Below are 57,502 nucleotides of genomic sequence, written 5' to 3' on the forward strand. Positions count from 1 at the left end.
GGGGAAAAGCAGTGTTATCTGTGGTGCCCACAGTAGCGGAAACATCGGGTTCTGCTATAGTATCTGTTGCTGCACTGCCCTGACTGCCGCAGCCGGACAGACTGCCCATGATCAGGACGGTGCTGAGACACAGAGCCAACAGATGCTTGTGTGAAAGTCTTGTAAAATGATGCATAAGTAATCCTCCCGTAAAACATAATTGCGCAATCGGTTGCACGCATATATTATAGCATATTATCAGAGATAAGAGGCAAAAAAGTAACAAAAAATGCGCAACAAAATAAATAGAGTGTTGCGCATCATGAATAAAACTATTTCAGAGACTTTTTAATTTCATTTCACAAACAATTCGATTACAAATACCAGCACGCAACAGATCACGGATACCGGGAACAGTCCGGCACCGAGCCATGCGGCGATGATTCCGGCAATGAGTGCCACCAGTCCGGAAATAGGCGTCTGGGTAGCGTGGATGATGGCCGGGAAGGTCATGACAGCCAGTGTCACATAAGGTACATAGTACAAAAAGGACTGAATGAACTGATTCTTGATCGGTTTCCGGATCAGTGTCAGAGGTAAGACACGGATCGTATAGGAGACGGCTGCCATAACGGCTATGTAGATATAATTATTCATTTACGTTGTCTCCTTTCTGTACAGAATCATTGGCTTTCACGGGAGCAGCTTCCTCCGCATCCTGTTTTACCGGGAACAGGATCGCTGCCGCACCGGAGATGATCACGGTCAATAAAATAGTCCTGGTACCTTCCGACAGAGAAGAAACGCCGGGAAGATAGTTGCAGACAAAGCTCAGGGCAAAGCTGATGGCCACCAGCGCTGCCACAATCTTGCTTTTCCGGGCAGGAGGAATAATGATGGCTAAAAACATGCCGTATAAAGCAACGCTCAGTGCGCTGACAGCACGCAGGGGCAATGCATTTCCGGCAATGATACCGCAGGCGGTTCCTCCGGCCCATGCAGGAGCGGCTAACAGGATCGCACCGTAGGTATAATACGGATTCAGGATACCCGGTCTTGCGATCGTGATACCGAACAGCTCGTCGGTGACGTCATAGGCGATGATCAGCCTGTGAAAAAAGGGAGTGCCGGGAGAGAACTTCTGTGCCAGGGCACAGCTCATGAGCAGGTACCGTGCATTGGCGATCAGTGTAATGATCGCCACTTCCAGATAAGTCGCCTGTGCCGCTACCAGGGTAAATGCTGCATATTCTCCGGCGGAAGCATTGTTTAACAGGCTGGCCAGGAATCCCTGCATGGGGGTGAAACCGGCGTGCCTTGCGGCGATTCCCAGAGAAAAGGATACGGCGAAATATCCCAGAGCAATGGGGAAGCCGTCCCGCATACCATCGCAGAATATTTTTCTGCTGAATTTATCATTCATAGTTGTAAAACCTCATCTTTCTGTAAGGCGTCTTTTGGCGCACATGTCCTATTATAACGCACATTCCAACAGGAGAAAAGGAGCAAAATTAACGTATATCACTGCATTTTCCGAATAAATATAGGATAAATAAATGTCCGTGGTGGATAATGTATGAAGAATAAACGGAAACGGTGGAAAAACGGTGTGATCCTGATTCCGGTACTGTGTGTACTGTTGTTAACGGGATGCGGTCTGTTTCAGGAGAAAAAAATCAAGCTGCGGGATCTGGATTTTACAGTACTCAGCGATGAAAAAATTCCGGAGGAGTTGAAGACGGTGATTGTCGAAAAAGGTACCGAACCTTTTCAGCTGACCTACAGTGATGATCAGAATCTCTATATCAGTATCGGGTATGGGCAGCAGAAGACCGGTGGGTACAGTATTGCTGTGGATGAACTGTATCTGACGGAGGATGCCATCTATGTCGGCACCACACTTTTGGGCCCTGAGATCACCGGGCAAAAGAAAGGCGCAGAGAAACCCTCCACGCCTTACATTGTGATAAAAACAGAGTTCTTGGACAAAACAGTAATTTACGAATGATCAGAAGATATAAAAAAGTATCATCCAGATTCTACACAAGGACTGGAAAATGTGATAAAATGCAAAAAACCATACTGTAATCAGGAGATGCCTGTAGGGAGGTGGATTTTTATGCAACGTAAAATACATGGACAGATGTCAGAGTCTTTTCTGATCGCCGGGATCCTGTCAATCTCCGGTGGTCTGCAGGATGCTTATACCTATATGTACCGGGGAAAAGTGTTTGCCAATGCACAGACCGGCAATATCGTGCTGCTGGCACAGAATCTGGTAGACAGGAACTGGCAGGCGGTACTTCGCTATTTTTCTCCATTACTGTCCTTCGCATTGGGAGTGGCAATGGCAGAATGCATCCGCATGAAATACCAGAAGGCACAGAAGATCCACTGGAGACAGCTGGTACTTGCGACCGAAATACTTTTGTTGTTTGCAGTCGGTTTTTTACCGAATGCGATAGATCTGCTGGCCAATGCCATGGTATCTTTCGCCTGCGCTATGCAGGTACAGGCGTTCCGCAAGGTGAACGGTTATGCTTTCGCCAGTACCATGTGTATCGGCAACCTGCGCAGTGGTATGGAAGCCTTATGTGCTTATGGAAAAACGAAAGATAAAAAGATATTGCGAAAATCCGGTTATTATTTCGGAATCATCTTCCTGTTTGCTGTCGGCGCGGCATTGGGTGGACATATGATCGGATACATCGGAGCGAAAACGATCTGGATTTCCTGTACGATTCTGCTGATCAGCTTTTTATGCATGTTCATCAAGGAAGAAAAAGAGGAACATCCCGAGATCATGGAAGAAGAACAGGAGATCCGGGATAATCTGAAAAACATCCGCAAAGAAGCCAGGGATGTGGAACACATCCTGGAGGATGACATCCGTTCCCAGATCGAGAAAAAATAACGTAAAGACTGGCGAAAAAAGACAGAAATCCTACAGAAAACCTGGGCATCCTGTTAAAATACAATCCCGTCTCCAAGGTGGCTATCTTCGGATTTACGAACCCGGTATTCGGGGTGCTTTTATCCGCATGGTGGCTGGGAGAGGGCTCCGCAGAACCGGGATGGAATGCACTGATCGCTTTGGTTCTGGTGTGCATTGGTATCTGTATTGTCAATGTCAAAATAAATACCGGAAATAAAACGGCATAGTTAAAGCCTTAAAGCTTCATCCCGTATTTTACCAGATCAACCCGGTTATTGATCACCGCAATGCCATCTGCCCGCAAGCGGTTGGCCTGTTCATCGGCGCCGCCGAAGGCAAAGGCACCGGAGAGCTCTCCCTTGGAATTGACGACGCGGTAGCAGGGGATGTGTTCAGGATCGGGATTCTTATGCAGGGCATTTCCCACGGCGCGTGCCATTTTGGGCTCTCCCGCCATGGCAGCCACCTGCCCATAGGTGGCGACACAGCCCTTCGGAATCCGTTTCACTGCTTCATAGATCCGTTTCGTGGGACTGTCGGTGACCAGGTCATAACTCTCCGCAATCATCCGGCGGATATCTTGGTCGGGAATCGAGCCGTCTAAGATAATCGTGTTCCAGTGTTCTTTATTCTGATGGTATGCGGGAATGACGGAAGAAAAGGTGCTGCGCCAGAAGTCCCGCCAGGCAGGATCGGTTTTCACATTCAGATGCAGCACACCGTCTTTTTCATAAGTCCATAGAAATGCTTTTTTACTGCCCTTCACCCGTACCAGCTGCCAGTTGGGATCGTGGAAGGGCATTTCTGTATACGTATCCGGAAAAGATAATCCGTATTCCAGCGCTTCTTCTCGTGTTTTCATGTCTTCGGTCCTCCGTTTTTTCTATTATAACACTCTTTTCTTTTCTATGAAAACATGGTAAACTTTTTCGAGAAACAGGTCATGGAGACGGGCTGCAAAAGCCCGGGAACGGAGACGATATGATACTGATACAGGATGGTTATATGATCGATCCCAAGTCAGGAAAAGAAGGTAACTTCGATATCCTGATCGATGGAGACAAGATCGTCAAGATCGCAGAAAAAATCGAACCGAAGGGTAAGGTGACAAGGATCAATGCGGAAGGGCTGTTAGTCGCTCCGGGACTGGTGGATGTGCATGTGCATTTCAGAGATCCCGGTTTTACAGCGAAGGAAGATATCAACACCGGAGCTGCGGCAGCGGCGAAGGGTGGTGTGACCACCGTAGTGCTGATGGCGAACACGAAGCCCACTGTGGACAGCGAGGAGACCCTGAAGTATATCCTGGACAAGGGAGCGAAGACGGGGATCCATGTGACTACCTGTGCTAACGTGACCATGGGCATGCAGGGAAAACAGCTGACGGATATGAAGAAGCTGGCAGCGGCGGGTGCTGTGGGATTCACGGATGACGGTGTGCCCCTGCTGGATGCGGAACTGGTGCGACGAGCCATGGAGATCTCCGCAGAGCTGGATATGCCCATCAGTTTCCATGAAGAAGACCCGAAATATATCGAGAACAATGGTGTGAACCGGGGAAAAGCCAGCGAATATTACGGAATCGGCGGTTCCTCCAGAGAGGCGGAGATCGCACTGGTAGAACGGGATCTGAAGCTGGCGGAAGAGACCGGAGCCTGCATCGATATCCAGCACATCAGCAGTAAGGAAGCGGTAGAACTGGTGCGTCAGGCGAAAAAGAGATGTTCTAATATTCATGCGGAAGCCACACCACATCATTTTACCCTGACAGAAGATGCCGTGATCAAATACGGCACGCTGGCGAAGATGAATCCTCCTTTGAGAGAAGAAGAGGATCGTCAGGCAGTGATCAGAGGACTGGTGGATGGCACCATCGATATGATCGCTACGGATCATGCGCCCCATACCGCAGAGGAGAAGGCAAAACCCATCACGGAAGCCCCCAGTGGTATCACAGGACTGGAGACTTCTCTGGCACTGGGCATTACAGAACTGGTAGATGCAGGATATCTCACCATGAAGCAGCTGCTTCGCCTCATGAGTACGAATCCGGCTGCCATGTATCATCTCGATGCCGGATATCTGGCGGAGGGAGGCCCTGCGGATGTGATCCTGATCGATACTGCGGCAGAGTTCATCCCGGAGCAGTATGTATCCAAGGCAACGAACACTCCTTTTACCGGATGGAAATTAAAAGGTGAAGTGAAGAAGACCATCTGCGGTGGTAAAATGGTATACGAAGCATAGCGTGCGCGTTAGAGAGCGCATATAAGCAGATAACGCTTGTCACTTATATATAGAATAGAAAAGGATAACAAAATGAAAAAGAAAATCACAGCAACCGTGCTTTCTCAGAAAGAGATCGCACCCAGAATTTTTGATATGTGGATCGCTACGGAGCTGGCGGCATACGCAAAAGCCGGTCAGTTCATCGGCGTCTATCCTAAGGACCGCAGCACTCTGCTGCCCCGTCCCATCAGTATCTGCCAGGTAAATGACAAAAAAGATGCTCTGCGCATCGTGTACCGTATCGCAGGACAGGGTACTGCGGAGTTTTCTTCTTATCAGGAAGGAGACAGCGTAGAGATCCTGGGAACCTTAGGTAACGGATTCCCCACAGAGGCCGCGGAGGGTAAAAAGGTATTCCTCATGGGTGGAGGTATCGGTATTCCTCCCATGCTGGAATTGGCCAGAGAGCTTCCGGCATCTGCAGAACAGCAGATCATCGTGGGTTATCGTGATGACCAGCTGTTCTTAAAAGAGGACCTGGAGAAAAACGGAACCGTATATATTGCTACGGAAGACGGCAGTGTCGGTACGAAGGGCAATGTCATGAACGCCATTGAGGAGAATCATCTGCAGGCAGACGTGATCTTCGCTTGCGGACCGATGCCCATGCTTCGTGCCATTAAAAAGTACGCGGAAGAAAAGAAGATCAAGGCATACATCTCCCTGGAAGAGCATATGGCCTGCGGCGTGGGTGCCTGCCTGGGCTGTGTTGTGAAGACAAAGGAAGTGGATCATCATTCGCATGTGCATAATGCAAGAATCTGCACCGACGGTCCCGTATTTGATGCTGAGGAGGTAGAGATCTGATGAATACACAGACAACGATCGCAGGAGTGACCTTTAAAAATCCCGTCATGACAGCTTCCGGGACCTTTGGATCCGGTATGGAATATGAAGAATTTGTAGATCTGAACCGCCTGGGTGCGGTGGTGACCAAGGGTGTGGCAAATGTACCCTGGCCCGGGAATCCGACGCCCCGTGTGGCGGAGGTGTACGGTGGCATGCTCAATGCCATCGGATTACAGAATCCCGGCATTGATGTGTTCATGGAGAGAGACATTCCTTTCCTGAAAAAATATGACACGAAGATCATCGTAAATGTCTGCGGCAAGTCCGTGGAGGATTACGTGGACGTGGTGGAACGTCTGGGAGACGAGCCGGCAGTCAGCATGCTGGAGATCAATGTATCCTGCCCGAATGTCAAGGAAGGAGCCATTGCCTTCGGACAGAAAGCGGATGCCCTGTATAACATTACTTCCGAACTGAAAAAACATGCAAAACAGCCCATCATCATGAAGCTGAGCCCCAATGTGACAGACATTACGGAAATGGCGAAAGCGGCAGAGGCAGCAGGTGCGGATGCACTGTCCCTGATCAACACCATCACCGGCATGAAGATCGACATTCACCGCAGGAAGTTCGCCATTGCCAACAAGACCGGTGGCATGAGCGGTCCTGCCATCAAACCCATTGCGGTTCGTATGGTATACCAGGTGGCACAGGCAGTCAAGATTCCCATCATCGGCATGGGCGGCATCGCTACGGCGGAAGATGCCATCGAATTCATTCTGGCGGGAGCCAGTGCAGTCAGTGTGGGCGCCATGAACTTCGTGGATCCCTATACGACGGTAAAAGTCGTGGAGGGCATTGAAGATTACATGCGCACCTATCACGTAGAGAACCTGACAGATCTCATCGGCGCGGTGGAATAAACGGACAGAGAACAGAATACGGTATAAAACAGCACAGACCTTCATATATATAGACATATCTGTATATATGGAGGTCTGTTATTGTGGAACTGATCAAGAGAAATATACATATGGACCGGGTAAAACGGTCCACCGTCATGCAGTTTACCATGGAAGAAGATCTGAATCTTCCGGAGGATAAGCCGGATATCAGTACCCTGAATCTGGAAAAAGGAGAGGTTGTCATCGAAGAGATCTGTCCGGGTACGGATGAAGTAACCGTCCGGGGAAAACTGGGGTATGCGATTTTGTATCACACGCGGGAGTCCGGAAGCAGTCTGGTACTGTTGGGCGGCGCTCTGCCTTTTGAGGAGAGGATCCGCATGGAAGGAGTATTACCCTCGGATACGGTGACCGTGGAAGGAACGGTGGAAGATTTCACGGTAAATATGATCAATTCCCGCAAACTGAGTTTACAGACGCTGATCCTTCTCTCCGCCCGTATCGAAGAAATCTATGATGAAGAGCTTCCCGTGGGGATTCAGGGAGAAGATACGGAAGCCGGCGTGGAATATCGGATCGCGCCGATGGAAGTGACACAGCTTGCCATCTGTAAAAATGATATTTTCCGTAAAAAAGAAGAAATTCCGCTGCCTTCCAGCTATCCCAACATCTATCAGATCCTTTGGAGCAATATTTCACTGCGGGACGTAGAATTCAAACCACAGGAGGAAAAACTGGCAATCCAGGGAGATATTCAGATTTTCGTGCTCTACGAAGCGGAGGGGGAGGACAGGGCGATCCGTTCTTATGAGACGACACTTCCATTAAACGGAAGCCTGGAATGCCAGGGATGCCGGGAGGATCTGCTGCCGGATATCCGGTATACGTTGCTGCGGCAGGAACCCGGACAGCAGACATTGACCATTCAGCCTGATCTGGATGGGGAGGAGAGGATCCTGGGAATGGAGTGCGCACTGGAGTTGCATATCCGGCTCTATGAAGAGGAACAGATCGATATTTTGAGGGATATCTATGGAGTGAAGAATGAAGTGATCCCGGATACCAGGCAGACCAGTGTGCGTCAGCTGCTGACACGGATCACCGGCAAGACCAAGATAACGGATCATGCAGGGACAAATATTGACGGTCCGATCCTGCAGATATTGCACAGCGAGGGAACAGCTTCCATCGATCACCGGGATATTACGGAGGACGGAATACGGCTGCAGGGAAGTATTGATCTCACGGTATTGTGCATTACGGAAAAGGATGAGACACCTTATGTAAGCACCCGGATACAGATTCCTTATGAATATCTGCTGAGTGTGCCGGGAATCGGGGATACTGACCAGGCAGAGGTACACTGTGAAATGGAACAATTACAGGTAAATCTGATCGATGAGGAAGAAGTGGATGTAAAAGCGGTGCTGTCTTTTTCGACGACAGTTATGAAAAGCACAGAGTTCATGGCAATTGAAGAAGTGACGGAACAGGAGATCGACAGTGCCGTACTGGCAGAACTTCCCAGCGCGGTGATCTATATTACCGCGCCGGGAGATGATCTGTGGAGTATCGGCCGTAAATATCATATGCCGGTAAAAGCGGTCCGGGAACTGAATGCGCTGGAAAGCGATGAATTAAAACCCGGCCGGAAACTTCTGCTGGTAAAAGGTCTTTAGGCTTCGGTGGTCAGACCGGCGTCAGCAGCCAGTTTATCGAACTTTTCCATAACGGCATCGTAAGTCTTCTGGGAGATCTCGGGGAGAGAACCGCCCCAGGTCTTTTCCGCCTGTGCGTAGCCCTTCTTGAATGCCTCACGCATGGATTCGATCTTGTCGGGATCTCCGCCGGTCAGAGCAGTGGCAAACTGTATGATACGGTCGGAGGTCTGGTTCACACCCCAATAGCCGTCTTCTGCAATGTCTGCCTGTGCCTGTGCTTTGGTGGCGGGATCTACGGTATAATTACCGGAACGTAAGAAGGACCAGATGTCATTGGCATTGCCGTAGGTGTCAGCCTGCTTGCCCATTATCTGTTCTACCAGGGAACGAAGCTGGCTGGTACGTGCATCTTCATCCGCTTTTAATTTGTTGATCAAAGCGGTGTCCGGTTTATAGGTTTTCTTCGTGGAAGAGGTCTTGGTGTCGGTATTGTGTTCATAGATGACACCGGTATCCTCTGCGGTCCTTGTACTTTTTACTTCCTCGGCGGAAGTTTTTTCTTTTGCTGCACTTGTGCTGCTGTAGCTGTAGGCTGCAACGGCCTGTGTTGATGTAATTCCGTTTACACTCATAATTTCCTCTTTTCCGGTACGGTTTTTGCCTGTACCTTTTGTCATCCTTGACTGTTAGTGATACTTACTACATCCATTATATCGGAGAAAAACGGCAAATACTTTAGGGAACCATTGACAAAGAGAAATGGATTGTATAAAATTAAGTACAATCATTGTATACAAAACGGAGCAGAGCAAAATGAACGAATATCGGATAAAAGCATATGCCAAAATTAATCTGGGCCTGGATGTGGTCAGAAGACTGGAAAATGGCTATCACGAAGTGAAGATGGTCATGCAGACCGTTGGTATTTATGATGTACTGGATTTTCAGCGGACAGCCGGCGGCATCGTCATCACTACGGATTCCGGGGAACTTCCCACGAATGAGGATAACCTGATCTATAAAGCGGCAAAACTTATGATAGAGAAATATCATATTACCGAGGGAGTGAAGATCCACCTGGAGAAGCATATTCCGATCGCAGCCGGTATGGCGGGAGGAAGTACGGATGCTGCAGCCACCCTGAAGGGAATGAACCGCCTGTTTGATCTGGGATGTACGTTGAAGGACCTGATGGAGCTGGGTGTGAATATCGGTGCAGATGTTCCGTATTGTGTCATGGGAGGAACGGCTCTGGCCGAAGGGATCGGTGAGAAGCTGACTCCGCTGGCTCCGGCACCGGATTGTTATGTATTGGTGGCAAAGCCGGATATTAACGTATCTACGAAATATGTGTATGAACATCTGGATGCGCAGGAGATCCGGAAACATCCGGATATTGACGGCATGGTGGAGGCAATTGCCGAGGAGAGTTTACAGGGAATTCTGGACCGGATGGAAAATGTGCTGGAGACAGTGACTGTCAGTGCATATCCCATCATTCAGAAGATCAAAGACCGGATGAAGGAACTGGGAGCCATCAACAGCCTGATGAGCGGAAGCGGTCCAACGGTATTCGGCATTTTTGTAGAAAAAGACATGGCCCGCAGGGCATATGATAAATTGGAGGAGGAACAGCTGGCTAAGCAGATATTCCTGACGGAATTCTGTGAGTAACGGCAAAAAAGGTTATGCAGGATAATTTACAGGTGACAATGGATGAATTTCTGCCGCTTCGGGATGTGGTATTCAACACTTTGCGACAGGCCATTCTTACGGGAGAACTGAAACCGGGAGAACGACTCATGGAGATCCACCTTGCTAATAAGCTGGGAGTCAGTCGTACACCGATCCGGGAAGCGATCCGTAAGCTGGAGCTGGAAGGTCTGGTGACCATGATCCCCAGAAGAGGAGCGGAAGTAGCGCAGATCACGGAGAAAAGCATGAACGATGTGCTGGAAGTGCGTCGTGCACTGGATGCTCTCTGCGTGGAACTGGCATGTGACCGTATCTCACAGGAAGAATTGCAGCATTTGAAAAAGGCATGTGATACCTTTGAAGAGGCGGTGAAGACCAAAGATGTGAAACAGATCGCACAGGCGGATGTGGCACTGCATGATATCATTGTGGAAGCTACGGGGAACCAGCGCCTGATCCAGCTGGTGAATAATCTGTCTGAGCAGATGTACCGTTACCGGTTTGAGTACATCAAAGACAGCAGTAAGCATGAACGCCTCGTGGAGGAACATAAGGTGATCTACGAAAGCATTGTCAAAAAGGATAAGGAAACGGCATCACATATGGCCAAGGTGCATATCGACAACCAGAAAAAGGCCATCATCCGCCAGATCCGACTGGAGCGGGAGAAAAATAAATAACTTCGGAATCGTATAATCTATCCGGAAAGTGGAAATTCTTTCCATAAACCATAAAAGGAAAGAGGTTCACTGATGGATAGATTATGTGTTTTTTATGAAAAATTGCGAAGAGTGGTATGGCAGGGGATCCGGGTGTCGGCGGTCTGCACAGCCTGCTACGGCTGGTGGGGAGTGATCTACCCGGAACTGGCCATGCTGCCGTCCACTTATGAGATCGTATGCGAGGAGCAGGCAGAGGAGACCAAGACTGTACAGAAAGATGCGGAAGTGGTAGAATGGAATTCCGACAGTCAGATCTACTGGAAGATCCTGGAGGCGGATCCGGAACAGATCCACTTCAAGAGCAGACTGCTTACGATGTTAAAAAGATAGAAGGAGAAATCCCATGTATCAGGAGAATATAACTGCACTGAAAAAAGATGCCCCAATCGGGGTATTTGATTCCGGCATCGGCGGACTGACTGTAGCCCGGGAGATCATGCGGCAGATTCCCAATGAGAAGATCATATATTTCGGAGATACGGCGAGAATGCCTTACGGCAGCAAGTCCAAGGAAACGGTCACCGGCTTCTCCAAACAGATTGTGCGTTTCCTGGAAACTTTTCAGGTGAAGACCATCGTGGTGGCATGCAATACGGCAAGCGCCTATGCACTGGATGAACTGGAGAAGGAACTGGATATTCCCATCATTGGTGTGATCAAGCCGGGAGCGAAGACCGCAGCGGAAGTGACCCGCAACGGCCGTATCGGCGTTATTGCCACCGAGGCCACCATCGGCAGCCAGATGTATAATAAATACATACAGGAACTGAACAAAAATGTCACCATCTACGGGAAAGCCTGTCCCCTGTTTGTGCCGCTGGTGGAAGAGGGGCTGTGGGAGGATCCCGTGACGGACGAGATTGCAAGACGGTATCTCACAGAACTGATTGACATAGATATTGATACTCTGATTTTAGGATGCACGCATTATCCGCTGATCCGCTCTACGGTAGGACGGATCATGGGGGATCAGGTGACACTGGTGAACCCGGCATATGAGACCGCCAGAGAACTGAAAGAACTGTTGCAGCAGTATAATATTCTCAATGAGGAGGAACCTCATCTGGGAGAAAATAAATATCAGTTCTATGTCAGCGACGGTGCGGAGAAGTTCAAACGTTTTGCCAACTCTATTATTAAATATGGTATTTTATCAGCGAAGACGATCAAGATCGATGAGTATTAAAAGGACGGATGAAGATGAATCGGGAAGTAGAACTCGTCCTGTCCGGTCTGCATGATACCGAGGGCACTTCGGATAAGAATGCAGTGGAGACCGCACAGACAGCACAATATTTTAAGAGAAACGACAGCCATTATCTTCTCTATGAGGAGGATATAGAGGGATTCGACGGAACCTGTAAGAGCCGGATCAAGTTCCGGGATAACATGCTGGAGCTGACCAGGCAGGGAGCCGTGGAGATGCATATGATCTTCGAGGAAAATAAGCGACATGTAGTGCCCTACAATACGCCCTACGGACAGCTGTTGCTGGGGATCGAGACCCGCAGGGTGCAGGTAGAAGAACAGAAAGATCGGATCTGTGTGACGGTGGAATATATCCTGGATCAGGAGGGAGAACCTTTCAGTGAGAGTTGTTTAAAGCTATATATCAGGGAGAAACAGTAACGATTCGGAATTCTATGCAAAAAAATAGCAGATGCTCATATCTGCTATTTTTTAATGGCTTTGAATCGTTATTTTTACTTGACAGGCTTTGCTCCTGCCTTTTCCTGTGCGGAAGCGATCATGCGCTTGAAGAAGCCTTTCTTTTTCTCCGGAGCGGCTTCGGTCTTGCCGTGCAGTCCTTTGACATCCAGTACATAGATACCGCTGACAACGGCCTTTACTTCCTTTTTCACGGGAACACTTTCGAAAATCTTCTCATCACAGATCAGGGATACGATCTGCGGGCCAACCTTTGCCTTGATGATGGGAAGCTTGGAACCACGCATCATCTTCGGTGTCTGATCGATCACCATTTGGGGAAGACCGGCATCTTTCATTTTCATGCGTTTCTTATCGATGATCAGCATAGATACGGTCTGCTTGTTGGCATCTAACAGCTCCTGCTGTTCTGCCTGCTTTTTCTGTGCTTTCTTGCCTAAGAAATATAATACTGCAATGATGATAGCCAGAACTATCACGATAACTAATAATGTAATTGCAACCGGACTCATTTTCAGTCCCTCCTTCAGTTAATAGGAACAAATTCCTAAAAAACATTGTAACATAGATGTGATGAAATACGCAACCATACATTTATGATTTCTGTCTTGTTTCCGGTTCTTGTGTGGCAGATGGATTTTTAGGTTGGACGTTATTGCACAATTTTATGATTTTAATATTTTTTTGGGAAAGTAAGGGGCGAAACTTTTCGTAATCTTAAAAAAATGCTATGATGTAATTATTGAGAAGCGGAAAAATACCGCAGTGAATGTCAGATGTTATGGGTGGTTGGTTATGATAAAAGTATTGATCGTGGATGATGAATATATCATGCGCCAGGGATTGAAATATATGATCAACTGGGAGCAGGAGGGCTTTGAGATTGTGGGGGAAGCGACGAACGGAGCCGAAGCTCTGCAGTGTATCGAAGCGCTGGCTCCGCAGATCATTATCTGTGATATTGTAATGCCGCAGTTAGACGGCGTGGATTTCTCAGAGGCGGTACACCGTATGTATCCGAGGATCCAGACGATCATATTGAGCGGCTATGATAAATACGAATATGTAAGACATACATTGATCAATGGCGTGGTGGATTATATTCTGAAGCCGACATTGAATCCGGAGGAATTACGGAGAGCTCTGCAGAAGGCAGTGGACCGGATCCCCGGAGCCAGAATGGGAAGCACATCCGGAGAGATGCATTATGAACATCTGCTGGAGCGTTATCTGCTGGGACACGACAGTGAGTGGAACCGGGAGCTTGATACGAAATGCTTTCCGGCCTCTTATCTCAGGATTTTTGCAGTGACTGCAGACAGGGAAACGGATAATGACCGTAATATCAATGAAGTATTGTATCAAAAGCTTCAGAGAGAAGTAGCGGGAGAACCGCTGGATTCCCTGCAGAAAATGTGGCTGTCCCTGAAGGATGGAATGTTCTGCATCCTATGGAACTACGAATTGTCTGAAGAAAAAGGAATGCTGGAAGCGCTGGAAAAAACAATGGCACAGCTGCAATTATTGTGCCCCGGGGTCTTCGGGATCCTAAGCAGACGCATGGATCGTGCGGAGGAACTGAGAAACGCATATCGGCAGGATATATTAAAAAACTCGGAAAAAGCCTTTTATTACCGTGGAAGAAGTTTTCTGATCAGTACAGGACAGGAAGAGGATGAAACCGTACAGATCGAGAAGTTTGATTTTTTCAAATATAATCACATGCTGAATAACAGGCAGTATAAGGAGGCAGCTACACTGCTGGGAGCATATAACAGAAGGGCTGTGGAAGGACAGATGGATGTCTACCGCCTGAAGAATCAGATTAAAAATATGATCTATCATTTTCTGGATTTCCTGCAGCTGGGAGATGAAAAACAGGAAGAATACCGGAAAAAGTATTTCCGGTCTGTGAACCGGGCATTGTATGCGGAAGAATATGCAGAGTGTGTGGATGACATATTACAGGAATTGGAAAAATTATCCGGGCAGGGAGGTCAGCAGACAGATGAGCGTATTGACAGAATGTTGGCCTACATAGAAAAAAATTATAAAGAAGATCTGAAGCTGGAAGATCTGGCAAGTGAATTCAGCTTTAATTATCATTACCTGTCGGCTTATTTCAGCCAGCAGATGCAGGAAGGGTTCAGTGATTATCTGAATCGTGTCCGCATTAATAAGGCATGTAAACTGCTGCAGGAGAGCAGCCTTCCAATCTCGCAGATCAGCAGTGAAGTGGGATATGGTGAGCACAGCTATTTCTGCCGTGTATTTAAGAAGATCACAGGAGAGACACCTTCGGTATGGAGACGCAACGCGTAAAAGAAGACAGAAAAAGAGAGTGGTGGAACAGCTTCTCCGTGAAGATCCTGGGAATGGTGCTGTCAGGCATACTTCTGATCGCCATCACGGTGAGCTGCATGGTGCTGGGAATGTCTAAGAACGTATTCACCGAGACTTACGGCAGATCGCAGGAGAAGGTATTTTTGCAGGTGGAGGAGGAATGGAATGCATTTCATGAGAATCTGCAGAATATTACCAATGCCATTGATTCGAGCTGGGCATTCCGGCTGTATCTGACGGAAGGTGACCGGTTTGACAATGTCAGGACATTCCAGAATATTTACCAGATGGAAAAGGATCTGGAGCAGAGCAAGGCCTCCGATCTGGAACGACTGAATATTCTGGTCATGGGGATAGGAGGAAAACATTATCTGTCCAGAACGGAAACGATTACGGCAACGGACCAGGAGATCTGGAACAGCAGACCGGTGCTTCTGGCCGTTCAGGAGCCGGAGGTCCTGCATTACACTTATTCTCACGGAGCTTATACAGCCACCGGCAGAGACACGGATGTGATCATTGTATCTAAGGCACTCTATTATCATGAAAGTAAGGAAATCTATGGTGTAGTGCTGATCACTCTGACCATGGACGAACTGAAGAGATATTATGACTACTTTATTACGGATAATACCAATATGTATCTCGTGGACGAAGAGAACCGGATCATCTGTTCCGGGGACGCTTCCAAAATAGGAACGATCGCAGATAGTGCATGGTATATCCGTGCCGGTGAAACGGACCGGGAATTGTTCCGTATGCGGGAAAACGGAGTCTCACTGACGGTGATGCAGAGAGAACTACAATATCTGGGCTGCAGACTATACGGTGTCATAGACAATGATATGGCATTGGGAAGATTGTATAATATGCCATTGCTGATCTTATTATGTGCTGCGCTGGGAGCGATGATCCTGCTTCTGTGTCTGATCTATACCAGAAAAACACTCAGACCTCTCTCGGAGCTGGTGCAGAGGATGGGCAGGCTTCGTCAGGGCGATTTTGACCAGTACATGCCGGTGGAGGGGACGACGGAGGTACAGGAGCTGGCATCCACTTATAACTATATGCTGGATGATCTGCAAAGCTATATCAATGAACTGTTGGAGACCCAGAAAGCCCGGAGAAGATCAGAGATCAAAGCTCTGCAGATGCAGATCAATCCACATTACATATATAATACTCTGGCCAGTATCAAGTGGCTGGTCTATCAGAACGACAGAGATCGTACCGTGCAGACTATTGACGCTTTCATCAGTCTTCTGAGGAATACCATCAGCAACACGGATGAATTTATTACCATAGACCAGGAAGTACAGAATCTGGAGAATTATATTCTGATCAATCATACCCGCTATGGGGATGCGGTACAGGTGGAGTTTTATGTGTCGCAGAATTGCAGGGACTGTCTGCTTCCGAAGATGATCTTACAGCCCTTTGTGGAGAATGCCTTTTTCCATGCCTTTCCTTCCGGACGCAGCGGCAATATCGAGATTTACATGAAACAGCGCGAGGGCGAACTGGAGATCCGTATCGTGGATGATGGTATCGGCATGGAGCAGAATCGTGCGGAAGAAGCGGTGAAACAGGCGGGAAATAGAGAACATTTTTCAGGGATCGGCATCCATAATGTACAGGAGAGGCTGGAGTTATTATATGGGAAACAGTACGGTGTGTCCATTAACAGCAGTCCGAAGGAGGGCACAGAGGTGCTGATCCGTCTGCCGGTCAATCACAGGGAAGAGGGGGAAGACCATGAAGAATAGCAGGAACAGATTTTCCCGAAAAATCGCAGCGGTGTTCCTGGCAGGGCTGCTCCTGACAGGTACCGGATGTGGAAGGCAGACAGTCACAGGACCGGAAAATTATCAGGAAAATGAGATCATCATCTGGACCTGGGATGAGACCTTCAATGTGAAGGCGGCCAAAATGGCAGCGGAAATCTATGAGGAGGAACATCCGGAAGTGTCGATCCAGGTGATCACGAAGGAGAGAGAAGAGATCCAGACGGATGTCAAGAATCTCCTGTCCGCAGAATTGTATGATAACCTTCCGGATATCATCATGCTGGAGGATTACGATGTGCAGGAAATGCTGGCGCAGTTTGATGATGAATTCGTGGATCTGACAGATCGGCTGAATTATGATAAATTTGTGGATTATAAGAGAAAATTGTGCTCCAGAGGCGGTAGAATGTACGGGATCCCATTCGACAGCGGTACAGCGGCACTTTTCTACCGCATAGATCTGCTGGAACAGGCAGGATATACGGAAGCAGATATGCAGGATCTGACCTGGGAGCGCTATGTCGAGATCGGAGAGGATGTATATCGGAAGACCGGTATTCCTATGCTGACCCTGGATCCTACGGATTTTCCGTTAGTGAGAGTTATCATGCAGAGCTGTGGCAGCTGGTATGTACGGGAGGACGGTGTTACGGTAGATATTGCAGACAATGAGGCTCTGTATCAGGCTATGGAGATCTACAGACAGCTTCTGGAGAGTAATGTAGGACGCAGTGTAAATGGGTGGAATGAATTCATCTCTGCTTTCCAGCAGGGAGAAGTGGCATCCGTGATCAGCGGAGGCTGGATCATTTCCAGCATCAAGGCAAGACCGGAACAGAAAGGGCTGTGGCGGATCGCTCCGATACCTGTCGTAACGGAGAATGACAATGCCGTGGCAGCATCCAACGTGGGCGGAAGCGGCTGGTATGTATTGAAAAATTCAGCACATTCGGAAGCGGCAGCACAATTTGCTGTCTCCATGTTTGGGGAAAATGATGCCCTGCTGGACCAATTGATCAACAGGATCGGTATTGTCCCGGCAGTGAAGGAGCCTTCGGTACTGACCAATTATGACACACCGGACCCCTTCTTCGGCGGACAGCAGGTGACAAGGCTTCTGACAGGGCTGGAGACCCGTATTCCCGTTGTGAATTACGGTAGTAAGACTTATGAGATCGAAGATATTCTGGAAACAGAATTTCAGAATGTACTGGTAGATGATGATTTGGAGACCTGTCTGCACAGGGTGCAGGAGAAGGCAGAGGCAGTTGCCAGGGAATGATCCCTGCAACTGCTTTTTTTATCCGTATTTCTCAAAATAATGTTATTTTTCTAAAATAGTTCAAGTACTTTTCACGACATCCCAATTAAATGAAAATCTAACCAAACATAGTGTTATCAGGGAAGACCTCCCGGATGGTAAGCTCATATTGTAAAAAAAATACAACCGCAAACGGTTGAAACGATGATTTGGGAGGTTACTATGAAGAAAAAAGTATTATCGATTCTGATGACAGCTATGATGGCTCTGTCCCTTGCGGCATGCGGCAGCACTGACAACAGTACGGCACCTGCAGCCGGCACTGACAGCCAGCCGGCAACAGCCGAGAGCGTTAAGACAGAGGCAGAGACACCTGCCGGAGAGCAGATCCTGAAAGTATGGTGCTGGGATTCCTTTAACGTAGATGCTATGAAGACCGCAGGTGCTATGTATGAAGCAGAGCATCCCGGAGTATCCATTGTAGTGGAAGAGACATTATCCAAGGATATCCAGACGATCGTACAGACCTGTGCCATGAGTGGACAGCTGGATTCCCTGCCGGATGTATTCCTGATGGATGACCAGGTATTCACCAAGTACCTGCAGAATTATCCGGAGGTATTTGCAGATCTGACGGATTCCGGAATTGCTTTTTCCGATTTCGCAGCATCTAAAGTAGCCAATTCCGTAAGTGGCGGCAAAAATTTCGGCGTGCCTTATGACAGTAATACCGTTATTGCATGCTATCGTACCGATTATCTGGAGCAGGCAGGCTACACCGTAGCGGATCTGACCGACATCACCTGGGATCAGTTTATTGAGATCGGTAAAGTAGTAAAAGAAAAGACCGGCATGCCGATGCTGACCAACGTACAGGGTGAGCCCGATCTGTTAAACATGATCTTACAGTCTGCGGGAATCTCTGTATTCGATGAGGATGGTAAGATTGATCTGGTAGACAATGAAGGTCTGAAGGAGGCTATGGAGGTCTACATGACCCTGGTAAAAGAGGGCATTCTGCAGGAGCAGGTAGACTGGTCAGGATATCAGGGATCCATCAATAACGGTACCGTAGTAGGTACGATTAACGGTTCCTGGATCTGTGCAACCATCATGTCCACCGACCAGGCGGAGCAGGAAGGCAACTGGGCAGTGACCAACATGCCGAAGCTGAACGATTATGCCGGTGCTACCAATTATTCCGCACAGGGCGGTTCTACCTGGGCAGTATGCTCCGCATCCAAGAACTACGATCTGGCAGTAGATTTCTTCAAATCTACCTGGGCAGGCAGCACAGAATTCTATGACAGCATTCTGACTGACCTCGGTGCCATTGCTACCTATCTGCCCGCAGCAGAGAGTGAAGCTTATAACCAGAAGTCCGCATATTTCAATGATGAAGCTATTTATTCCAAGATCGTATCCTACGGCGGCAAGATCCCTACCGTGAATAAGGGAATCTACTGGACCGAAGAAAAAGAAGCACTGGGTATTGCACTTTCCAAAGTGATCAACGGTAAATCTGACTTGGATGCAGCGATCGCAGAAGCACAGTCTACTGTAGAATTCAATATGGGTCAATAGAGGTGACCAAATAATAGAAAGGATTGTTCAGCTATGAGAACTTCCGGGAGAACATCAAAACGACTTACCATTAATCAGAAATATAGCCTGACCGGCTGGGGCTTTTTAGCCCCGGCCGCAATCCTGATCTGTGTGATGAATTTTTATCCTATGATTCAGGCACTTGTTTTATCCTTCCAGACGGGTATCGGCAACAACCTGCAGTTCGGAGGCTTGAGTAATTACGCAAGACTACTGAAGGATCCGGTATTCAGAACGGCTCTGGTGAATAACTTCGTGTATCTGATCATTCAGGTGCCCATCATGCTGATCCTGGCGCTGATCCTGGCATCGGTATTAAATATTAAGGATCTGAAAGGAAAAGGAATCTTCCGTACGGCGATCTTCCTTCCCTGCTGTACCTCCCTCGTATCCTACGCCATCATTTTCAAAACACTGTTCTCTTATGACGGTTATGTAAATACGGTGTTGATGAACCTGGGACTGATCAGTGAGAGAGTCAACTGGCTCAGCCAGGAGGGCAGCGCCAAGGTGATCATTATTCTGGCACTGATCTGGAGATGGACCGGCTATAACATGGTATTTTATCTGGCAGGATTGCAGAATATTGATGATTCTCTCTATGAGGCAGCGAAGATCGACGGCGCTAATGCCATACAGTCTTTTTTCAAGATCACGGTTCCCATGCTGAAGCCTACGATCCTGCTGACTACCATTATGTCTACCAACGGTACCTTACAGCTGTTCGATGAATCTGTGAATCTGACCGGTGGCGGACCTGCCAATTCAACACTGACGATGTCACATTACATATACAAGGCATCCTTTGAGTATAATCCACAGTTTGGTTATGCGGCAGCCATGTCTTATGTAATATTTATACTGGTGGCGATTTTAGCCTTTGTCCAGATGAAAGTGGGGGATAAGAGATGAAACGAGTAAAAAAAATAGCAGCTTATCTGTTTTTGACAGTGGCATCTGTAATCTCTGTGTTCCCTCTGTACTGGATGATCTCGGCAGCCACCAATAACAGTACGGATGTACTGGGAGGAAGACTTCTCCCGGGACTTCATCTGATCGAGAATTACAAGGAGCTGATCCTGCAGCAGAATGTCGGACGTTCCTTTGGCAATTCTATGTTTTATTCCTGCACACTGAGCCTGTTGTCTCTGCTCGTCTGCTCCATCGCCGGTTACGGCTTCGAAGTGTACCATGACAAGCGGAAGGATACTGTAATGTCCATCCTCCTTCTGGCTATGATGGTGCCCTTTGCGGCAACTTTAATCCCCCTGTTTAAATTATTTACCGGACTGGGGCTGCAGAGTACCTGGATCGCCTATATTCTGCCGACGATCTCTACGCCTTTCCTGATCATGCTGTTCAGACAGAGTACCAGAACCTTCCCACGGGAGATCATAGAAGCAGCCAGGATTGACGGGCTCAGTGAAATTAAAATTTTTGCAAAGTTGTATTTCCCTACCATGAAATCCACCTATGCGGCAGCCATGACGGTAACCTTTATGAATGCCTGGAATAATTATCTATGGCCCAAGGTCATCATGATGTCTGCGGATTCCCAGACCATGCCCATGATGGTAGCTAATCTGTCGGCAGGTTACAGCATTGATTACGGCGTATTGATGTTAGGCGTTTTGATCTGTTCCCTGCCTACCGGAATCCTGTTCCTGATCTTACAGAGAAGCTTTACCAATGGTATCCTGGGAGCTGTGAAGGGGTAACCTTTAAATTAAGTGATCAAATTTAAGTACGCAAGAGACTGAAGATAAAGAATGAGTTTATCTTCAGTCTTTTTCTGTTTACCGTGGTATGTTATACTATATCCGGAGGGTATTTATGGACGAAGCATTTGAGATCGTAAAGACAGGAATAGATTTTTTCTGCAGCCACCTGGTATTTTTTAATATGTTATTTGCCATCGTGATCGTGTTTTTCCAGAGACGGGATCCGAAGAGTGTGTGGGCATGGCTGCTCTTATTGTATTTTATACCGGTACTGGGTTTCGTGTTCTATCTGTTCCTGGGACAGGATATGCACAAGCGGAAAATGTTCCGGATCAAAGAGATGGAGGATCACATCAGTAAAGATATAAGACAGCAGGAGTACCGGCTGAGATCCCGGGATGTCCAGGAGCTGGATGAAAATATCCGGGGGTATGAGGATCTGGTCATGTATAATCTGGAGGCCGGAGAAGCCATGCTGACGAAGGACAACGATGTGGATATCTTCATCGACGGCAATGAGAAGTTCCGGGCACTGATGGAAGATCTGCGGAATGCGGAGCATTTTATCCATATCCAATACTACATTATTAAAAACGACGTATTATTCAATCAGATCAAGGATATTCTGATCGAGAAGGCGGCACAGGGCGTGGAGGTCCGGGTGCTGTTCGATGCCATGGGCTGTCGGTCTGTGCGGCACAGCTACTGGAAATGGCTGAACGAAAAGGGCGTGCAGACCGCGGAATTTTTCCCGGCGATCCTGCGGAGGCTTCAGCTTCGTATCAATTATCGCAACCACAGGAAAATTGTGGTCATTGACAATAAAGTGGCTTACGTGGGCGGATTTAATGTCGGAAAGGAATATATTGATCTGGATGAAAAGTTCGGACACTGGAGAGATACCCACCTGCGGATTTGCGGCAGTGCGGTACTGGGACTCCAGGTGCGATTTATTTTAGACTGGAATTATGCGGCAGGAGAGAACCTGTTTTTGCGCCCGGAACTGTTCCGGGGGACCGAAGCCGGTACGAGGGATTTCTGTGATATGCAGATCATCAGCAGTGGACCGGATAAGACGACACAGCAGATCCATGACAATTATCTGCGCCTGATCAATAAGGCACAAAAAAGTATCTATATCCAGACACCGTATTTTATCCCGGATGAGGCGATCCTGAATGCGCTGATGATCGCAGTGAAATCCGGAATTGAAGTAAATATCATGATCCCGTGTATGCCGGATCACCCGTTTGTGTACTGGGCGACCTATTCCTATATCGGCGATATGGTCATGGCGGGAGCGAACTGCTATACTTACAATAACGGCTTTCTCCACAGCAAGGGCATGATCGTGGATGGAAAGGTGCTCTGCTATGGGACGGCGAACATGGATATCCGCAGCTTTGCGTTGAATTTTGAAGTAAATGCGGTGATCTACGATGAGAAAAAAGCACAGGAAATGGTGGATATCTTTCAAAAAGACCTGGAAGTCTGCCGTCAGATCACCCGGGATTATTATGTGTCCAGAAGGTTGAAAATCCGTATCAAAGAGCAGATCTGCCGGTTATTGTCACCCTTGTTATAGCCCGGAGGATGTGTTATAATGGGCGGTGCTATGATGCATTTATGCACAAATGGCAGTAATAGAAAGGTATAGGAAGTAACACAATGAAGAAAAAGACATTAGGACTTCTGGCAGCAATTTTAAGTGTATGTATGCTGGCAGGCTGCGGAGCAAAGGATACAGGAAACGGCTCAGAGACCGGAACTGCAACGGACAGTACCGCATTGAAGGATATGGATGTGGACAAATATGTGACCTTGGGCGAGTACAAGGGACTGGCAGCATCCGTAGACACTGTGGAAGTAGATGAGGATGAGTGGGACACTCTGGTCAACAATGTATATTATGAAAATATTACCGCGGAGAACGGAGGTATCATGGATCGTGCCGTGGAGACCGGAGACACCGTAAACATTGATTACGAAGGCAAAAAGGATGATGTGGCATTTGACGGCGGTACCGCACAGGGATACGATCTGACCATCGGTTCCGGAAGCTTTATTGCCGGATTCGAAGATGGACTGATCGGCGTGATGCCCGGCGAGACAGTGGATCTGGATCTTACATTCCCGGAGAACTATGGAAATTCTGATCTGGCAGGACAGGCTGTGGTATTTACGGTGACGGTAAATTATATTCAGCCCGCACAGGATGGGGAATTCAGTGATGAAGTCATCAGCAATTTCGGTATCGATGGTGTGACGAACGAGGAAGAACTCCGTCAGTACGCTTATGATTATCTGAATGAGAATGCACAGCAGAATTATGAGACCAATGTACAGCAGGCAGTGATGGATGCGTTTATGGCAAACAACACTTTTACCTCCGTACCGGAAGCACTGGTACAGAAATATTCCGATGCCGCAGAGAGCAGCATCACCTCCATGGCGTCTGCTTACGGCGTGGACGCAGACACATTTACCCAGTATTATTATGGACAGGATCTGGCAACCTTCCTGTCTACCTATGCTGAGCAGACTGCAAAGCAGGATATTGCCCTGCAGGCAGTGGCGAACAAAGAGAATCTGAACATTAGTGACGAAGAACTGGATCAGATGCTTCAGGACCGCGCAACAGCAGCCGGTTATGACACTATTGAGGAGTATATCGGAGAGACCTCCAGGGAAGATTACAGAGAGTACTTCCTCTACGACAAGGTGTTGGATTATCTGGTAGAAAATGCACAGATCACCAACAACTAAATTTTATTGATACGAACAGTATGCGACCGGCGAATAGGATGCGGGCCGGTTCAGATAGAGCACGTCGCAGCGTGCGGATAGGAAAGATTATGGAATTAACAGACATCAGAGAACTTCATCGGGAAAAAGACGTCTATATCGGCAAGGAGATCACCGTAGGCGGCTGGGTAAGGAACAATCGTGACTCCAAGAACTTCGGTTTCCTGGTGATCAACGACGGAACTTTTTTTGAGCCGTTACAGGTAGTATACGGCGACGGACTGGAAAATTTCCAGGAGATCTGCAAGATTAATGTCGGTGCAGCTGTTGTGATCCGTGGTACCATCGTGGCTACCCCCGAGGCAAAGCAGGCATTTGAGATGCAGGCAGCAGAAGTGATCGTGGAAGGACCTTCTACTGCAGATTATCCTTTACAGAAAAAGAGACACTCCTTCGAGTATCTGCGTACCATTTCTCACTTAAGAGCACGTACCAATACTTTCCAGGCAGTGTTCCGTGTCAGATCCCTGATCGCTTATGCGATCCATACCTTCTTCATGGAGAGAGGCTTTGTCTATGTGCATACCCCTCTGATCACCAGTAGTGACTGTGAGGGTGCCGGTGAGATGTTCCAGGTAACGACTCTGGACATGAACAATGTGCCTAAGACCGAGGACGGAAAAGTAGATTACACACAGGATTTCTTCGGCAAACCGGTAAACCTTACCGTAAGCGGACAGCTGGATGTAGAGACTTATGCTTTTGCATTCAAGAACGTATATACTTTCGGTCCCACCTTCCGTGCGGAGAATTCCAACACCACCCGTCATGCGGCTGAGTTCTGGATGATCGAGCCGGAGATCTGTTTTGCGGATCTGAAGGATGATATGATCCTGGCAGAGAGCATGTTAAAGTATGTCATTCGTTACGTATTGGAAAATGCTCCCGAAGAGATGGCATTTTTCAACCAGTTTGTAGATAAGGGACTGATCGAGAGATTACAGCATGTGGTAAATTCTGATTTCGGTCATGTAACCTACACTGAGGCGATCAAGATCCTGGAGAAGCACAACGATGAATTCGATTACAAGGTATTCTGGGGATGTGATCTGCAGACCGAGCATGAGAGATACCTGACGGAGAAAGAATTCAAGAGACCGGTATTCGTAACCGATTATCCGAAGGAGATCAAGGCGTTCTATATGAAGTTGAACGAAGACGGCAAGACCGTAGCAGCTATGGACTGCCTCGTACCCGGTATCGGCGAGATCATCGGCGGCAGCCAGCGTGAGGACAACCTGGAGATCCTGGAGAAGCGTATGGAAGAGCTGGGACTGAACAAGGAAGATTATCAGTTCTATCTGGATCTACGCCGTTACGGCTCTGCACGCCATGCAGGCTTTGGACTGGGCTTCGAACGTTGCGTAATGTATATCACCGGAATGGGCAACATCAGAGATGTTATTCCCTTCCCTCGTACTGTAAATAACTGCGATCTGTAGTATATCCGGAGTAACGTATCATTTTGAAAGATATGCGTTGGATGCTTGCATACATAAGCATATCTGACAAAATGTATGTTACGAAGTAACCACATGAGCAAAAGGAAAGCATCGCAGATGCGATTTTGCGAATGGGGTACTCCGGATATAGGGAAAATGGAGTATTAGATATTTATGAAAAAAACAACCGCCGGCAGAAAAGTGAATAACGTGAAGAGAAGACTTGTGAGTGCTCTTCTTTTGGCAGCGGTAACGCTGACTGCCACCGGCTCTGTCTGGGAATCCCCTGCGGAGACGGTGCAGGCGGCACCTTCTATGAACGAACTGCAGAACAGCATCAACAATCATCAGAACCAGCTGAATAACATCAACAGCCAGATCAATTCCTTACAGGATGAGCAGGATCTGGTGCAGGAGAAGATCGACGACCTGAATGCGGAGATCATCAACACCATGACCAGTATCGGTATGAAGGAGGATGAGATCGCTGAAAAGGAGACGGAGCTTTCCGACAAGCAGGTACAGATCGATCAGACCCAGGAAGAGTACAATATTGCCAAGGCACAGGAAGAGAAACAACATGACGATATGATCACACGCATGCGCATGATGTATGAAAATGATTCTTCCGAAAATTATGTAAACCTGTTATTTCAGGGCGGCGGCTTAAGCGGAATGCTGAACCGCATGGATTTCGTGGAGAGTGTCTACGAATACGACCGTCAGAAGCTTCAGGAGTACGAAGAGACTAAGGAGCAGGTGTTGGCACTGTGGAATCAGTTAGAGGAAGAGAAGACTCAATTGCAGGCTGATAAGGACCAGCTGGAGGCGGATAAGGCAGATCTGGAAAGCCAAAAGTCAGAGTTGGATGTCATGCTGGCGAAGAAGAAACAGGAATCTGCCAACTACGATGCTGAGATCAAGAAAGCAAAGCAGGAAGCTTCTGTGGCAAAAGCATTACTGCAGCAGGAGCAGAAACAGTTAAAACAGCTGCAGGCACAGGCACAGCGCGGCAACACCGCAGCAGCCACCGGAAGCTATACGACCACGAATTATACTTCTGTGATCGAAAATGCATCCGGCAGCGATATGGGAAAACGCCTGGCAAAATATGCCTGCCAGTACATAGGCAACCCTTATGTAGCAGGAGGAACCAGCCTGACCAATGGTGCAGACTGCTCCGGATTTACCTTCCGGATATACAGTGACTTCGGTTACAGTATTCCCCGTACTTCCTATGAGCAGAGAAGCTGCGGTACCGGTGTGGATTATAGCAGTGCACAGCCGGGAGATCTGATCTGTTATGATGGACATGTGGCAATGTATATCGGCGGAGGATTGATCGTACATGCCAGCACCCAGCGTACCGGAATCAAAGTGAGCAATGCAAATTATCGTCCGATCCTGGCAGTAAGACGAGTAGTATAAAAATAAATTTTTGACAATCGGGAATCCCTTGTTTCTGCGGAAAACAAGGGATTTTTTTGTGTGAATGAAAGTTCTTTTGTGAAAAATGCCGTATTTTATTCTTAGTAAAAAGGCATATAGACGTAGCATGGATAGCTATGGTAAGTTGAAAGCAATACAGAATATTCTATCTGAAACAGGCCGTTCGGCCGACATTTCCAATATTTATAAACAGAATGAATCATAGAACGGAGACAGATGACATACGAAAATTTTAAAAAGGAATTATATTGTGATGTGCAGGAAACGGAGGCAGCGCAAGGTAGGACCGTCCGCCTGCTGGAACAGCATATGGTGAGTTCGGATCCTGTTACGGTGCATATGATCAACATGATAAATCGGAGAATTTATGGGAGCGATATCATACCGGTTCGGGAAGATATGCTATGCATTTTATGGACCGTGGAAAAAGAGGAATATTTTCGTCATTGGCCGGTTCGGGTGTTGTATGAAAAATATCGCGGGGAGGGATGGCAGGGCGTATTGCCACAGATCCGGACAGCGTTTTCCGATATCGGAGAAGAGGAGCGCTTATGGCCGGGAGAGAATCTCAGATATACTGTCTGCAGGAAGCGTATGATCGTTCGCCCCATGAATTATGACCGGCACAGATGGGAGTTGGATAGTGCAGTGTATCGTAAGATAGGAGATGTCGCACTGGTGTTACATCTGACGACCGGTGAAAAACAGTCGGAGCAGCTTTCGGTACCGTTGACCCGCAATATAATATTTCCGTGGAAGATCACAGGGGATAAGCTGATTAAGGAAGCTATGGAAAACACTAGACGTAAAATGCCCCCGAGACTTTTTCTTGGCAGTGACAGACGCACATTTTTTCCATACGATCAGGGAGTACTTCTGCCGGAGGAGGAAGGGCAACAGACGCAGATCACACCGCGGGATCGCAGAGAGGGCAGGAACGGTTATCTGCTTACCACCACAGCCAGGGTGAACGGAGCAATTGCTTTTTTCTATCCCGGAGTGAGAGAAATTCTGGCACAAAAGCTGGACGGTGACTACTATGTGGTCTTTCCCAGTGTGCATGAGGCGGTCATTCATCCGGTGAACTGCATTCATGTTCGGGAGATCCGGGCATCCATACAACATATCAATGCAATCTATGGGGAAAGCGGAATGTTGTCGGACAGAGTTTTCTGCTATCACAAGAACAGGAGATTGCTGCAACTATTGTAAAACCACTTGTAAGCAAAGAATAAAATCGCTATACTGGAAACAAACAGTAGAAAGGCGGTGGAGAGGATGGAACCAATGACAGATAATGAATTAAAGAGTATTTTGATTGAGCAGTATACTAATTTGCAGCGTATCAAAAAGGCAAATGGTACAAAAGAGAATGAAGAGTTGGAGTATCAAATTAAAACAACGACCGCAAAATTATCAGCGATGAGCGTAAATGTGGAAGACTTGGCGTTGTAAGGTTAGTATTATAAATGAAATACAGATAAATAAATGAGGACATTCTGCTGACGCAGGGTGCCCTCATTTTATTATACGCATTCTTAAATTTAATAATATACAGCGGCACTTGCTGCTGCAGCACCGCCGATGACCGCTATTATGATCACTAAAATCACAACTACGATCAGAAAGCAGAAATAAGACCTTGCGAAGTTACGAAGATTTACGTTTTTTGTGCCACCGAAAGAAAATACCAACAACAGAATAAATCCGACAATGGGAATAGAGAATAAAATCTCATATCCGAAGTATCCCCACATGCTGATGGGACGGTATTCGTCCGGAAGATTATTGTAATCATTTGCCATAATAAGTACCACCTTTCCTCATAAGTGTGCGACAGACATAGGCTGTCCGGTTGCTTTTACATAAGCATTATACCACCGATTCGCGAAAAAAACATGCCCTTTCGTGGAAGACGGAAGAAAACCGGTACTTCCAAATAAAGTCTTTGACTGCACATTGCGTGCAGCTTTAGGCTGGAAAGGGAAGGTAAAAAATGGCATGACATTACGGGAAATCTGTGAAACACTCGGTGTATCCAGAAGAGCACTTCAAGGTTATGAAAAAGCGGGATTGGTGACGGCATCAGGTCGGAATAAGTATGGACATTTACTGTATGACAAAGATGCTGAAATGAGAATTGCGCAAATCAAGTTTTATCAGCAACTGGGTTTTACAATTAAGGAAATTACAAGGATCATTGATGCCCCGGAAGCTGAATTAAGATCAGCGCTGGAACAACGAGTGCAGAAGCTAAGAGAAGAAAAGACAGAAATGGACGAGCTGATTGAAAGAGCAAATCAGATAATTGCCAGACTGTCGGAGAAAACTGCTAGTAAAAAAAGTTATTTTGAAAGCGGAGGATAAGGAGATGGCTTTTTGTACCAACTGTGGAAAAGAACTGAGTTCTTTTACCGTGGTATGTCCGGCATGTGGGTGTGAAGTACAGGGCAGACAGGCGGCGGATTCGGTGAGAAAATTTTATGTGGATATTACCCATGCACAGACAACGAAGGAAAAAGCAGATCTGATCAAAAATTATCCCATACCAAACACCAAAGAGGATATTTTTGAATTCATGATGGCTGCTTCCTCAAATGTTCTAAGGGAAGAAGAAAAAGAGATATATGAGGCATGGCTTATAAAACTTGAGCAGACTTATCAGAAGGCGGAAATATTGTTTTCCGGAGACGGTGATTTCAAAAAGATACAACAGATTTACAACAACTGTGTTGAAAATATTGAAGCAGAAAATCAAAGAAAAATCAATATATTTGTATTTGAGACTGCGCTGCGGAACGGTATTTTTGGCGTTGGTATTGTTATTCTGGTTGCAGCAGTGATCGTAGACCGGACGGGAGGAAACGCTTCCCTTATGGAATTGGCAGGTGGGATCGTTTTGATTGCATCTGCAGCAGGACTTGTCAGAAGACAGTCGGCATCCATCGACTACCTGGTAAGTGCAGTGATCGGTCTGCTGATGCTCTGGCTGGCTTCCATGTTCTATAACGGGGCGTTGGTACAGCTTTGTGCAGGTATTGAATTGATTGTTACCGCAGTTAATTATTTTAAAAGCAGAAAACATTCTACGAAATGAAAAAAATAAGGCGGAGTGGAAAACTTCGAATGACAGGAGGAAAAAGGCATGAAATGTAAACATTGTGGTTCGGAATTTGAGGGAAAATTTTGCCCGGAATGCGGCACCAAAGCAGAGGCTGAGGCAACAACGGCATCACAGCCCATGCAGCAACAGCCGGGTGTGTCACAGCAGCCAAAGAAACCAATCTATAAAAGAGCGTGGTTTCTTTGCATCGTTATCATTTTGGTGTTGGGTGTAGTGGCTTCGGTTACTGCCAATAAAAAAGAAAAAACAGATTGGTCTGCAGTTATATTGAAAGAAGCAATACCGCAATTTCCTTCAAATCATGGAAGTATTCTCATAAACTCGGAGGAAGAATTGTGTGTAAGTCTGGAAAAGGTTACGGATGAGCAGTATAACAAATATTTGAATCAGTGCATGGAACAGGGATTTATTGTGGATACAAAAAAGTCCACATACTCCTATGATGCGTTTGATTCGGAAGGTTATTCTTTGAATCTGACCCATATTGATGACAATCTGACAATTACGGTTAAAGCACCTATGAAATTAGGAACCATCACCTGGCCCACCGGAACAGCGGGTGATCTTCTTCCGGAGCCATCTTCCACGACGGGGAAATTCAATTACGAGCATGATACGAACTTTTCTGTGTATGTAGGAGATACCAGTAAGGAAGAGTATGATGAATATGTAGCGGATTGCTCAGATTATGGCTTTGATGTTGATTATGATAAGGGAGAAAATTATTATAGGGCTTATAATGAAGAAGGTTACTATTTATCCCTGAGTTATGAAGGCAATAACATCATGTTGATTCGTATTGATGAGCCGGAGAAAGATGCCGGGGCGGTAGCTGACACTGAGAATACAGAACAAGAGACTGAGAAACCGGAGATGGGAAAGCCGGAAGAAAAAGAACCTATTACAGAGTCTAAGCCGGAAGAAGCCGCTGCAGAATCAAAAGCCGAAGAACAGAAGCAGGTCGTTGATTCTGGTAATGCTACTGTTGGTGAGGATGGACTTCGCAAAGACTTCAAAGAAGCGATGGACAGCTATGAGGCATTTATGAACGAATATTGTGACTTCATGGAGAAATATAGTAAGAATCCCACAGATCCCGGTCTTATCGCTGATTATATGAGCTACATGTCAAAGTATGATGATTTCACTAAGAAATTCGATCAGTGGGGCAGTGAGGATTTGAATGATGCGGAACTTGAGTACTACATAGAGGTTCAGACAAGAGTGTACGAAAGACTTGCGGAAGCGGAATATTAATTGATGTTAATGGTGAGCATTCTATCCCCTGAAATAAGATAACGACATAGGTATCCCTCAGACACTGTAAGAGCGTTCTGAGGGATATTTGCGTAATGATCAACATGCAAATTATAGATGTTGCGGAGACAATTGCAAAATGATATGCCATATTGAAAGGACTAAAATGCACCGGAAATTTGACGGTTTTAAGTGAAACAAAAAATGAAGCTAGAAGATATTTGGAGTATGAAATCGATTTTTAATAAATAACAAAGCACTCTGGGGTAGCAGCCCCAGAGTGCTTTGTTATCATTGTATATTATTTATAAGTGAATCTATTGCACATCGGGATTTTTCATCAGGAAATTCATGAATTTTCCCTCATCAGAACTGTCTGAGCAGAATAACTCAAGTTCATCACCATGCTGACCAAGCAAAGCAGCAATGGCAATATATTGGGAAAGTTTGCTCTTCAGATTAAAAATATCACCGTCTACGGATCTTAAAGTAACATCCCCTTTACAACTGTCAACAATAGCAAGAAACTCGTTTACCTGTTCGATTTTTGTTAATTTCATAAGAACCCTCCTTTTCGTATGTACGTGTAATATTTGTTAAAAACAAGGCTGTTATAAATATTATACTTTTTAGAGAAGATAATGCAAGTGATTATTTCGGAGTGAGACCATTATGGTGTGATTTCCACACCGGTGAAGTACATCGTGTCTACATCTCCTTCCTTGTAATCAAAGATGGCATCCCTCTGTTTGCCATCCAGAAGTCGTGTGTAGGCTTCCGGATAATCAGATTGGGAAATGGGAGCAGAGGAAAGTAAACCGGCGGAACGCAGCCGGAGCTTTGACTCTTTCACAAAAAAGTCCTCCCGTATGTTCAAAATTAATACTTGTAAAGTACAACTATTATATTTTGAAACAAAATATTTGTCAAATAACGGCTTAATTGTCAGGATGCATAACCCTCAGATACTTTTATACACTGTAAAAAAGTATCCTGAGGTGATGGACAACTGCGTTCACATTGATCCTGCTTCCGCGGTAGACATTTTAAATACGATCATACCCAATATAAAAAACAACGAAATCGCTCCCACTCCGATATTTACTTGTCCGGTTAATTGTGAAACAAGGCTGATCACGATCGTACCAAGGAAGGAAGCGCCTTTCCCACATATGTCCATAAGTCCAAAATATTCTCCTGTTTTCTCGGCAGGTATGATCTTGGTAAAATAAGATCTGGAAAGTGCCTGGATTCCGCCCTGGAACATTCCCACCAGAATTGCCAGAAACCAAAACTGCCACTGTTCTTTCAGAAACATCGCAAACACTGCAATCCCAAAATATGCTGTAATCCACCAGACCGCAAAAAATGGGAATAACACTATTCCATCTCTCATATGAGGATTTCAGCGTCAATGGATTAAGACAGAGTAATTGTGTAGACTTGTATAGAGTTGAAAATGGTGCAATGTGCGCCCCCCCGAGGAGCGCCTTAATGCAGCGCTTTGGTGGGGCAGGCTTTTGTGCATTCGTAACAGAGAATGCACTCAGTTCCGTTTTTTCGTTTACGAGATTCTTGGTTGACTTCGACATTCATAGGACAAACCTGCAGGCACTTGCCACAATGGACGCATTTATTTTCGTCACAATGGATGCGCAGAAGCGAAAAGTAGCTCATCGGCTTAAGAAATACCGTAACCGGACACAGATACTTGCAGAATGCGCGGTTATCTTTCAATACAAAGGCCAGCACAATACCGGCAATATAGTAAACTGCATTCCCTGCAAGAAACATCCGGAACATGATCTCCTCCAGATGAGCGATTTTCATCAAAAACAGACAGGAAACCACTGTCAGGGATAGCGCAAACATCACATAACGCAGAATGCCTAACTTTTCTTTTCGAGCCTTTTTCGGCTGCTTGTAAGGCAGAAAATCCAGCACCATAGCTGTCCAGCAGGCATAGCCGCACCATCCCCGCCCGAAGACCAGCGGGCCAAAAATCTTTGCCACCGAATAATGAATCGTTGCCGCCTCAAAAACGCCCAGAAACAGATAGTACCAAAAGCCTTCAATCTGCATATTTTCGCGGGAGATTATGCCGAGGTACAGCAACATATAGCTCCCTACTGCCAGTTGTACAAAATGTCGGGCATAGCATTTTCCGGCAGTAAAAAGAACTGTCCCTAATGCAAGACAGCCTCCGATGTAGCTGAAATTCAACAGATAAAACATGTTATCCTTTGCGATCCATAGTGCGACTGCCACTGCCTCAAATAACAAAAATAGCAGAACTGACGGCACATATTTGCGAAGCATTTTATTTTTTCTCATCATTATCCCATGCTCCTCCGGTTTCATTTTTTAAAATAATATTACCTTGCTTCATAAAATCCTACAATACATCATAAACGAATAGCATAAAATATACGACTGCATTTTGTAAGATCATTGTAAAAATTTACTGCAAGATACAATAATTGAAGATTTGTTAGGAATTTTTGGAGTAGTGCCAATCCCTATCATAACCCCTCAGATACTTTCATACACTGTAAAAAAGTATCCTGAGGGGTTTTCCTTTGAAAGACTATATTGAAGAACGAGCTATTGGGATAGCCAACTATATCATCGACCACAACGCCACAGTGCGGCAGACAGCGAAGGCGTTCGGCATCTCGAAAAGCACAGTACATAAGGACGTGACGGAGCGGCTGGTGCAGGTGAATCCGTCGTTGGCGAAGCAGGCAAGAAAGGTTCTGGATATCAACAAGTCTGAACGACATATCCGGGGCGGACTGGCTACCAGAGAAAAATATCTCCATCAGCACTAGATGTTCGGGCAGGCAATAGCTTCTGTACGGGAAAATATCTTGAAATGGCTGATGACACCTTATATAATGAATGCATATCACGTATTACATTTGTGAGGGGAGAATACGATGGCAACAGATTTTTTGAATGATGTACGGAGAGAGATCGAAGGACGGACAGTGAGGAAGGCAGATTTGCTTCCGCGAAGACCTATGCCTGCGGAGACAGCGAGGCAGTAAAAGAAGCTTATTACGAAGCCCTTTTAGAGAGTGGATTTATCGAGCTACAGCAGTATCTGGAAGGATTTGCTGTATATAAGATCGAGGATCCTTCAGAATATACCGTGGATGAAGAAGAGGAGATGTTCTATCTGGTGATCTGTGCAGAAAATGCACCGGAGGGAATTACAGTAACTGCGACCTTGGTGGATGAAAATTGGGACCCGGTGCAGGAGTAAAACAGAATACGTGAATACGACAAGGGACCCGGGCGAAAGCTTCCGGGTCCTTTTTAGAGGGAAAGTGTTTGTGGTTAGCTTATTGGGTGAGAGGAATTCTGTGGACCACCCTGCGATAGAGCTTCCACAGGAGCACAGCAGGGAAACTGATTGCCAGATATGCTGTGGATAAAAGTCCGGTAGCACCGCCTACGATTGCAATAATTAAAATTCCGATATTCATGATGGATTCCTCGCTTTTTTGTCAGTCTGTAAAGTGCTTGCTGATTCCTTCGAAAACTTTACATACCGTATTATAGTAAACAGATCTCCCCGGGTGAATAGTTTTGCCAGACCCTTAACACTATTTTTTCGGGTTATTTACAGAATCTTTGCAACACATTTACAGAATCTTAACGGGTGGAAACGATCCCGGGAGTTAGGTTTGCAATAGTAGGGAATATCAAGTATAATAGAAAAAAATGACTGTTGCTGACAAATGACAGTTTAAGAAAATGGGAGGTAGAATATGAGTATGACACTGGAACAGGCTAAGGAGAAGCTTGCAAAGTATGGTCAGGAACATGTTCTGAAGTATTACGGGGAACTTACCGAAGAAGAGAAGCGGGGGATTCTGGATCAGATCGAGGCTACAGATATGAGCATTTTGGAAGCTTGTAAGCACAAGGAGGATCTGGCGAAAAAAGGAGTGATCACTCCGCTTGCTGCAATGCAGTTAGATGAGATCGAGGCAAACAGAGAGAATTTTACGGCAACCGGTATCGAGACGATCCGTCAGGGGAAGGTAGCAGCGGTTCTGTTAGCAGGCGGCATGGGTACCAGATTAGGCTCTGACAATCCCAAGGGAATGTACAATGTGGGACTGACCCATGAGCTGTATATTTTTGAGTGTCTGATCAATAATCTGCTGGAAGTCGTACATCAGGCAGATGCATGGATCCATCTGTTTGTGATGACCAGTGATAAGAATAATGATGCCACCATCGCCTTTTTACAGGAACATGACTATTTCGGATACAAGGCGGAGTATGTGCACTTTTTCAAGCAGGAGATGGCGGCGGCTACCGATTACGAGGGTAAGATTTATCTGGAGGAGAAGGGCAAGCTGTCCACCTCTCCCAACGGCAACGGCGGATGGTTCATTTCCATGAAAAATAACGGCATGCTGGATATCGTACATAACGAGGGAATTGAATGGCTGAATGTATTTGCCGTGGACAACGTCCTGCAGCGTATCGCGGATCCCTGCTTTATCGGTGCTACGATCCAGAGAGGCTGTGTCGTAGGCTCCAAGGTGGTCCGCAAGAATGCGCCGGATGAAAAAGTAGGCGTTATGTGCTTAGAGGACGGCAGACCTTCCATCGTGGAGTACTATGAGCTGACCGATGAACTGATGAATGCGAAGGATGAGAAGGGCGAACCCGCGTATAACTACGGAGTTATCCTGAATTATCTCTTCAAAGTACAGGACCTGGAGAAGATCATGGAAGAAAAAATGCCCCTGCACATTGTAGAGAAAAAGATCCCGTATCTGGATGAGAACGGAGAACCGGTGAAGCCGGAGACTCCCAACGGCTACAAATTCGAGAGCCTGGTACTGGATATGATCCACCAGATGGACAGCTGTCTGCCCTTCGAGGTAGTCAGAAGAAAAGAATTCGCCCCCATCAAGAATAAAACCGGTGTGGATTCGGTGGAGAGTGCAAGAGAACTGCTCGTTGAGAATGGCGTTGTGCTGTAAACATTTCGACAGCTTTTCACAACATAAGGTTATTGAGGAAACAACAGAATTACAGTAATCTGATACTGTAAGAAACGAAGAAATAATCTCATCCGGATCTGACAGATGAGAGATCGTGCGGTCGCAGCAGTGAACAAATGGTATTGTCCGGTATGCGGCGGATAGGAGAGAGTATGAGAATTTTGGTAACAGGTGGTGCCGGATTCATCGGCAGTCATACCGTGGTGGAATTACAGCAGGCAGGCTATGATGTTGTTGTATTGGATAATCTCTGCAATGCAAGTGAGAAAGTGATCCCCAGAGTAGAAGCCATCACCGGCAAAAAGGTTCCTTTTTATAAGGCAGACATTCTGGATCGTGAAGCGCTGGAGGAGATCTTTAGCAAGGAGCAGATCGATGCAGTCATCCATTTTGCAGGACTGAAGGCAGTCGGCGAGTCCGTACAGAAGCCCTGGGAATATTACGAGAACAATATTGCAGGTACATTGACTCTGGTAGATGTTATGAGAAAACACGGTGTGAAGAGCATCATCTTCTCTTCCAGCGCTACCGTATATGGTAATCCCGCATTTGTCCCCATCACAGAGGAATGCCCCAAGGGACAGTGCACCAACCCTTACGGCTGGACCAAATCCATGCTTGAGCAGATCCTGACCGATATCCAGAAGGCAGATCCCGAATGGAACGTGATCCTGCTTCGTTACTTCAACCCGATCGGAGCACACAAGAGCGGCACCATCGGTGAGAACCCCAATGGTATCCCCAACAACCTGATGCCTTACATCACACAGGTGGCAGTTGGCAAGCTGAAAGAGCTGGGTGTCTTCGGTGATGATTATGATACCCCCGACGGAACCGGCGTGCGTGATTACATTCACGTAGTAGACCTGGCAAAGGGTCATGTGAAGGCTCTGAAGAAGATCGAGGAGAATGCAGGACTGAAGATCTACAACCTGGGAACCGGCGTAGGCTACAGCGTTCTGGATATTGTGAAGAACTTTGAAGCAGCTACCGGTGTGAAGATTCCCTATGTGATCAAGCCCCGTCGTGCAGGCGATATCGCTACCTGTTATTCCGATGCTTCTCTGGCAGAGAAGGAGCTTGGTTGGAAAGCGGAGAACGGCATCAAGGAAATGTGTGAAGATTCCTGGAGATGGCAGAAGAACAATCCCAACGGATACGAAGAATAAATAAAACTTAGAAGACCGTATGGTAAAATACCACACGGTCTTCTTTTTGTATAGCGGTCACATTACTGAGATCATGCGACATACAGATACATGAAGATAAAGTGGCAGATACTTCCGCCCATGACAAATAAATGGAATACTTCGTGGGAGCCGAAGAACTTATGCTTTGCATTGAAGATCGGCAGCTTCAGGGCATAGATGACACCGCCAACGGTGTAGATGATGCCGCCCGCCAGCAGCCACAGAAACGCAGGCGCTGACAGGGTCTTAAGCAAAGGTCCGAATACCAGAACGCATACCCAGCCCATGGCAATATAGATCACGGAAGAAAACCATTTGGGACAGGTGATCCAGCAGGCTTTTACCAGCATGCCGACAGCGGCGATACCCCACACCAGGGCAAGCAGGGTATAACCTAATTTTCCACCAAGCACGATCAGACATACCGGAGTATAGGATCCGGCGATCAGTACGAAGATCATCATGTGGTCCAGTTTACGAAAGACACGCAGACTTCTTCCGGTGAGGTCTACGGAATGATAGGTGGCACTGGCGCCGTACAACAGGATCATACTTCCCATAAAGATCGCCATCGCCAGGAAATTTTCCCATCCGGATTGGATTCCGGCCTTGACTAACAGCGGAACAGTTGCGAAAACAGCCATCATCATGGCAATAAAATGTGTAATGGCACTTCCGGGTTCTCTGATTGTGATCTGCATAATATACTCCTCCTTTTTAGAACATTCTATCCGCAAAACAGATGCATTATTCATTAGAATAACAACACATGCTTTTGTAAACTTCTACACGTAGTATTAAATACTACATCTAACAAAGCAAATACTACCGCAGAAAAAAGGAAAAGTCAATAGCAATTATCAGTCTTCTTCGATTACCTGTATTTCCAGATAGTCGAAATCAATAGATTCCACAAAACTGTCCTGGGTAAAACGGGTCTTGTTATGCCGTTTGAAATCAGAAATGTTCAGATCCAGCCAGATGGGCGTACCAAGATCAAACTGATGGCAGACTTCGTCGAGAGAGTGAAAAACTTTATGGGTACGGGTATCATCGCTGCCGTCCTCGATACAAATATCTTTCAGCATATGATTATTTTGAAATATTTTAGCCCACAGACGAAACATGGAAAATCTCCTTATAAACTTATCATTAAGAAATGGTGGTACAAAGGATTCTTTGCTTATAGATTATAATCGCAAGAAGAATTACCTGCAAGTAAAAAGCAATAAAACTGCCCAATCAATCTTAAAAAATGATAAAGGTTTTGTTAAAATTATACATTTTTAAAAGGAGGTATGCTATAATTATCATAAGTACATTTACGAATACGGAATTTTCGTGACGAAAAAGCGTCTATAGAAGTAAGAAATATGACAAAATGGTCGCAGAGCCTTCTGTGACAGAAGAGATTGAGAGGGAATATGGAATTTAAGGTTGAAAATGGGGATGGAATCGATAGCTGGAAGGAGGTTACGCTGGTATACAGTGCGGCGCTGCGTCAGATGGAGACGAAGATGCAGATCCTGAATGATGAATTCCAGCATGTACATCAGTACAATCCGATCGAACATATTAAGGCACGGATCAAGACACCCGAAAGTATTGTCAAGAAATTGAAACGTTACGGACAGGAATCTACGATAGATAATATGGTAAAGTACATAAATGACATTGCGGGAATCCGCATTATTTGTTCTTTTACGTCCGATATCTACCGGATCGCGGACATGATCCGGGATCAGAGAGATATTAAGGTGATCGCTGTGAAAGATTACATTACTTATCCCAAGGCCAGCGGTTACAAAAGCTATCACATGATCGTAAGCATACCTGTATATTTGTCGGATCGTACAGTGGATACGAAGGTAGAAGTACAGATCCGTACAGTAGCCATGGATTTCTGGGCCAGCCTGGAGCATAAGATTCATTACAAATTCGAAGGAGATGCACCGGAGAATATCAAAAACGAACTGGTGGAATGTGCGCGCATGGTATCGGATCTGGATGCAAGGATGCTGTCTCTGAACGAAGAGATCCTGGCAATCAGCAAAAAGAGAGAAGAGGAAAAACAATTAAATAGCGGAACATCCAAATAATGCAAAAGCTTCTGCTGGTGACATGCAAAACCCCCATAAAATGAGGAGTGCCCAGACACCTTTCGGCGCCTGGGCTATTATGAAAAAATTTATCTTATATGCTTTGTTATTCGGAATTCTTATCTCTTCCTTGACTGTAACTAAAGTATACCAATCGATTATGAACAAATTATGAACACGATGTGAAAACTTGGTGAATTTTACGAAAAAGCACAGAAACAGAAAAACAAATTGTACAAATTGCATAAAAACGAACATGCTTTGAAAACGCAGTATTCCTGGGGTTTTGGTTGTAACCGTGGGAGAAACATGGTAAAATAGGAGCAGTTGAAACGGAAAAAGGTTCACATGAGGGACGAATATGTTTGGAGGAAAATGGATGGATACTTTTATGGATAAACTTGCGCAAAAGCTGAATGCCCAGGAGATGATCAAGGCCAACTCCGCAGCGGATGCAGAGGAAATGGATCAGCTGAAGAATCAGCTGCGGGAATATGACGAATGCCTGGCGCAGATGCAGCAGGTCAATAAGGAACTGAGAGCAGTCAATCATGCGATGGAGACACTGATGTCCGAGACGATTGCTCCGGAGGTGACAAAGCTTTCCGAGGAAAGCGTAGCTGCCATTCGCAAGATGCAGCAGGAGAATACGGAAAAGCTGCAGGAGCTGCAGCAGGAATATACCACAAAGCTGGAGGAGATCCGACAGAACACGGAAGAACTGGAGGAATTGCGCAAACATCTGGATGAGAAACTGGACGGAAGTGATGAGAACGTCCATAAGGAGTGTGTAAAGGTATACCGCAATGTGCAGGCGGCTGTGGTGGAGGAAAATGAGAAGCAGACCGAAGCGATCGCAGGCAAGATCAAAGAAAGCCTGAACGGTAAATTAAACGGTGTGTTGGGAGTATCGATCGCTGCACTGTTGGTAGCTGCGGCAGATATTGTACTGCATGTATTGAATATTCTTCATATCTTCTAGAAAATACGGAAAACGAGGTTAACTATGGGTAAAGAACTTTGGAAGCCGGGCAATATGTTATATCCGCTGCCGGCGGTCATGGTAAGTCTGGCGGATCAGGAGGGGCATCCCAACATTATCACCCTGGCCTGGGTGGGAACAGTATGTACCAATCCGCCCATGGTATCGATCTCCGTGCGTCCGGAGCGATATTCCTATCCGATTCTGAAGGAGACCGGAGAGTTTGTGATCAATCTGACTACGAAGGAACTGGTCTACGCCACGGACTACTGCGGCGTCAGAAGTGGACGGGATGTGGATAAATTTAAAGAGATGAAGCTTACGGCAGTCCCTGCATCCGTGGTGAAAGCGCCGATGATCGGCGAGAGCCCCGTGAACATCGAATGCAAGGTACGCCAGATCATGCCGTTGGGATCCCACGATATGTTTCTGGCGGATGTGGTAGCTGTTCATGCTGACGAAAAATATATGGACGAGAACCACAAGTTCCATCTGGAACAGGCGGAACCGATCATGTATTCCCATGGATCCTACTTTGGCTGCGGAGAATTATTGGGCACATTCGGGTACAGTGTCCGGAAAAAAAGAACTTGACGTTTGGCACCAAGTCGGATATCATAAACGTAAATATTTATTTACTACGAAGAAGTAGCATCAGACAGGCGTCTGGTGCTTTTTTTATGCGGAAAGTCTGGGTGAGTGTATGACACAGTTGGATAAAAACATAGCATTGAATCTCAAAAGAATTCGTAAGTCCAAAAATATGAGTCTGGATATGCTGGCAGAACGCACCGGAGTGAGTAAAAGCATGCTGGGACAGATCGAACGGGGAGAATCCAATCCCACGGTGTCCACTATAGGAAAAATCGTGGAGGGTTTGAAGGTGCCTTTCGAGCAGCTGATCTATGACAGAAAAGAGATCATGGTCATGCCCTCTCCGGAGGAGGCACCGGTCTTCAAGGAAAAGGAAGGCCAGTACCGGATCTATGTGATGCTTCCGTTTGATGCCGGCAGGAATTTTGAAATCTATCAGGGAGAACTGGACGGAAAAGCACAGATGGAAAGTGAATCCTACGGAGAACAGACATGGGAGTATCTGACGGTAGTATCCGGTGAGATCGAGCTTATACTGGACGATCAGAGTTTTCATGTAAAAAGGGGAAGCTCACTTTATTTTGCATGTGACAGAAAACATGTATACCGAAATGCCGGTGAAGAAAAAGCGGTATGCAATATGATCATCACCACACAGCATTAAACAAAACTTCCACGTTTTACAGCATCCTTTCCGTATTTTGCACGGATATCATCCAGAGCAGCATCCAGCTTCTGCTGTTTCTCAGAGCGTGGTGTGGTGTAATCAAACAGACTGAGCTGGATCGGTTCATCCTCGGGTACCAGCTTAGAGGTGCGTACGCCCAACAGCCGGATGGGAGTTCCGTCCCACAGTTCGCCAAATAGGGAAACAGCACTTTCCAACAACAGATCCGGAGAGGCGGTAGGGACGGCCAGGGGCATCTGGTGAGAAACATTGCGAAAATCGCTGTAGCGGATCTCGGTACATACCTGGCCTGCCAGCTGATGGGAGGAGCGCAGGCGCTGCCCCACGGATTCACAGAGGGACAGTAATACCTTACGTGCGTCCTCTTCCGTCAGAGCATCACTGCTTAACGTGGTGGAATTGCCGATCCCTTTTGCTTTGGAAGGAACGAGTGCCACAACGGAATCGTCTATGCCATTGGCATATTTCCACAGACTACGGCCGTGGCTCTTGAGATGCGATTCCAAAATGACAGGGTCTGTCTTCGCCAGGTCACCTATGGTGAGGATCCCCAGTTTCCGAAGTGTTTCCGCACTGGAGTGTCCGCAGGTGAACAGGGTAGAGACGGGAAGCGGCCACATCTTTTCCGGGATCTCTTCCTGATATAAGGTATGTGTCTTATCCGGTTTTTGAAAATCCGAAGCCATCTTGGCCAGGACCTTTCGGTCCGAAATCCCAACATTTACAGTAAAATGAAATTTTTCCCGCACAGAATCACGAATGTAAGCAGCGGCAGCTTCCGGAGAGGAATACTGCGCCGCGATCGGGGAATAATCCATATAACATTCATCAATGCTGACCTGTTCAATGTCCGGGCAGATACCCGACAGATGTTCCATGAGCAGCCGGCTTTTTTCGCGGTACATGGAATGATCCGGAGAGGCCATGACCAGATGAGGACATTTCCGCAGGGCGTTGACCACAGGCTCCCCCGTAGTGATACCGAAGGCCTTGGCGGGGATGGATTTGGCCAGTACGACGCCATGTCTGGTGGAAGTATCGCCCCCCACAATGGCGGGAATGGTGCGCAGATCCACGGAATCTCCCTGCGCCAGACGCTCCAGTGCCGTCCAGCTTAAAAAGGCGGAATTAACATCAATATGAAAAATAAGACGATCGCGGTCCGGCATAGGCAGCTCCTCTCTGCAAAACTTTTTCCGATATAGTTAGTATAGCATAGAATACGTCGGCGGAAAACATATAAATCGAACAGATATTCTTGCTTTACAAGGCATATAAATGCTGATAGAATCTATATGTTACAAAGTTATTACAACAGATCGGCATAAAAAAGTCCTATGTGGACATACTGATATAGATACAATAGATTGAGAAGGAATCCATGAAGAAACTGACATCTTACTCGAAGAGAGTAAAATATACATATGTGAAAACCACGCTGGTAACTATTTTTGTGAGTCTTTTTTTCCTAAAAGGATATACAGTGTTTGAGAAGACCGGAGAAAATTACTTTCATGTATTTTTGAACGGAACGGAGATCGGAACCGTAGGCGAAGCGGACAGAGCCGAACAGCTTTTACAGGAAGCCAGAAGAAATATCGCTTCCCAGAGCGAGGATATGATTTTTATAGACGCAGATCTGAAGCTTGTGGGCGAAGAAGCTTTGTGGGGCACACTGACAGGGGAAGATACCATGCTGGCAGCCATGGAGCGTGAGCTGGAGAGCAGTATCCGTGAGACATCCCACAGATCTTATACTATGAAGGTAAATGAATACATGGTTAACCTGTCCAGTGTGGATGAGGTGAAATCTCTGCTGCAGGCAGCAGTGGACAAATATGATTCGGAAGAAAAATTCAGTGTGGAACTGACGCATGATGCACAGAAGGAATTCAATGTGCTTACCACAGAAGTGGTGAATCGTCAGGAACTGACCGCACAGGAAGAGCAGAAGGAAGAAGCCATCTATGCAGGTGGTGTACAGACAGCCTTGGATCAGGCCGGCGCCCAGGCAGATCAACAGGAAGAAAAGGATTTCGAGGACTACGAGCTGGGTCTGATGACTATGGATTTTGCGGAGAAGGTAGAGATCGTGGAAACCTATCTTCCGGAGAATATGCTGACGCCGTTGGATCAGGCGATCGAGGATGTGATCAAGGATCAGGAGACTCCCGGTGAATATGAGGTGGTCAGTGGAGATACCCTGTCCGAGATCTCCATCAAAGTCAACATTCCCATTGATCAGATCATTGCCATGAACAGTGAGACACTGACAGATGAAAATTCTACGATCCGTGTGGGAGACAAGCTGATCATCACCGTTCCCGAGCCGGAATTGTCCGTAGAACGTATGGAACAGAATTATTATGAAGAAGTCTACGATGCGGATGTGATTTATGTGGACAACGATTCCTGGTATACGACGCAGACCAAGGTGCTGCAGCAGCCTTCCGCCGGATTCCGTCGCGTGGTGGCAGACGTATCCTATCTGAATGACAGAGAGGTGACCAGGGATATCCTGAAAGAAGAAGTAGTCATGGAGGCGGTTCCCAAGATCGTAGAACGGGGAACCAAGATTCCTCCCACCTATATCAAACCGATCTCCGGCGGACGTCAGTCGTCCGGATTTGGACGGAGAAAGTCACCTACCAAGGGTGCCAGCAGCTATCATAAGGGCGTTGACTGGTCAGTTCCTACCGGAACTGCAGTGTTTGCTTCCTGCGGCGGAACCGTTGTGAAAGCCGGATGGGGAAGCGGATACGGTTATTGTGTCTACATTAACCATGAGGACGGCAGACAGACCAGATACGGTCATTTGAGCAAGGTACTGGTCAAGGCCGGACAGACAGTAAAGCAGGGAGAACGTATCGCACTCAGCGGAAATACCGGTATCAGTACGGGACCTCATCTTCATTTTGAGATTCTGATTAACGGCAGCCAGGTGAACCCGCTCAAGTACCTGAATTAGGGTGTTGTATTTACAAATCTCCCAAAATGTGGTATAAGTGCTTAAGAAGGTTTTTCTGATCTGAGAATAACAGAGGTAAGAAACAATGGAACAATACGCAATTAAAGGCGGTAATCCATTAGTCGGAGAAGTAGAAATAGGAGGTGCTAAGAATGCGGCACTTCCTATTCTTGCTGCTTCCGTAATGACGGATGAGACTGTTTATATAGAAAATATGCCGGATGTAAGAGACACGAACGTACTTTTGTGCGCTATGGAGAACATTGGTGTGATCGTAAAGCGCACCGATCGCCATAAGGTGACTCTCAACGCATCCAATATCAGTGAACTGGTAGTAGAAGATGAAAATATCAAGAAGATCAGAGCTTCCTATTATCTGATCGGTGCTCTTTTGGGAAAATATAAGCATGCGGAGGTGGCACTTCCCGGCGGCTGTGATATCGGCTGTCGTGCCATTGACCAGCACATCAAGGGATTCCGTGCCCTGGGTGCGGAGGTGAAGATCGAGCATGGACTGATCAAGACCCATGCGGAGCATCTTCGCGGCAGTCATATTTATATGGATGTGGTCAGCGTTGGTGCTACCATCAATATCATGATGGCCGCTGTAATGGCAGAAGGCACCACCATTATCGAGAATTCAGCCAAGGAGCCCCATGTGGTAGACCTGGCGAACTTTCTGAACAGTATGGGAGCCAACATCAAGGGCGCCGGTACGGATGTGATCCGTATCAAGGGTGTATCCCATCTGCATGGTACTGAGTATGCCGTGATCCCCGACCAGATCGAGGCGGGCACATTTATGTTCGCGGCAGCGGTGACCAAGGGCGATGTAACGGTGAAAAATGTGATCCCCAAGCATCTGGAGTCTATTACGGCGAAGCTGCTGGAGATCGGCTGTGAAGTAGAGGAAGCGGATGACTGTATCCGCGTGGTGGCATCCAAGCCTCTGCAGCATACGCAGGTGAAGACTCTGCCTTATCCCGGATTCCCTACCGATATGCAGCCGCAGATCACTGTGGCACTGGGACTGTCCAAAGGGACCAGCATCGTGACCGAGAGTATTTTCGAGAACCGGTTCAAATATGTAGATGAACTGACCCGTATGGGAGCCAATATCAAAGTAGAGGGCAATACCGCCATCATTGACGGTGTATCCAGATATACCGGAGCAAATATTTCCGCACCGGATCTGCGGGCAGGCGCTGCACTGGTGTTGGCAGCAATGTCTGCGGAAGGCTTTTCCACCGTGGATGACATCCGATATATCGAGAGAGGCTACGAAGACTTCCATCTGAAATTACAGGGACTGGGAGCGCAGATCGAGTTGATCGAAACCGAGAGAGATTTACGGAAGTTCAAATTAAAGATCGGTTGATCCTGTCGGGATTACTGATGCTACAACTGAGTGCGTGCTACAACTGAGAAAAAATGTCTGTTGACAAACAGGGCATCTCATAGTAAGCTAGCCTATGTAGAAAAGTTCATATAGACTTTCCCTTATTCAGAGTGGTGGAGATACATAGGATCGAGGAAGCCACGGCAACCCCGCATACGAGATGCGGAAGGTGCCCACCTGAGCGAGCAATTGTCGAACAATAAGAGGATTTGATCAATCGTTAAATCAGTCCGCTTAACAAAGCGGACTTTTTTGTATCATTCAGAACGACTGGCATTGAAGATGCGATTTTGCGTATATGGCGTTGGATGATAGGACTTTAAGTAACTTATACACCACTAGACCCTCTTCCCATAGGGAAGCAGAATGGAGGACAAATGGAAAAACGTTTATTTACATCGGAGTCCGTAACCGAAGGACATCCCGATAAAATCTGTGATGCTGTATCTGATGCGGTGCTGGATGCACTGATGGAGCAGGATCCGTTCAGCCGTGTAGCATGTGAGACCTGCACCAACACCGGTTTCGTACTGGTAATGGGTGAGATCACCACCAAGGCTAACATTGATATTCCCGCTATCGTTCGTAAGACCGTGACCGAGATCGGTTATGACTCTTCCGAGAAAGGCTTCGATGGCAATACCTGTGCCGTTATGGTGTCTCTGGACAAGCAGTCTGCCGATATCGCTATGGGCGTAGACAAGGCACTGGAAGCAAGAGAGAGTCATATGACTGACGAGCAGCTGGATGCGATCGGTGCAGGAGACCAGGGCATGATGTTCGGTTTCGCTACCGATGAGACTCCGGAATATATGCCGTATCCTATCTCCCTGGCACACAAGCTGACCAGACAGCTGACCAAGGTACGTAAGGACGGAACATTATCTTATTTAAGACCCGATGGTAAGAGCCAGGTATCCGTAGAGTATGATGAGAATGGCAAGCCTGTCCGTCTGGAAGCTGTCGTTCTGTCTACCCAGCATGACGAGCATGTATCTCAGGAGCAGATTCATGAGGACATTAAAAAATACGTATTCGATCCGATCCTGCCCACAGACATGATCGACGCAGATACCAAATTTTTCATTAATCCTACCGGACGTTTCGTGATCGGCGGACCCAACGGTGACAGCGGACTGACCGGTCGTAAGATCATCGTAGACACCTACGGCGGATATGCCCGTCACGGCGGCGGAGCTTTCTCCGGCAAGGACTGCACCAAGGTGGACAGAAGTGCCGCTTATGCCGCTCGTTACGTTGCTAAAAATATCGTAGCAGCAGGACTGGCTGAGAAGTGTGAAATTCAGCTGTCTTACGCTATCGGCGTAGCACAGCCTACCTCCATCATGGTAGATACCTTCGGCACCGGCAAACTGCACGATGGCAAGCTGGTAGAGATCATCCGTGAGAATTTTGACTTAAGACCTGCAGGAATCATCAAGATGCTGGATCTGCGCAGACCTATCTATAAGCAGACCTCTTCCTATGGTCACTTCGGACGCACCGATGTGGATCTGCCCTGGGAGAAACTGGACAAGGTAGATCTGTTAAAAAAATATTTGTAAGTGGAACGACAATTAAGAAGTATATTACTGCCTGAGCAGTAATATACTTCTTTTACTAAATTGAAAGTTAGTGAAATACCACCCGGATGACTTTGTTGTCTTCCTGGGTGGTATTTTGGTTTTGCTGTTCCAATCTTTACCGCCTGAAATCTATTTTGTGCTGTATAAGCAGTAAGTTTGAAGTGATTTTCTTTTATAGTGACTGATACTTACTGCCGGAATGGAAGCATCCTATGCCGAAGCGGTAATTGTCAGAACGTTTTCATGAATTCTTCAATAAAAATACTGCTTGGATTTCTAAAAGCACTTTCAGGGCAGTAATATGCTTGCCCTACTAAGCAGGGAGTTAGCGAAACAGCCCCGTAGCCCTCTTTCTATTGCTTTGGTGAAAATCGCATGAAAATAGCAAAATCCGTACAAAAAAACTTCTAAATCAGGAATTTTTGTACGGAATTTCTTCATTTTGCACGCTCAGCGAAAATAACAGCTTTTTACATGGCAAAATCTCATGTTTTTGTATTTTTTTAGCAGAAAATGGTGTTTTTAATACAAACAGATCTCCCCGGGTGGCAGATGGCATCCGCAATGAGCCACGCTATTCATAAGATTGGCAGCAAAAGGCGCTGCCAATCTTATTTCATATCGCGGCGTTCGCCGCATCACGCCAAAAGTAAAAACCGTGATTTGTGAGCAAGCTCCCAATCACGGTTCTTATTTTGCCTATGCGCGGCTCATTGCTCGCGTAAACTCTCAAGTTAGCAAAATCAAAAATACCACCCGGAAAGGAGTATATCACAAAACTCTCCGGGCGGTATTCAAGGAATGATCAATGATTGCTGCAGTGGGTTATTTCGTCTCGTCAGCGGCTTCGGCTTCGGTTTCGTCAGTCTCTTCCTGTCCGTATGCACCGATATGGAACAGCTGCTGTTCACCGGAAGTTGTGACATGGACGCCCTTCTCCTCCAGCTTCAGGTCTTTTACATACATGGTCTTGGTTGTCTGGGGAAGTGTTGCAAGATCGATCTCAATGGGCTCCAACAGATGTGCGGGATCAGCCTTGTAATGTACTTCGGACAACTCTGCTTCAAAGATACCCTGTACCTTGTCTTCATTCAGATATACAATAGGAACGGTAGCAGATACGACTTCACCGGCTACCAGAGCCTGGAAGTCCAGAGCCATATATTTCTTCGTCAGAGGATCAAAATCAATATTCTTCACCAGAACATCTACATTTTTTCCGTCCAGTTCCAGATAAGCCTGCGTGCCTTCTTTCGCGTTTTTAATGAAAGCAGCTGCATCCTTCTCTGTGAATTTCAAGGATACGTTTTCCTTCATTTCTTTGCCGTACAGGACACCGGTGATAAAACCGTCTCTTCTTAATTTCTTTGCCTTTTCCTCAGGATTTCTTTTCTCAGCTTTTAATGTCAACATAACAATTGCCTCCTCTATCTCTACGTTGGTTTGGTGTAGATGAGAGCTTGTCGGAAGTTCTTTTCACACTATGGTTATTATAGCACATATAGAACAAAGTAAACAGTAAAAATGTCACAAAAATAAGGAAGAAAAAGTAAAAATTACAAGCAAATTTCAAAAAATGCTCAGAGAATGTCATCTTCACCATTGCATCATAAGAACATACTACAACATATACAACACGTTACAACAAGAAAGTAAATGGTTGCACGAAGCAGTAAAATAGGGTATACTTTTCGCAAATACATTTGAATTTACTGGGAGGACACAAGGATGGATATGAATATTGTATGCCTGGATCTGGAAGGAGTACTGGTACCGGAGATCTGGATCGCATTTGCGGAGGCCAGTGGGATCCCGGAGCTGAAGAGAACCACCAGAGACGAGCCGGATTACGATAAATTAATGAAATGGAGAATTGGGATACTGAAGGAGCATGGTCTGGGACTGAAGGAAATTCAGGATACAATCGCGAAGATCGACCCGATCCCGGGCGCGAAGGAATTCTTAGACGAGCTGCGCTCTATTACCCAGGTCATCATTATCAGCGATACCTTTTCACAGTTTGCCGGTCCTCTGATGAAAAAATTAGGTTATCCGACCATTTTCTGTAATTCTCTGGAAGTAGCTGAGAACGGAGAGATCACCGGATTTAAGATGCGTGTGGAGAATTCCAAATATACTACGGTCAAGGCACTGCAGTCCATCGGCTTCCAGACCATCGCCAGCGGCGACAGCCATAACGATCTGGGTATGATCCAGGCCAGCAAGGCAGGCTTCCTGTTCAAGAGTACTGAGCAGATCAAAAAGGATCATCCGGAGCTGCCGGCATATGAGACTTATGATGAATTGATGGCAGCGATCAAGAGCGCACTATAATAAAAGACATCATTTAAAATAAAAGACATCTTTAATTAAGAGAAAAGGAAGCAAAAAAGGAAGCGTGGGTATCGAGCAGGATGCCTGCGCTTTTGACGCCCACATTATACTAATTTGGAATGAGGTAATCATGGGAATGGAGCAGGAACAGACACCCCATAAGCGCCGTGTGCGGTATAAGGGAAAATATCCGAAAAAATACGAGGAAAAATATAAAGAATTACAGCCGGAAAAATACGGAGATACCATTGCCCATGTCATCAGCAAGGGCAATACGCCCGCAGGTATGCATAGATCCATTATGGTACAGGAGATCCTGGATTTTCTGAAGATCCAGCCGGGAGAGACCGGATTTGACGCGACGCTGGGGTACGGTGGACATACAAAAGCTATGCTGGAACAGTTACAGGGCCGTGGCCATATCTATGCCACAGATGTAGATCCGGAAGAGTCTGCCAAGACGAGGAAACGTCTGGCGGATGCCGGGTATGGAGAGGATATCCTGACAATTAAATTGCAGAATTTCTGTACCATAGATGAGATCGCAAAAGAGGCCGGTGGATTTGATTTTATCCTGGCGGATCTGGGAGTATCTTCTATGCAGATCGATAATCCGGAGAGAGGATTTTCTTTTAAGGTGGACGGACCCCTAGACCTGCGACTGAATCAGACACAGGGTATCAGTGCGGCCGAGCGCTTAGATACGATCAGCAGGGAAGAACTGGCGGGAATGCTCTATGAGAATTCCGACGAGCCCTACTGCGAGGAACTGGCGAAGGCCATCACCGATGAGATCCGCAAGGGACACCGGATCGATACCACGACGAAATTAAGAGAAGTGATCGAGAAGACCCTGGTTTTTCTCCCGGAAAAGGAGAAAAAAGATACGATCAAGAAGACCTGTCAGAGAACGTTCCAGGCTCTGCGTATTGATGTGAACCGTGAATTTGAAGTATTGTATGAGTTCATGGAAAAGTTGCCGGGAGCATTGAAACCCGGAGGAAGAGTCGCGATTCTCACGTTCCATTCCGGTGAAGACAAACTGGTAAAACGAGCACTGAAAGAAGGCTGCCGGGACGGAATTTATGCAGACTATTCCAAAGATGTAGTGCGACCCTCGGCAGAAGAATGCGCGCAGAACGGCAGAGCCCGTTCCACGAAAATGCGCTGGGCGATCCGGGCGGAAGAATAACAGACTGACAGATAGAACAAAGGAGGTGTGGGAATGACTGTCATGGAATATATGAATGCACATAGGGAAGATATGGAGCCCTGCGAGTGCGTGATCCTGCCGGACGGCAGTGTAGAGGAACCGCAGCCTTCCCATATCAAGAAACTGGAAGAGATCTCCGGCGAAGATAAACTGACACTGAACAGCCGTATGGAGAAAAATATGGAGCCCATATTTTTCATGGTGGAGTATACCGGCTGTATGTTAGTATGGAGCACCCGTGTAGTGGTGCCTTCCCATCCCACAGCGGCACAGGAAGAGACACTGGAGAACCTGTATTTTGCGGCGATGCTTGCTCCGGACTATCACAGAGAACAGGTAGGACCGACCTATGAGGAATGCGTGAAAAAAGCAAAAGAACTGCACTAGAAAGGGAACAGCAAAATGGCGTTTACCCATCTTCATGTCCATACAGAATATTCTCTGCTGGACGGATCCAATAAGATTAAAGAATATGTAGCCAGAGTCAAGGAATTGGGCATGAACAGCGCAGCGATCACTGATCACGGTGTTATGTACGGTGTGATCGATTTTTATCGTGCGGCAAGGGAAGCAGGAATTAAGCCGATCCTGGGCTGTGAGGTGTACGTGGCTCCCAACTCCCGGTTTGACAAGGAACTGACCGGTGGAGAGGACCGTTATCACCATCTGGTTCTGTTAGCGGAGAACAATACCGGTTATGCGAACCTGATGAAGATCGTCAGCCGTGGATTCACGGAAGGCTACTATTATAAACCCCGTGTGGACATGGAAGTACTGCAGCAGTTTCACGAGGGTATCATTGCGCTGTCTGCGTGTCTGGCAGGTGAAGTGCCTCGATTTATTTTAAAGGGCATGAAGGAAGAGGCGAGAATGGCGGCCCGCAAATACGAGGCATGCTTCGGTAAGGGTAATTATTTCCTGGAATTACAGGATCACGGCATTCCGGAACAGCGAACCGTGAATATGGAACTGGTCCAGATGAGCAGGGAGCTGGACATTCCCCTGGTGACCACCAACGATGTGCACTATACCTATGCGGAGGATGCGATCCCTCATGACATTCTGCTGTGCCTGCAGACAGGCAAAAAGCTGGCGGACGAGGATCGTATGCGCTACGAGGGCGGACAGTATTATGTCAAGAGCGAAGAGGAAATGAAGGGACTGTTCCCCTATGCCTGGGAGGCAGTGGAGAATACCCAGAGGATCGCAGACCGATGTAATGTGGAGATTGAATTCGGCGTGACGAAGCTGCCGAAATACGATGTGCCGGAGGGGTACGATTCCTGGAGCTACTTAAATAAGCTCTGCGATGACGGACTGGCAGAACGCTACGGCGACGGTGATCAGCCCGCCGGAGAGACCGGACAGACGCTCAGGGAGCGCCTGGATTATGAACTTGGCGTTATTCAGAGAATGGGATATGTGGACTACTTCCTGATCGTGTGGGATTTCATCAATTATGCGAAGGAGCACGGGATCCCCGTGGGACCGGGACGAGGCTCCGCGGCGGGAAGTATCGTGGCATATTGTCTGAAGATCACCAACATCGATCCGATTCATTACAATCTGCTGTTTGAACGATTCCTGAATCCGGAACGTGTCTCTATGCCTGATATTGACGTGGATTTCTGCTTTGAACGGAGACAGGAGGTCATCGATTATGTGGGCAGAAAATACGGCAATGACAAGGTGGTACAGATCGTCACCTTCGGTACTCTGGCGGCGAAAGGTGTCATCCGCGATGTGGGCCGTGTCATGGACCTGCCCTATGCGTTCGTGGATTCTATTGCCAAAATGGTGCCGAACGAACTGAACATTACACTGAGCAGAGCACTGGAGATGAATCCGGAATTCCGCAAGCTCTATCAGGAGGACGAACAGGTCCACCACCTGATCGATATGTGTAAGCGACTGGAGGGACTGCCCAGACATACCTCTATGCATGCGGCCGGTGTCGTGATCTGTCAGAAATCTGCAGACGAATTCGTGCCGCTGTCCAGAGGCTCTGACGGTTCCATCGTTACCCAGTTCACCATGACGACGCTGGAAGAACTGGGCCTGTTGAAAATGGACTTTCTGGGACTGCGTACCCTGACCGTGATCCATGATGCTGTAAAATTCATAGAGAATACCACCGGCAGACACATTGATGTGGATGCCATAGATTATAATGACCCGAAAGTACTGGCTTCCATCGGCACCGGCAGAACGGAAGGTGTGTTCCAGCTGGAAAGTGCCGGAATGAAGAGCTTCATGAAGGAACTGCGCCCCCAGAATCTGGAGGATGTAGTGGCCGGTATTTCTCTGTATCGTCCGGGCCCTATGGATTTTATCCCGAAGTACATCCAGGGGAAAAACCATCCGGAGGATGTGACCTATGCCTGTCCTCAGCTGGAGCCGATCCTGAAACCCACCTACGGCTGTATCGTATACCAGGAGCAGGTAATGCAGATCGTCCGTGACCTGGCGGGATATACTCTGGGCCGAAGCGACCTGGTGCGCCGTGCCATGAGTAAAAAGAAGCAGGCCGTCATGGAAAAAGAGCGGGCGAACTTCATCTATGGCAATCCGGAGGAGAATGTCCCCGGCTGTATCGCCAACGGCATTGATGAACAGACCGCAGGACAGATCTACGATACCATGATGGACTTCGCCAAGTATGCGTTTAACAAGTCCCATGCGGCATGTTATGCGGTGGTGGCTTATCAGACGGCGTATTTAAAATACTATTATCCCGTAGAATTCATGGCGGCACTGATGACCTCCGTCATCGATAACCCGAAAAAAGTATCGGAGTATATTTTGAACTGCCGGAACATGAATATCGCCATTCTGCCGCCGGATGTAAATGCGGGAGAAGTCGGATTCTCTGTGACAGACGGCAAGATCCGCTATGCCCTGACGGCCATCAAAGGTGTGGGACGTCCGGTCATCGACAGCCTGGTGCAGGAGCGTAAGGAGAGAGGCCCCTTCACAAACCTGAAGGACTTCATCACCCGCATGTCCGACAAAAAAGAGATGAATAAGCGGGCCATTGAGAACCTGATCAAAGCAGGAGCCATGGACGGACTGGGCGGCACCAGAAAACAGTTCATGAGCGTTTATGTGCAGATCGCGGATCACATCGCCCATGACAAGAAAAACAACCTGGCAGGACAGATTTCCCTGTTTGATATCGCCGGCGAAGAAGATAAGGAAGAATTCGATATCCGGATGCCGAATGTAGGTGAATACAGCAAGGAAATGCTGCTTGGCTTTGAAAAGGAGGTCCTGGGTGTCTATGTCAGCGGTCATCCTTTGGAGGAATACCAGGAGCTGTGGCAGAACTGCATCAGCAATACCGCCGGAGACTTTGCGTTGGATGAAGAGTCCGGAGAGGTGGAACTGGTCAAGGATCAGGCGAATGCAGTCATCGGTGGACTGATCGCGGACAAAAACGTAAAATACACCAAGAACGACAAGATCATGGCATTTTTAAATGTGGAGGATCTGATCGGCAACGTGGAAGTCGTGGTATTTCCCCAGGTATACGAGCGCTACAACACTTTGCTTACAGAGGATGCCAAAGTGTTCATCCGGGGCAGAGTGTCCCTGGAAGAGGACAAGGACGGCAAGCTGATCTGCGACCAGATCATCAGCTTCGAGGATGCACAGGCAGCCAGAGCGGCGAACCAGCCTCTGTTCCCAAGGAATTACGGAGGCCGGGGAGATAGCCGCGGCGGATCCTATGGAAATGGGAACGGCAGTGGGCAGCAGCCGGTCGGTGCCATGTCAGGCGGACAGACAGGCCGAACAGTGGAACAGACACAACCGGGTCAGCGGCCGCAGAACGCCGGAACCGGGCAGAAAAAAGGCATGCCCGCGGGGGCCTGGATCCAGTTTCCCAATATGGAAGCCTATAAGGCCAGAGAACAGGAATTGCTACAGGCCATCGCTGACTCCGACGGCAATGACGATGTAGTAATCTATCTGAGGGATATTAAAAACATCAAGATCCTGCCTGCAAATCTCAGGGTAAAAGCCGATGAGACATTAATGGAAAAGCTTGCATCGCAGTTTGGAAAAGAAAATGTTAAATTTATAACGAAACCTATTGAAAACCGCTCAAAAATAGATTAAAATAAAGAATCGAGAAGAGAAAATTATTCGTTCGTTTACTTAGGAGGTAACAGTCATGGCAAAAGAGATTAAGACGATCGGTGTACTGACCAGCGGCGGTGATGCACCGGGAATGAACGCTGCTATCCGTGCAGTTGTTCGTACAGCCATTGCAAGAGGACTGAAGGTTAAGGGTATTAAAAAAGGTTATCAGGGTCTTTTGAATGAAGAGATCGTAGATATGGAAGCCAAGGATGTATCCGATATCATCCAACGCGGTGGTACCATCTTAGGAACCGCACGTTGTCTGGAGTTCAAGGAAGCGGAAGGACAGAAGAAGGGCGCTGAGATCTGTAAAAAGCACGGTATCGACGGTATCGTTGTCATCGGTGGTGACGGTTCCTATCGTGGTGCACAGGCTCTGTCCAGACTGGGCATCAACACCATCGGCCTTCCCGGAACCATCGACCTGGATATCGCATGTACTGAGTACACCATCGGCTTCGATACCGCAGTGAACACTGCAATGCAGGCTATTGATAAGGTTAAGGATACCTCTTCCTCTCACGAGAGATGCAGTATCATCGAGGTAATGGGCAGAAATGCCGGATACATTGCTCTGTGGTGCGGTATTGCCAACGGCGCCGAGGATATCCTGCTTCCCGAGAAGTACGATTACAACGAACAGAATATTATCAATAATATCATTACCAACCGTAAGCATGGCAAGACCCATCACATCATCATCAATGCCGAGGGAATCGGACATTCCACTTCCATGGCACGCCGTATCGAGGCAGCTACCGGTATTGAGACCCGTGCTACGATCTTAGGTTACATGCAGCGTGGAGGAAGCCCTACTGCGAAGGATCGTTACTATGCATCTATCATGGGTGCTTACGCAGTAGACATCATGCTGGAAGGCAAGACCAATCGTGTCGTTGGTTACCAGCACGGTGAATTCATCGATTTCGATATTGAGGATGCACTGCAGATGGAGAAAGGTATCAACGATTATCAGTTCGAGGTATCTCATTTACTTTCCATCTAATTTAACAGTTCAGACATCATGAATAGAAAATATGCGTGGGTGCTTGCACACTACGCATATTTTTCTACTCATGATGAGCGGAGCGCACTCTTATGAAATAAAAGATGAGCCGCTGGCGGCGTTGACTGCGAAGCAGGCACTTTTATGAATAAGAGTATCTGAACGGATACGAAGACAAAGGCGTTTCCCATTGCGTGGAAGCGCCTTTTTGACTATAATAAACTCATCCATAGAATGCATCACGTCTGCTTGCAGACAGGGGATGCATTCTATGAGAGGAGTAAACAGACATGAGTATGAAGGACGATAGTCCGGAATACGAATGGATGTTGCGATTTTGAGAGTGCGTAGCACGAAAAATCGCATTATTATGTATTATTATGGATATATAGCAGGGAGCAGACAGATATGATCACAAGCAGCAACAATGCAAAAGTAAAACAGGTCGTGCAGTGGCAGACGAAGGCGAAGGAACGGCGTAAAGATCACGTATTCCTGGCGGAGGGCGTCAGGATGTGTGAGGAAGCGCCGGTAAAAAGCGTAAGAGAGGTCTATCTCACAGAAGAACTGGAGCAGAAGCTCCGCCGGAACGCACAGAACGGCGATACTGCATTTTGGGATAAGCTTCAGCAGACCGGCTATGAGACCGTATCCCCGGAGGTATTTGCAAAAATGGCAGATACCCAGACTCCCCAGGGGATCCTCACCGTGTTGGAGCAGCCTTCTTATGATCTGACACAGCTTCTGGAACAGCCGGAGCCTTTATTTTTGATCCTGGAGAATTTACAGGATCCCGGGAACCTGGGAACCATGATACGTACCGGGGAAGGAGC

At 47.0% G+C, this 57,502-nt stretch carries 57 protein-coding genes, 2 pseudogenes and 1 riboswitch (2 of these 60 cut by a window edge); of the genes and pseudogenes, 43 read left to right on the forward strand and 16 right to left on the reverse strand.

Going from position 1 to position 57,502, the window contains the following annotated elements; all coding sequences use genetic code 11:
- The 3 genes from FYJ59_RS04410 to FYJ59_RS04420 all read right to left on the reverse strand — a co-directional run.
- On the reverse strand, nt 1-175 hold the beginning of the coding sequence (locus FYJ59_RS04410) for a glycosyl hydrolase 53 family protein (RefSeq protein ID WP_154495499.1). It extends 1,874 nt beyond the left edge of the window; 175 of the gene's 2,049 nt are visible here — the first part of the coding sequence; the start codon lies at nt 173-175; the stop codon falls past the left edge of the window.
- A gap of 158 nt (nt 176-333) precedes the next feature.
- Nucleotides 334-636 carry an AzlD domain-containing protein gene (locus FYJ59_RS04415; protein ID WP_148448920.1) on the reverse strand — a complete coding sequence of 101 codons (303 nt, stop codon included), beginning with the start codon at nt 634-636 and terminating at the stop codon, nt 334-336.
- Complete coding sequence (locus FYJ59_RS04420) at nt 629-1,402, reverse strand: AzlC family ABC transporter permease (protein ID WP_118552349.1); 774 nt, start codon at nt 1,400-1,402, stop codon at nt 629-631. Before FYJ59_RS04420 ends, FYJ59_RS04415 begins: the two co-directional genes overlap by 8 nt.
- A gap of 153 nt (nt 1,403-1,555) precedes the next feature.
- Here FYJ59_RS04420 and FYJ59_RS04425 point away from each other — a divergent pair, with 153 nt between their 5' ends.
- From FYJ59_RS04425 to FYJ59_RS04435, 3 genes and pseudogenes are all read left to right on the forward strand, one after another.
- The gene (locus tag FYJ59_RS04425; protein WP_154495501.1) at nt 1,556-1,987 is read left to right on the forward strand and encodes a protease complex subunit PrcB family protein; all 432 of its coding nucleotides are present in this window, start codon (nt 1,556-1,558) and stop codon (nt 1,985-1,987) included.
- A gap of 111 nt (nt 1,988-2,098) precedes the next feature.
- Nucleotides 2,099-2,893, forward strand: coding sequence for a YoaK family protein (locus FYJ59_RS04430; protein ID WP_154495503.1), 795 nt, complete (start codon nt 2,099-2,101; stop codon nt 2,891-2,893).
- A 44-nt stretch (nt 2,894-2,937) separates the two neighbouring features.
- Nucleotides 2,938-3,141 (forward strand): annotated as a pseudogene (locus tag FYJ59_RS04435) (EamA family transporter); the annotation flags it as partial.
- Nucleotides 3,142-3,149: 8 nt separating this feature from the next.
- Here FYJ59_RS04435 and FYJ59_RS04440 read toward each other — a convergent pair.
- The gene (locus tag FYJ59_RS04440; RefSeq protein WP_154495505.1) at nt 3,150-3,776 is read right to left on the reverse strand and encodes a methylated-DNA--[protein]-cysteine S-methyltransferase; all 627 of its coding nucleotides are present in this window, start codon (nt 3,774-3,776) and stop codon (nt 3,150-3,152) included.
- Nucleotides 3,777-3,895: 119 nt separating this feature from the next.
- Between FYJ59_RS04440 and FYJ59_RS04445 the strand changes: the two genes are divergently transcribed.
- From FYJ59_RS04445 to FYJ59_RS04460, 4 genes are all read left to right on the forward strand, one after another.
- On the forward strand, nt 3,896-5,161 hold the full coding sequence (locus FYJ59_RS04445; protein ID WP_154495507.1) for a dihydroorotase: 1,266 nt from the start codon (nt 3,896-3,898) through the stop codon (nt 5,159-5,161).
- A gap of 72 nt (nt 5,162-5,233) precedes the next feature.
- Nucleotides 5,234-6,010 (forward strand): dihydroorotate dehydrogenase electron transfer subunit, encoded by a 777-nt coding sequence (locus FYJ59_RS04450; RefSeq protein WP_154495509.1) that lies wholly within the window; start codon nt 5,234-5,236, stop codon nt 6,008-6,010.
- A complete protein-coding gene (locus FYJ59_RS04455) occupies nt 6,010-6,915 on the forward strand; it encodes a dihydroorotate dehydrogenase (RefSeq protein ID WP_022153680.1) in 906 nt (301 codons plus the stop codon). Before FYJ59_RS04450 ends, FYJ59_RS04455 begins: the two co-directional genes overlap by 1 nt.
- Before the next feature lie 83 nt (nt 6,916-6,998).
- Entirely contained in the window at nt 6,999-8,576 is a 1,578-nt protein-coding gene (locus FYJ59_RS04460) for a DUF3794 and LysM peptidoglycan-binding domain-containing protein (RefSeq protein ID WP_154495511.1), read from the forward strand.
- Here FYJ59_RS04460 and FYJ59_RS04465 read toward each other — a convergent pair.
- On the reverse strand, nt 8,573-9,190 hold the full coding sequence (locus tag FYJ59_RS04465) for a hypothetical protein (RefSeq protein ID WP_154495513.1): 618 nt from the start codon (nt 9,188-9,190) through the stop codon (nt 8,573-8,575). The genes FYJ59_RS04460 and FYJ59_RS04465 overlap by 4 nt on opposite strands.
- Nucleotides 9,191-9,371: 181 nt before the next feature.
- Here FYJ59_RS04465 and ispE point away from each other — a divergent pair, with 181 nt between their 5' ends.
- From ispE to FYJ59_RS04490, 5 genes are all read left to right on the forward strand, one after another.
- Nucleotides 9,372-10,232 carry a 4-(cytidine 5'-diphospho)-2-C-methyl-D-erythritol kinase gene (gene ispE, locus FYJ59_RS04470; RefSeq protein WP_022153677.1) on the forward strand — a complete coding sequence of 287 codons (861 nt, stop codon included), beginning with the start codon at nt 9,372-9,374 and terminating at the stop codon, nt 10,230-10,232.
- A gap of 14 nt (nt 10,233-10,246) precedes the next feature.
- Entirely contained in the window at nt 10,247-10,933 is a 687-nt protein-coding gene (locus tag FYJ59_RS04475) for a GntR family transcriptional regulator (protein ID WP_154495515.1), read from the forward strand.
- A gap of 72 nt (nt 10,934-11,005) precedes the next feature.
- On the forward strand, nt 11,006-11,305 hold the full coding sequence (locus FYJ59_RS04480) for a hypothetical protein (protein ID WP_118552335.1): 300 nt from the start codon (nt 11,006-11,008) through the stop codon (nt 11,303-11,305).
- Between the two features lie 13 nt (nt 11,306-11,318).
- Complete coding sequence (murI, locus tag FYJ59_RS04485) at nt 11,319-12,161, forward strand: glutamate racemase (RefSeq protein WP_154495517.1); 843 nt, start codon at nt 11,319-11,321, stop codon at nt 12,159-12,161.
- Nucleotides 12,162-12,175: 14 nt separating this feature from the next.
- Nucleotides 12,176-12,604 (forward strand): DUF1934 domain-containing protein, encoded by a 429-nt coding sequence (locus FYJ59_RS04490; protein WP_205839451.1) that lies wholly within the window; start codon nt 12,176-12,178, stop codon nt 12,602-12,604.
- A gap of 74 nt (nt 12,605-12,678) precedes the next feature.
- Here FYJ59_RS04490 and FYJ59_RS04495 read toward each other — a convergent pair whose 3' ends face one another.
- Nucleotides 12,679-13,155 carry a hypothetical protein gene (locus tag FYJ59_RS04495; RefSeq protein WP_118546603.1) on the reverse strand — a complete coding sequence of 159 codons (477 nt, stop codon included), beginning with the start codon at nt 13,153-13,155 and terminating at the stop codon, nt 12,679-12,681.
- 283 nt (nt 13,156-13,438) lie between these two features.
- Between FYJ59_RS04495 and FYJ59_RS04500 the strand changes: the two genes are divergently transcribed.
- From FYJ59_RS04500 to FYJ59_RS13885, 12 genes are all read left to right on the forward strand, one after another.
- A complete protein-coding gene (locus tag FYJ59_RS04500; protein ID WP_154495521.1) occupies nt 13,439-14,965 on the forward strand; it encodes a response regulator in 1,527 nt (508 codons plus the stop codon).
- Nucleotides 14,947-16,752: a sensor histidine kinase gene (locus FYJ59_RS04505; RefSeq protein ID WP_154495522.1), complete on the forward strand. Its 1,806-nt coding sequence runs from the start codon at nt 14,947-14,949 to the stop codon at nt 16,750-16,752. Before FYJ59_RS04500 ends, FYJ59_RS04505 begins: the two co-directional genes overlap by 19 nt.
- Nucleotides 16,742-18,055, forward strand: coding sequence for an ABC transporter substrate-binding protein (locus FYJ59_RS04510; RefSeq protein WP_154495524.1), 1,314 nt, complete (start codon nt 16,742-16,744; stop codon nt 18,053-18,055). Before FYJ59_RS04505 ends, FYJ59_RS04510 begins: the two co-directional genes overlap by 11 nt.
- A 201-nt stretch (nt 18,056-18,256) precedes the next feature.
- Nucleotides 18,257-19,618, forward strand: a complete 1,362-nt coding sequence (locus FYJ59_RS04515) for an ABC transporter substrate-binding protein (protein WP_154495526.1) — start codon at nt 18,257-18,259, stop codon at nt 19,616-19,618.
- Between the two features lie 33 nt (nt 19,619-19,651).
- Nucleotides 19,652-20,551: a carbohydrate ABC transporter permease gene (locus tag FYJ59_RS04520; RefSeq protein ID WP_154495528.1), complete on the forward strand. Its 900-nt coding sequence runs from the start codon at nt 19,652-19,654 to the stop codon at nt 20,549-20,551.
- Nucleotides 20,548-21,357: a carbohydrate ABC transporter permease gene (locus FYJ59_RS04525; protein ID WP_154495530.1), complete on the forward strand. Its 810-nt coding sequence runs from the start codon at nt 20,548-20,550 to the stop codon at nt 21,355-21,357. Before FYJ59_RS04520 ends, FYJ59_RS04525 begins: the two co-directional genes overlap by 4 nt.
- A 115-nt stretch (nt 21,358-21,472) precedes the next feature.
- The gene (gene cls, locus FYJ59_RS04530) at nt 21,473-22,945 is read left to right on the forward strand and encodes a cardiolipin synthase (RefSeq protein WP_154495532.1); all 1,473 of its coding nucleotides are present in this window, start codon (nt 21,473-21,475) and stop codon (nt 22,943-22,945) included.
- Nucleotides 22,946-23,028: 83 nt separating this feature from the next.
- Nucleotides 23,029-24,126 carry a trigger factor gene (gene tig / locus FYJ59_RS04535; protein WP_154495534.1) on the forward strand — a complete coding sequence of 366 codons (1,098 nt, stop codon included), beginning with the start codon at nt 23,029-23,031 and terminating at the stop codon, nt 24,124-24,126.
- An 89-nt stretch (nt 24,127-24,215) separates the two neighbouring features.
- Nucleotides 24,216-25,607: an asparagine--tRNA ligase gene (gene asnS, locus FYJ59_RS04540; protein ID WP_022153662.1), complete on the forward strand. Its 1,392-nt coding sequence runs from the start codon at nt 24,216-24,218 to the stop codon at nt 25,605-25,607.
- A gap of 174 nt (nt 25,608-25,781) precedes the next feature.
- Nucleotides 25,782-27,035, forward strand: coding sequence for a C40 family peptidase (locus tag FYJ59_RS04545; protein ID WP_154495536.1), 1,254 nt, complete (start codon nt 25,782-25,784; stop codon nt 27,033-27,035).
- Nucleotides 27,036-27,272: 237 nt separating this feature from the next.
- Entirely contained in the window at nt 27,273-28,268 is a 996-nt protein-coding gene (locus FYJ59_RS04550; protein ID WP_154495538.1) for a DUF5688 family protein, read from the forward strand.
- A 75-nt stretch (nt 28,269-28,343) separates the two neighbouring features.
- A complete protein-coding gene (locus FYJ59_RS13885) occupies nt 28,344-28,511 on the forward strand; it encodes a hypothetical protein (protein WP_205839452.1) in 168 nt (55 codons plus the stop codon).
- An 89-nt stretch (nt 28,512-28,600) separates the two neighbouring features.
- Here FYJ59_RS13885 and FYJ59_RS04555 read toward each other — a convergent pair whose 3' ends face one another.
- Entirely contained in the window at nt 28,601-28,861 is a 261-nt protein-coding gene (locus tag FYJ59_RS04555; RefSeq protein WP_154495540.1) for an ABC transporter permease, read from the reverse strand.
- Between the two features lie 103 nt (nt 28,862-28,964).
- Between FYJ59_RS04555 and FYJ59_RS04560 the strand changes: the two genes are divergently transcribed.
- From FYJ59_RS04560 to FYJ59_RS04570, 3 genes are read left to right on the forward strand one after another with little or no spacing between them, the layout of a single operon-like run.
- Complete coding sequence (locus FYJ59_RS04560; protein WP_154495542.1) at nt 28,965-29,423, forward strand: MerR family transcriptional regulator; 459 nt, start codon at nt 28,965-28,967, stop codon at nt 29,421-29,423.
- 4 nt (nt 29,424-29,427) lie between these two features.
- Complete coding sequence (locus FYJ59_RS04565; RefSeq protein ID WP_154495544.1) at nt 29,428-30,153, forward strand: zinc ribbon domain-containing protein; 726 nt, start codon at nt 29,428-29,430, stop codon at nt 30,151-30,153.
- A gap of 48 nt (nt 30,154-30,201) precedes the next feature.
- Nucleotides 30,202-31,437 (forward strand): DUF6591 domain-containing protein, encoded by a 1,236-nt coding sequence (locus tag FYJ59_RS04570; protein WP_154495546.1) that lies wholly within the window; start codon nt 30,202-30,204, stop codon nt 31,435-31,437.
- A 317-nt stretch (nt 31,438-31,754) separates the two neighbouring features.
- On the opposite strand, the gene FYJ59_RS04575 is transcribed toward FYJ59_RS04570, so the two are convergent.
- The 4 genes and pseudogenes from FYJ59_RS04575 to FYJ59_RS04590 form a co-directional block, all read right to left on the reverse strand.
- Nucleotides 31,755-31,997, reverse strand: coding sequence for a polya polymerase (locus FYJ59_RS04575; protein ID WP_154495548.1), 243 nt, complete (start codon nt 31,995-31,997; stop codon nt 31,755-31,757).
- A gap of 110 nt (nt 31,998-32,107) precedes the next feature.
- Nucleotides 32,108-32,290 (reverse strand): hypothetical protein, encoded by a 183-nt coding sequence (locus tag FYJ59_RS04580; RefSeq protein ID WP_154495550.1) that lies wholly within the window; start codon nt 32,288-32,290, stop codon nt 32,108-32,110.
- A gap of 162 nt (nt 32,291-32,452) precedes the next feature.
- Nucleotides 32,453-32,788, reverse strand: a pseudogene (locus FYJ59_RS04585) (MFS transporter); the annotation flags it as partial.
- A 140-nt stretch (nt 32,789-32,928) separates the two neighbouring features.
- Nucleotides 32,929-33,774 (reverse strand): 4Fe-4S binding protein, encoded by an 846-nt coding sequence (locus FYJ59_RS04590; RefSeq protein WP_154495554.1) that lies wholly within the window; start codon nt 33,772-33,774, stop codon nt 32,929-32,931.
- 242 nt (nt 33,775-34,016) lie between these two features.
- Here FYJ59_RS04590 and spoIIID point away from each other — a divergent pair, with 242 nt between their 5' ends.
- The gene (gene spoIIID, locus FYJ59_RS04595; RefSeq protein ID WP_022153310.1) at nt 34,017-34,268 is read left to right on the forward strand and encodes a sporulation transcriptional regulator SpoIIID; all 252 of its coding nucleotides are present in this window, start codon (nt 34,017-34,019) and stop codon (nt 34,266-34,268) included.
- Between the two features lie 516 nt (nt 34,269-34,784).
- Here spoIIID and FYJ59_RS13890 read toward each other — a convergent pair.
- Nucleotides 34,785-34,928, reverse strand: a complete 144-nt coding sequence (locus tag FYJ59_RS13890; RefSeq protein WP_022153308.1) for a hypothetical protein — start codon at nt 34,926-34,928, stop codon at nt 34,785-34,787.
- Nucleotides 34,929-35,219: 291 nt separating this feature from the next.
- On the opposite strand from FYJ59_RS13890, the gene FYJ59_RS04600 reads away from it, so the two are divergent.
- Both FYJ59_RS04600 and galE read left to right on the forward strand, forming a co-directional pair.
- Nucleotides 35,220-36,446, forward strand: a complete 1,227-nt coding sequence (locus FYJ59_RS04600) for a UTP--glucose-1-phosphate uridylyltransferase (protein ID WP_154495604.1) — start codon at nt 35,220-35,222, stop codon at nt 36,444-36,446.
- A gap of 173 nt (nt 36,447-36,619) precedes the next feature.
- Entirely contained in the window at nt 36,620-37,636 is a 1,017-nt protein-coding gene (gene galE / locus FYJ59_RS04605) for a UDP-glucose 4-epimerase GalE (RefSeq protein WP_022153306.1), read from the forward strand.
- 71 nt (nt 37,637-37,707) lie between these two features.
- Here galE and trhA read toward each other — a convergent pair whose 3' ends face one another.
- Nucleotides 37,708-38,358 carry a PAQR family membrane homeostasis protein TrhA gene (gene trhA, locus FYJ59_RS04610; RefSeq protein WP_154495556.1) on the reverse strand — a complete coding sequence of 217 codons (651 nt, stop codon included), beginning with the start codon at nt 38,356-38,358 and terminating at the stop codon, nt 37,708-37,710.
- Nucleotides 38,359-38,517: 159 nt separating this feature from the next.
- Entirely contained in the window at nt 38,518-38,784 is a 267-nt protein-coding gene (locus tag FYJ59_RS04615; RefSeq protein ID WP_022153304.1) for a hypothetical protein, read from the reverse strand.
- Between the two features lie 297 nt (nt 38,785-39,081).
- On the opposite strand from FYJ59_RS04615, the gene FYJ59_RS04620 reads away from it, so the two are divergent.
- From FYJ59_RS04620 to FYJ59_RS04635, 4 genes are all read left to right on the forward strand, one after another.
- A complete protein-coding gene (locus tag FYJ59_RS04620) occupies nt 39,082-39,756 on the forward strand; it encodes a GTP pyrophosphokinase (RefSeq protein WP_118546647.1) in 675 nt (224 codons plus the stop codon).
- A gap of 379 nt (nt 39,757-40,135) precedes the next feature.
- On the forward strand, nt 40,136-40,738 hold the full coding sequence (locus FYJ59_RS04625; RefSeq protein WP_154495558.1) for a hypothetical protein: 603 nt from the start codon (nt 40,136-40,138) through the stop codon (nt 40,736-40,738).
- 24 nt (nt 40,739-40,762) lie between these two features.
- Complete coding sequence (locus FYJ59_RS04630) at nt 40,763-41,332, forward strand: flavin reductase family protein (RefSeq protein WP_022153301.1); 570 nt, start codon at nt 40,763-40,765, stop codon at nt 41,330-41,332.
- Between the two features lie 109 nt (nt 41,333-41,441).
- Complete coding sequence (locus FYJ59_RS04635) at nt 41,442-41,996, forward strand: helix-turn-helix domain-containing protein (protein ID WP_118552190.1); 555 nt, start codon at nt 41,442-41,444, stop codon at nt 41,994-41,996.
- Here FYJ59_RS04635 and FYJ59_RS04640 read toward each other — a convergent pair.
- The gene (locus FYJ59_RS04640; protein ID WP_154495560.1) at nt 41,993-43,189 is read right to left on the reverse strand and encodes a DNA polymerase Y family protein; all 1,197 of its coding nucleotides are present in this window, start codon (nt 43,187-43,189) and stop codon (nt 41,993-41,995) included. The two genes, FYJ59_RS04635 and FYJ59_RS04640, sit on opposite strands and share 4 nt — an antisense overlap.
- 212 nt (nt 43,190-43,401) lie before the next feature.
- Here FYJ59_RS04640 and FYJ59_RS04645 point away from each other — a divergent pair, with 212 nt between their 5' ends.
- The 3 genes from FYJ59_RS04645 (at nt 43,402) to metK (ending at nt 47,952) form a co-directional block, all read left to right on the forward strand.
- Nucleotides 43,402-44,988: a peptidoglycan DD-metalloendopeptidase family protein gene (locus FYJ59_RS04645; protein ID WP_154495562.1), complete on the forward strand. Its 1,587-nt coding sequence runs from the start codon at nt 43,402-43,404 to the stop codon at nt 44,986-44,988.
- A gap of 85 nt (nt 44,989-45,073) precedes the next feature.
- On the forward strand, nt 45,074-46,366 hold the full coding sequence (locus tag FYJ59_RS04650; protein ID WP_022153297.1) for a UDP-N-acetylglucosamine 1-carboxyvinyltransferase: 1,293 nt from the start codon (nt 45,074-45,076) through the stop codon (nt 46,364-46,366).
- Nucleotides 46,367-46,485: 119 nt separating this feature from the next.
- A riboswitch (SAM riboswitch) is annotated at nt 46,486-46,593 on the forward strand.
- Nucleotides 46,594-46,764: 171 nt separating this feature from the next.
- Complete coding sequence (gene metK, locus FYJ59_RS04655) at nt 46,765-47,952, forward strand: methionine adenosyltransferase (protein ID WP_154495564.1); 1,188 nt, start codon at nt 46,765-46,767, stop codon at nt 47,950-47,952.
- An 846-nt stretch (nt 47,953-48,798) separates the two neighbouring features.
- On the opposite strand, the gene FYJ59_RS04660 is transcribed toward metK, so the two are convergent.
- Nucleotides 48,799-49,386 (reverse strand): 50S ribosomal protein L25, encoded by a 588-nt coding sequence (locus FYJ59_RS04660; RefSeq protein WP_022153295.1) that lies wholly within the window; start codon nt 49,384-49,386, stop codon nt 48,799-48,801.
- Between the two features lie 321 nt (nt 49,387-49,707).
- Between FYJ59_RS04660 and thrH the strand changes: the two genes are divergently transcribed.
- The 6 genes from thrH to FYJ59_RS04690 all read left to right on the forward strand — a co-directional run.
- Nucleotides 49,708-50,307, forward strand: coding sequence for a bifunctional phosphoserine phosphatase/homoserine phosphotransferase ThrH (gene thrH, locus FYJ59_RS04665; protein WP_118546648.1), 600 nt, complete (start codon nt 49,708-49,710; stop codon nt 50,305-50,307).
- A 136-nt stretch (nt 50,308-50,443) separates the two neighbouring features.
- Nucleotides 50,444-51,499 carry a 16S rRNA (cytosine(1402)-N(4))-methyltransferase RsmH gene (gene rsmH / locus FYJ59_RS04670; RefSeq protein WP_154495606.1) on the forward strand — a complete coding sequence of 352 codons (1,056 nt, stop codon included), beginning with the start codon at nt 50,444-50,446 and terminating at the stop codon, nt 51,497-51,499.
- 33 nt (nt 51,500-51,532) lie between these two features.
- A complete protein-coding gene (locus tag FYJ59_RS04675; RefSeq protein ID WP_154495566.1) occupies nt 51,533-51,907 on the forward strand; it encodes a hypothetical protein in 375 nt (124 codons plus the stop codon).
- Nucleotides 51,908-51,922: 15 nt separating this feature from the next.
- Nucleotides 51,923-55,639, forward strand: coding sequence for a DNA polymerase III subunit alpha (locus tag FYJ59_RS04680; RefSeq protein ID WP_154495568.1), 3,717 nt, complete (start codon nt 51,923-51,925; stop codon nt 55,637-55,639).
- Nucleotides 55,640-55,694: 55 nt separating this feature from the next.
- Nucleotides 55,695-56,669 carry a 6-phosphofructokinase gene (gene pfkA / locus FYJ59_RS04685; RefSeq protein ID WP_118546629.1) on the forward strand — a complete coding sequence of 325 codons (975 nt, stop codon included), beginning with the start codon at nt 55,695-55,697 and terminating at the stop codon, nt 56,667-56,669.
- A gap of 408 nt (nt 56,670-57,077) precedes the next feature.
- Nucleotides 57,078-57,502: the 5' portion of a TrmH family RNA methyltransferase gene (locus FYJ59_RS04690; RefSeq protein WP_118692597.1), read on the forward strand. The gene runs 379 nt beyond the window's last position; only the first 425 of its 804 coding nucleotides appear in the window; it begins with the start codon at nt 57,078-57,080; the stop codon falls past the right edge of the window.

Source organism: Waltera intestinalis, from assembly GCF_009695995.1.
Classification (GTDB): domain Bacteria; phylum Bacillota; class Clostridia; order Lachnospirales; family Lachnospiraceae; genus Acetatifactor; species Acetatifactor intestinalis.

Coding starts and splice junctions, on each gene's coding strand:
- FYJ59_RS04415 (WP_148448920.1), bottom strand. CDS start 636: ATGAATAATTATATCTACATAGCCGTTATGGCAGCCGTCTCCTATACG.
- FYJ59_RS04420 (WP_118552349.1), bottom strand. CDS start 1,402: ATGAATGATAAATTCAGCAGAAAAATATTCTGCGATGGTATGCGGGAC.
- FYJ59_RS04425 (WP_154495501.1), top strand. CDS start 1,556: ATGAAGAATAAACGGAAACGGTGGAAAAACGGTGTGATCCTGATTCCG.
- FYJ59_RS04430 (WP_154495503.1), top strand. CDS start 2,099: ATGCAACGTAAAATACATGGACAGATGTCAGAGTCTTTTCTGATCGCC.
- FYJ59_RS04440 (WP_154495505.1), bottom strand. CDS start 3,776: ATGAAAACACGAGAAGAAGCGCTGGAATACGGATTATCTTTTCCGGAT.
- FYJ59_RS04445 (WP_154495507.1), top strand. CDS start 3,896: ATGATACTGATACAGGATGGTTATATGATCGATCCCAAGTCAGGAAAA.
- FYJ59_RS04450 (WP_154495509.1), top strand. CDS start 5,234: ATGAAAAAGAAAATCACAGCAACCGTGCTTTCTCAGAAAGAGATCGCA.
- FYJ59_RS04455 (WP_022153680.1), top strand. CDS start 6,010: ATGAATACACAGACAACGATCGCAGGAGTGACCTTTAAAAATCCCGTC.
- FYJ59_RS04465 (WP_154495513.1), bottom strand. CDS start 9,190: ATGAGTGTAAACGGAATTACATCAACACAGGCCGTTGCAGCCTACAGC.
- ispE (WP_022153677.1), top strand. CDS start 9,372: ATGAACGAATATCGGATAAAAGCATATGCCAAAATTAATCTGGGCCTG.
- FYJ59_RS04475 (WP_154495515.1), top strand. CDS start 10,247: ATGCAGGATAATTTACAGGTGACAATGGATGAATTTCTGCCGCTTCGG.
- FYJ59_RS04480 (WP_118552335.1), top strand. CDS start 11,006: ATGGATAGATTATGTGTTTTTTATGAAAAATTGCGAAGAGTGGTATGG.
- murI (WP_154495517.1), top strand. CDS start 11,319: ATGTATCAGGAGAATATAACTGCACTGAAAAAAGATGCCCCAATCGGG.
- FYJ59_RS04490 (WP_205839451.1), top strand. CDS start 12,176: ATGAATCGGGAAGTAGAACTCGTCCTGTCCGGTCTGCATGATACCGAG.
- FYJ59_RS04495 (WP_118546603.1), bottom strand. CDS start 13,155: ATGAGTCCGGTTGCAATTACATTATTAGTTATCGTGATAGTTCTGGCT.
- FYJ59_RS04500 (WP_154495521.1), top strand. CDS start 13,439: ATGATAAAAGTATTGATCGTGGATGATGAATATATCATGCGCCAGGGA.
- FYJ59_RS04505 (WP_154495522.1), top strand. CDS start 14,947: ATGGAGACGCAACGCGTAAAAGAAGACAGAAAAAGAGAGTGGTGGAAC.
- FYJ59_RS04510 (WP_154495524.1), top strand. CDS start 16,742: ATGAAGAATAGCAGGAACAGATTTTCCCGAAAAATCGCAGCGGTGTTC.
- FYJ59_RS04515 (WP_154495526.1), top strand. CDS start 18,257: ATGAAGAAAAAAGTATTATCGATTCTGATGACAGCTATGATGGCTCTG.
- FYJ59_RS04520 (WP_154495528.1), top strand. CDS start 19,652: ATGAGAACTTCCGGGAGAACATCAAAACGACTTACCATTAATCAGAAA.
- FYJ59_RS04525 (WP_154495530.1), top strand. CDS start 20,548: ATGAAACGAGTAAAAAAAATAGCAGCTTATCTGTTTTTGACAGTGGCA.
- cls (WP_154495532.1), top strand. CDS start 21,473: ATGGACGAAGCATTTGAGATCGTAAAGACAGGAATAGATTTTTTCTGC.
- tig (WP_154495534.1), top strand. CDS start 23,029: ATGAAGAAAAAGACATTAGGACTTCTGGCAGCAATTTTAAGTGTATGT.
- asnS (WP_022153662.1), top strand. CDS start 24,216: ATGGAATTAACAGACATCAGAGAACTTCATCGGGAAAAAGACGTCTAT.
- FYJ59_RS04545 (WP_154495536.1), top strand. CDS start 25,782: ATGAAAAAAACAACCGCCGGCAGAAAAGTGAATAACGTGAAGAGAAGA.
- FYJ59_RS04550 (WP_154495538.1), top strand. CDS start 27,273: ATGACATACGAAAATTTTAAAAAGGAATTATATTGTGATGTGCAGGAA.
- FYJ59_RS13885 (WP_205839452.1), top strand. CDS start 28,344: ATGACAGATAATGAATTAAAGAGTATTTTGATTGAGCAGTATACTAAT.
- FYJ59_RS04555 (WP_154495540.1), bottom strand. CDS start 28,861: ATGGCAAATGATTACAATAATCTTCCGGACGAATACCGTCCCATCAGC.
- FYJ59_RS04565 (WP_154495544.1), top strand. CDS start 29,428: ATGGCTTTTTGTACCAACTGTGGAAAAGAACTGAGTTCTTTTACCGTG.
- FYJ59_RS04570 (WP_154495546.1), top strand. CDS start 30,202: ATGAAATGTAAACATTGTGGTTCGGAATTTGAGGGAAAATTTTGCCCG.
- FYJ59_RS04575 (WP_154495548.1), bottom strand. CDS start 31,997: ATGAAATTAACAAAAATCGAACAGGTAAACGAGTTTCTTGCTATTGTT.
- FYJ59_RS04590 (WP_154495554.1), bottom strand. CDS start 33,774: ATGATGAGAAAAAATAAAATGCTTCGCAAATATGTGCCGTCAGTTCTG.
- FYJ59_RS13890 (WP_022153308.1), bottom strand. CDS start 34,928: ATGAATATCGGAATTTTAATTATTGCAATCGTAGGCGGTGCTACCGGA.
- FYJ59_RS04600 (WP_154495604.1), top strand. CDS start 35,220: ATGACACTGGAACAGGCTAAGGAGAAGCTTGCAAAGTATGGTCAGGAA.
- galE (WP_022153306.1), top strand. CDS start 36,620: ATGAGAATTTTGGTAACAGGTGGTGCCGGATTCATCGGCAGTCATACC.
- trhA (WP_154495556.1), bottom strand. CDS start 38,358: ATGCAGATCACAATCAGAGAACCCGGAAGTGCCATTACACATTTTATT.
- FYJ59_RS04615 (WP_022153304.1), bottom strand. CDS start 38,784: ATGTTTCGTCTGTGGGCTAAAATATTTCAAAATAATCATATGCTGAAA.
- FYJ59_RS04620 (WP_118546647.1), top strand. CDS start 39,082: ATGGAATTTAAGGTTGAAAATGGGGATGGAATCGATAGCTGGAAGGAG.
- FYJ59_RS04625 (WP_154495558.1), top strand. CDS start 40,136: ATGGATACTTTTATGGATAAACTTGCGCAAAAGCTGAATGCCCAGGAG.
- FYJ59_RS04630 (WP_022153301.1), top strand. CDS start 40,763: ATGGGTAAAGAACTTTGGAAGCCGGGCAATATGTTATATCCGCTGCCG.
- FYJ59_RS04635 (WP_118552190.1), top strand. CDS start 41,442: ATGACACAGTTGGATAAAAACATAGCATTGAATCTCAAAAGAATTCGT.
- FYJ59_RS04640 (WP_154495560.1), bottom strand. CDS start 43,189: ATGCCGGACCGCGATCGTCTTATTTTTCATATTGATGTTAATTCCGCC.
- FYJ59_RS04645 (WP_154495562.1), top strand. CDS start 43,402: ATGAAGAAACTGACATCTTACTCGAAGAGAGTAAAATATACATATGTG.
- FYJ59_RS04650 (WP_022153297.1), top strand. CDS start 45,074: ATGGAACAATACGCAATTAAAGGCGGTAATCCATTAGTCGGAGAAGTA.
- metK (WP_154495564.1), top strand. CDS start 46,765: ATGGAAAAACGTTTATTTACATCGGAGTCCGTAACCGAAGGACATCCC.
- FYJ59_RS04660 (WP_022153295.1), bottom strand. CDS start 49,386: ATGTTGACATTAAAAGCTGAGAAAAGAAATCCTGAGGAAAAGGCAAAG.
- thrH (WP_118546648.1), top strand. CDS start 49,708: ATGAATATTGTATGCCTGGATCTGGAAGGAGTACTGGTACCGGAGATC.
- rsmH (WP_154495606.1), top strand. CDS start 50,444: ATGGAGCAGGAACAGACACCCCATAAGCGCCGTGTGCGGTATAAGGGA.
- FYJ59_RS04675 (WP_154495566.1), top strand. CDS start 51,533: ATGACTGTCATGGAATATATGAATGCACATAGGGAAGATATGGAGCCC.
- FYJ59_RS04680 (WP_154495568.1), top strand. CDS start 51,923: ATGGCGTTTACCCATCTTCATGTCCATACAGAATATTCTCTGCTGGAC.
- pfkA (WP_118546629.1), top strand. CDS start 55,695: ATGGCAAAAGAGATTAAGACGATCGGTGTACTGACCAGCGGCGGTGAT.